Source organism: Photobacterium sp. 1_MG-2023 (assembly GCF_030547945.1).
Classification (GTDB): Bacteria; Pseudomonadota; Gammaproteobacteria; order Enterobacterales; family Vibrionaceae; genus Photobacterium.
This window is the reverse complement of sequence record NZ_JAUORR010000001.1, coordinates 230,685-288,355: the sequence shown is the minus strand read 5'-3', so window position 1 is coordinate 288,355 and position 57,671 is coordinate 230,685. Positions and strand designations below refer to the sequence as shown.

Below are 57,671 nucleotides of genomic sequence, written 5' to 3'. Positions count from 1 at the left end.
GACTGGCTTCGCCTTCTGTATGGGCGATCAGGCCGAAACCACAGTTATCTTTTTCCAGCTTTGGGTCATACAGTGTCATTGCAACTCTCCCTTGCGCCTGCTCCATTGAGCAGGGTTACTGCATAATTATGACAATCTCCCTGATTGTCACCTTTGCTTCCAGCAGCCTTTCAAACTAACGGCAAATTACAAAAAGGTCAAATTTTCTTTAATTCTGGTCATAAATTCTGAATAATTCAAAGTCATTAATTTATCTGTATGATTTATATCGGATTAATATTTTATTGAAATATTTTGTTTACAATTGAGAGGCCGTAAATCATGACTTTTTTGCGCTAAAACTCAGCCGTTTTTATGTCTAAGTTAAAATCCTGTTAAAAAGGATAAAACACTGATTCATTTTGAATAAAAAAGCCAGCTCGCAGGAGCTGGCTAATAATTTTAGGATAATATCCAGTTGAATTAGGATTCTGACAGCATAAGTGAATGGTCTTTCGCTTCCAGCTTAGAATCACCCATCAGGTAAGCATCAATTTCGCGGGCACATTCCCTGCCTTCATTGATGCATCGCACGACAAGTGACTGCCCGGTCCGCATATCGCCAGCAGCAAATACGCCAGGTTGATTGGTCGAGAAGCCTTGCGTCGCGACATTCCCGCGTTCATCCAGTGCAATCTCTAACTGGGCCAGCACACCGTGCGGTTCCGGATGCAGGAATCCCATCGCCAGAAATGCCAGATCACAGGGGATCACACGCTCAGACCCCGGGACTTCGGTGAAGCCCGGGCGTTCACCCGGTTTGGCCTGATTCCAGGTGATATCCGCGATGCGCAGGGCCGTCAGCTGACCCGCATCGTTGCCGATGAATTCTTTGGTCAGAATATTCCAGTAACGATCGCAGCCTTCTTCATGGGAAGTCGAGGTGCGCATAATCATCGGATAGGCCGGCCAGGGCTGATTTGCCGGACGCTTTTCAGGCGGCGTCGGCATGATTTCGACCTGCGTAATGCTGGCTGCGCCGTGTCGGTTCGAGGTACCCACACAGTCAGAGCCGGTATCACCGCCGCCAATGACGACCACATGTTTGCCCGCGGCATGGATTTCTGCAGTTTTCAGATCCATGTTGTTGGCGCGGCGGTTGTTCTGACCCAGAAATTCCATTGCAAAGTGCACGCCGTTCAGCTCCCGGCCCGGGATCGGCAGGTTGCGCGGCACCGTGGAACCACCGGTCAGCAGCACGACATCGTGCTGTTTGCGCAGTTCACGGGCGTCAATATCCACGCCGATGTGCGCATTCACCACAAATGTGATGCCTGCCTGTGCCATCAGATCCAGTTTCCGGTCAATCACAGCCATGCTGAGTTTGAAATCCGGAATCCCAAAGCGCAGCAGTCCGCCTATTTTTTCGTCCCGTTCGTAGACGGTAACGGTGTGGCCGGCGCTGTTGAGCTGTTCAGCTGCTGCCAGCCCTGACGGGCCGGAGCCGATAATCGCCACGCTTTTGCCGGTGCGGCTGCGCGGGGTTTTTGGCTTTGCGTAGCCTTCACGGTATGCGGTTTCAACGATGGTCTTCTCTATGTTACAGATGGTAATCGGATCCTGATTGATCCCCAGAACACAGGCGCTCTCACAGGGCGCCGGACAAACCCGCCCGGTGAACTCCGGGAAGTTGTTGGTCGAACTCAGGATATGCCAGGCTTCTTCCCAGCTGTCCCGGTAGACCGCATCGTTGAACTCAGGAATGATATTCCCGATTGGACATCCGTTGTGACAGAAAGGCACGCCGCAGTCCATGCAGCGAGATGCCTGTGTGCCAATTTTGCTGCCAAATTCGTTGTTCAGCACGAATTCTTTGTTGTCCTGAATACGGACTTCAGGGGCAATTTTCGACGGCAGTTCACGGCCGTGTTCGAGAAATCCGGTTGCCTTACCCATGGCTCACCTCCAGTGCTTCCTTGTCCTGTACTTCCGCCGCTGCTTTGCGTTTTTGCAGCACGGCTTTGTAGTCACGTGGCATGACTTTCACGAGATGGTTGAGGTTGTCCTCAAAGTTCCCAAGGAAAGTTGCCGCGACGGTACTGCCCGTCAGTTGCTGGTGACGGGTGAGCATGTCCTTCAGCAGTCCAATGTCCTCATGGTCCAGCGGGTCCAGATCCACCAGTTCATCGTTCAGCTTGCTTTCAAAGTCGTTGAACTGATCCCAGACATAGGCGACACCGCCGCTCATACCGGCTGCGAAGTTACGGCCGGTCTGACCCAGAATGATGGCCACGCCGCCGGTCATGTATTCACACCCATGGTCACCCACGCCTTCAACCACCACTCGGGCACCAGAGTTCCGGACACAGAAACGCTCGCCAGCTTTACCGCGGATGAAAGATTCACCCGACGTTGCGCCATAAAAGCAGACGTTTCCGACAATGATATTGTCTTCGGCAATTAAGTCAGATTTTGCATCCGGATAGAGCACCAGCTGACCGCCAGACAGGCCTTTGCCCCAGTAATCGTTGGCATCGCCTTCCACTTCGAAGGTCACGCCTTTCGCCAGAAATGCGCCCAGACTCTGGCCTGCGGAGCCGTTGAATTTCACATGCATCGGCTGCGGCAGACCGGCATCTTTGTAGACTTTGGAGATTTCGTTCGACAGCATGGTGCCCACGCTGCGGTCAATGTTGGTGATCGGGAACGTGGCATTGACCGCTTCACCCCGCGTAAGCGCTGGCTCGGCAACATCAATCAGCTGGCGGTCCAGTACGGCTTCCAGATGGTGATTCTGGCTGCATTGGTTGTAAGCACCGTCGGCCTCACGCGCCGGTTCCAGATGCAGAACCGGGCTCAGATCCAGATTCTTGTATTTCCAGTGGCCAATGTTGTCGCGGATTTTCAGATGCTGCGACTGACCGACCATCTCATCAATGGTACGGAAACCCAGCTCGGCCATAATTTCACGCAGGCCTTCTGCCATGTACTGGAAGAAGGTCACCACGTCTTCCACGCGACCGTCGAAACGCTCCCGCAGCGTTTTGTTCTGCGTTGCAATCCCGACCGGGCAGGTGTTCTTGTGACACTTACGCATCATGATACAACCTTCCACCACCAGAGCTGCGGTTGCGACGCCCCATTCTTCAGCACCCAGTAAGGTGGCAACAGCAAGGTCTCGCGGTGTTTTCATCTGACCGTCACTCTGGACCACGATGCGGTTTCGCAGGCCGTTTTTCAGCAGTGTCTGATGCGTTTCCGCCAGACCCAGTTCCCACGGCAGACCTGTATGACGAATCGATGAGATCGGTGATGCCCCTGTACCGCCGTCGAAACCGGCGATCAGCACCACATCAGCTTTGGCTTTGGCGACCCCGGATGCAATGGTGCCGACACCAGCTTCCGAAACCAGTTTGACGTTGACGCGGCTCTTGCGGTTGGCGTTCTTCAGGTCATAGATCAGCTGTGCCAGATCCTCGATCGAGTAAATATCGTGGTGCGGTGGCGGCGAGATCAGGCCGACGCCTGGCGTTGAGTGGCGGGTCGCGCCGATCCAGTCATCGACTTTATCGCCCGGTAACTGACCCCCTTCGCCTGGCTTGGCCCCCTGAGCCATCTTGATTTGCAGCTCATCGGCGTTGGTCAGATAGTAAGAAGTGACACCAAAGCGGCCTGAGGCGACCTGCTTGATGGCGGAGCGTTCCCAGTCGCCGTTTTCTTTCTTCTCAAAACGAGCCGGATCTTCACCGCCTTCACCGGAGTTCGATTTGGCACCAATCCGGTTCATGGCTACGGCCAGTGTTGAGTGGGCTTCGTAGGAAATTGAACCAAAGCTCATCGCACCGGTGGCGAATCGCTTGAGGATCTTCTCAATCGGTTCGACTTCTGCCAGCGGGATGCTGTGGCTTGGGTCGGTGTGAAACTGCAGCTGGCTGCGCAGGGTCGCGGCATGATCACCCTGACTGTCGACCGCGTGACAGTATTCTTTGAACTGGCTGTAGTCTTTGCCACGGGTAGACTGTTGCAGCAGGGAAATCGTGGTTGGGTTAAACAGGTGCTTTTCGCCCCGCTGTTTCCATTGGTAAACCCCACCGACATCCAGCATTTGCAATGGAATGTCACGCAGCGGATAGCCGACGCGATGACGGATCAGCACTTCTTTGGCAATGTCGTCCAGCGTCAGCCCCTGAATCCGGGAGACGGTGCCGGTGAAGAATTTGTCGACCACGGCTTTGCTGATCCCCAGTGCTTCGAAGATTTGCGCGCCATGGTAAGACTGCAGTGTGGAGATCCCCATTTTCGAGAAGATTTTCAGCAGGCCACCGTTCACGGCTTTACGGAAGTTGTTGAAATAATTGTCAACAGGCGTCGCCAGATCCAGCTTCTTACGCTGCTGCAAAGAGACAATGGTCTCGGTGACAAGGTACGGGTTGATCGCATTCGCACCATAGCCAATCAGGGTCGCAAAGTGATGAGTTTCCCGGGCATCTCCGGTCTCAACCACCAGATCGCATTTGGCACGCAGCCCTTTGCGGATCAGGTGGTGATGGACGGCCCCCACAGCCAGCATAGCCGGAATATGGGCATGCTGTGAATTGACGGTCCGATCACTCAGGATCAACACAGAATAGCCATCAGTCACCGCATCTTCAGCATGCTGGCACAGATGGTTCAATGCTTGTTCCAGCTTGCCGATTTCGTCACTGGCAGGGAACACGATATCCAGCGTTTTGGCCTGCAGATGCGGCTGATCGATGGCACGGAGTTTTTCCAGCTCCGCATCACTCAGAACAGGGGAATCCAGTTCCAGTTTCTGACAGTGAGACGGGCCTTCTTTCAGCAGGTTCTGATCTTCACCCAGATAGGTTTTGAGCGACATCACCATGCGCTCACGGATCGGATCGATCGGTGGATTGGTGACCTGCGCAAATAACTGTTTGAAGTAATGCGACAGATGCTGAGATTGATGCGACAGCACAGCCAGCGGCCAGTCAGCGCCCATGGAGCCCAGCGGTTCTTTACCCTCATTTGCCATCGGCAGAATGATGTCGTTGACCTCTTCACTGCTGATGCCAAAGGCTTGTTGCTGGTGCAGCAGTTTCTCGGCTTCCGGCTGTGTATGACTGTAAGCTGCGGCAGGTAAATCATTGAGATGCAGCAGGTTCTCTTTCACCCACTCGTCATAAGGCTGTGCCGTTGCGATGCTGTCTTTGACTTCATCGTCAGAGACAATCCGGCCCTGCTCCAGATCCGCCACAAAAATACGGCCCGGCTGCAGACGGCCACGGAAGTGGATATTGTCCGGTTCGATTTTCACAACACCGGATTCAGACGCCATCACCAGAAAATCATCTTTGGTTACGGTATAGCGCGACGGACGCAGGCCATTCCGGTCCAGAGTTGCACCCACGGTGACGCCATCGGTGAAACAGACGGAAGCCGGACCATCCCAGGGCTCCATCAGATTGGCGTGATACTGGTAAAAAGCCCGGCGTTTCGGATCCATGGCCGGATTTTCCTGCCAGGCTTCCGGGATCAGCATCATCAATGCATGTGGCAGGCTGCGGCCGGACAGAACCAGCAGCTCCAGCGCCATGTCGAAGTTGGCTGAATCGGATGCGCCTTCCTGACAGATGGGCAGCAGCATTTTCAGCTCTTCTTCGCTGAACAAATCTGATTGCAGCAGGGCCTCCCGCGCTTTCATCCAGTTCAGGTTCCCGCGTACGGTGTTGATTTCACCATTGTGGGCGATATAACGGAAAGGCTGGGCCAGACGCCATCTTGGGAAAGTATTGGTCGAAAAACGCGAGTGAACCAGAGCCAGCGCGCTGACCATGGCCGGGTTTTGCAGATCCAGGAAATACTGTGGCACCTGCTCTGTGGTGAGCTGGCCTTTATAGATCAGGGTTTTGGTGGAGAAGGCATTGATATAAAAGTCTTCTCCGATATTGGTCACGCTTTCCAGGCAGACTCGAACGGTGTAGTTACGCAGCACATAGAGTTTACGTTCCAGCTCTGCCTGAGGCATGTCGGCGCCGCCGGTCACAAATGCATGTTCAAACTGAGGTTCGGTGCTCAGGGGATCGGCACCAATCATGCTGTTGTCGGTCGGCAGAACACGGTAACCCAGAATGCTCAGGCCCAGACGTTGAGCGTTTCTGGCCAGAATTTCCCGGCATTGTTCGCGTTTGTGTTCGTCTTTCGGAAACAGAATGACACCGACGCCATACTGCTCAAAAGCAGGCAGGACGAGGCCAATTTTCTGGCATTCCTGCAGCAGGAATTCGTGAGGCTTTTGCAGCAGAATCCCGGCACCGTCTCCGCTACACGGGTCACAACCCTGACCGCCACGGTGCTCCATTCGAGCCAGCATATCCAAAGCCTGGGTGATGACCTGGTGAGACTTGCGGTTTTTAAGATGGGCGACAAAGCCGATACCACAGGCATCGTGCTCCATTTCAGGGACGTACAGCCCCTGACCATTCAACGCATGATCTGTCATAACTACATCCTTCCAGTGTAGAGCAGACGGTTCCTCCGTCTGCGATTCCTTCTTTATTTTTATGCCTGCGTTTGAGGGGGGCATCCGGGCCTCATGCCCGATTTGCCCGCAGGAACTGCCGTCGTTCCTGACGAGCGGCAGCTTGTCTGCGCATCAACACGTTGTGCTGAATGACGAAGACGCGAAAGCCATCCTGAGTGGATGGCCATCTGGTTATATAATGCACACAATGAAAATATATTACAGATCTGTTGGGTAAATTACTATCAATAAATCCGACTTTAGTTGTAGCTGCTACTGAAAGGACACGCTGGATAGTCACTTTTGTGACTGTTAATTCACAAATTATCTTTTATTTTGAATTGTTATTGCTTTGCTTGGGTTTCAGATGTCTCGGATGTCAATCATTTCTGTTTGAAAATGTGGTTGTTTTATTTCATGTTGGTTTCTTGGTATCTTTCTGTGCAATTTGATGGATGGATAGTCGATCAGACTGAAATGTTGCGTAGAATCAGTTGCTATGCCTGACAGGAATGGCACGTTAAACATCACTTTTTAGCATATTAATTTTTCACCCTATGCAGCAGCTTCTTGCAACTGTGTTAAATTGGCGACAACACATGGACGTGCTGATTCAGCGAACAGCAGAGGATCTGCCAGCAAGGCTGCAGGAGACGAACAGACATGCAAAAAAGAGACAGTTTGAATCTTGTTGGTGCTGCCTGTGCCGCATTTCCCAGCTGGGGGGCAGCAGAGGAAACACTGAGCCTTTCCATGATCGGTCTGGCCCTTCTGGGAATTGCCGTCCTGACGTCACTGAGTGTCTGGCTGATCCATTATCTGGGCACGATGGCGTTCAGACGACTGCAGGCGACGATTTCCCGTTTGCCGATTGCCGCCGCCATTATCCGCAGGAAAGACGGGAAGCTGTTTTACGCGAACAGTGCTTGTCAGGCGTTACTCGGGGTCAGTAAAGTCGGACACCGTTACTATTATCCGGAAGGGATTGGGACGCATATGGTGGCCGATGTCTTGCGGCCGCTTCAGTTGGGGACCGGGTTCGAGAATGTCGAAGATACGCTTCGGATCAGCGACCATAAAAGTATTCGCGTTCTGATCTCCGGTCAGCTTTTGAGTTATCGGTTACAGTCGGCCTGGTTGCTGTTTTTTACCGAGCCTGCCAAACCCGGCAGTCCTACGGTACAGCTGGAACAGCGGATCTTCCAGCGGGTGCTGAATTCCTTGTCTGAATTGGTGTATTTTCAGGATAAGGCCGGCAATATCATTGGCACCAACAAGGCGTTTGACCGTTTCTGGCGAGGGCGGCGGGAGGAAGGTCTGATTCAGGGCGATCCGACAGGGGTCGAAGAAACACCAGTGATCCACACCTGGACAACCGCGCCGGACGGCTCGAGCCGCTTGCTGGAAACCAATAAAACCACCATGACGGATGAAGAGGGCCAGGTGATGGGAACCCTCAGTATCAGTCACGATGTGACCGACTGGCATGAAATGCAGGAAAGTCTGAAGCAGGAAATTGAAAAACGCGAAGTGACCGAGCAGATTCTCGCGCAGCGCAATACGTTGCTGAACTCCATTCTGAATGCCAGTCAGGATCCAATTGGTCTGTACAACGAACATGGCGTTTATGTGGGATGTAATGAGCCGTTCGCCCGTGTTCTGGGCTTTCAGGCCAAAGAACTGATTGGCAAAACAGCCCGTAACGTGATTGATCCGGAAATGCTGCAAGAGTTCTATCAGTCGGATGTTAAAGTCCTCAAAGAAGGGCTGACCGTGAAAACGGATGCGTATGTGATTTTGGAAACGGGTGAACCGGTCTGGTATGAAATTGTGAAATCGCCTTACCGGGATCCGACGGATGGTTCGGCCGGGGTTCTGCTGATTGCCCGAGATGTCACGGAGCGGAAACAGGCTGAGCAGCAACTCGCGGATGCCATCATGGAACTGCAGGAACTGAGCTTTGTCGACAGCCTGACCAAAGTGGCCAACCGTCGCAGTTTTGATGAACATCTGCGAAAGCTCTGGCACAGCCATATGCGTGAGCAACAGCCCCTGACTTTGATTCTGTGCGACATCGACAGTTTCAAAGCCTATAACGACAACTACGGACATCAGCAGGGAGATCATGCCCTGCAGGAAGTCGCGCAGGTGTTTGACAGTGTGATCCGCAGGGAAACGGATGAAGTTGCCCGCTACGGCGGTGAAGAATTTGCATTTCTGTTGCCCAATACGCCATTGTCCGGCGGGGAAACGGTCGCCCAGAAAATTCACGATAAGCTGGCCGACAAGGCGATTCCCCATGGTTACTCCGGGATCAGTGATCTGATGACCGTTAGCCTCGGTGTGGCGACGATGACGCCGATGCCAAGCCAAGATTATGGTGAGTTGATTGCGATGGCCGACAAAGCACTATATAAAGCAAAAGCAGAAGGACGGAACACGACCCGTCTGATGGCAGAACAAGACGAATTCTGATGCTGCCTGCGGGCAGCATTTTGTTGTGATGGAATCTTCATGAAACAAATCAAAATGTTGGCGCAGTTCTATGTGGATCTGCTGGTGAAACTGGGCATTGTGCGTTTCAGCCTGTTGCTGGCACTGGCGCTGGTTGCACTGGCTGTCGTGGTACAAGTTGGCGTGACGCTCGCACTGCAGGGCGAAGTGCTCAATATCGACATTGTCCGCTCTGTATTCTTTGGCTTACTCATTACGCCCTGGGCGGTGTACTTTCTGTCCGTGGTGGTTGATCAGCTGGAAGATTCCCGCCAGCGCTTGTCTAAGCTGGTGACCAAGCTGGAAGAGATGCGCTCACGCGATCTGACGCTGAATAAACAACTGAAAGACAATATCACCCAGCTGAATCAGCAAATTGAAGTGCGAATCAAAGCCGAAGAAGAACGCCGCACAGCGATGGAAGATCTGGAGAACGAGGTGGCTCAGCGCGAAAGTGCGCAATTGGAGCTGGCCGAGCAGAGTGCATTGCTGAAATCTTTTCTGGATGCCTCGCCGGATCTGATTTATTACCGCAACGAAGACAATGAGTTTTCGGGATGTAACCGGGCTATGGCTGAACTGACCGGAAAGACGGAAAAAGAGCTGGTCGGCCTGACACCATGGGATGTGTACAGTGAAGAAGTGGCCAGCAAGATTGTTGAAACGGATCAGCAGGTCTTTACCCAGAATATCTCACTGACTTATGAGCAGTGGCTGGAATATCCGGATGGTCGCAAAGCCATTTTTGAACTGCGAAAGGTGCCGTTTTACAGCCGTGATGGTCGTCGACTTGGTCTGATGGGCTTTGGCCGGGATATCACGGAACGAAAGCAATATCAGGAAGCGCAGGAAAAAGCCAGCCGCGACAAAACGGCCTTTATCTCGACCATCAGCCATGAATTGCGTACCCCGCTGAACGGGATTGTCGGGCTGAGCCGCATGCTGCTCGACAGCCGTCTGGATGAACAGCAGCGCGGTTTTATGCGGACGATTTATGTCAGTGCCATCACTCTTGGCAATATTTTCAATGACATCATTGATATGGATAAGTCGGACCGCCGTCGTCTGGAACTGTTGCCGGCACCGCTTGATTTTGATGCCTTTATTGAAGAAATGGGCAATATCTCCGGGCTGATGGCCGAGCAGAAAGGATTGCGTTTTGACCTCGAACAACTCACGGACTTACCGCCCTTTATTCAGGTCGATGGCACCCGGTTACGTCAGGTGTTGTGGAATCTGATCAGCAATGCCACTAAATTCACCAAGGAAGGCGGGGTGATCCTGTCGGTGAGCAGCGACCTTGTTGATGATCAGCAGGCTGAAATCACCTTTGAAATCGAAGACAGCGGCATTGGGATCCCCGAATCTGAACTGGATAAGGTCTTTGCCATGTACTATCAGGTCAAGCAAGGGCAGGATAATCTGCACGCTGTAGGCACAGGCATTGGTCTGGCGGTCTCGCGTCAGTTGGTCAATATGATGGGGGGGGATATTCAGGTCACGTCAGAAGTGGGCGAGGGCAGTACCTTTACCGTGACCATCCGGGTGCCTGTGCTGGAGCAAATCACAGAAGATGAAGAAACCCCTGTGCTGGCCCAGCGCTCCCTGCGTATTTTTATGGTTGAAGATATTGAACTGAATATTACGGTGGCCCAAGCGCTACTGGAAGGATTGGGTCATCAGGTTACCGTGGCCATGCGGGGAGATGAAGCCCTCGAGCTGTTCCAGCCGACAGATTATGATCTGGTGCTGCTGGATATTCAGTTGCCGGATATGACCGGCTTTGAAATTGCCAAGGTGCTGCGGGCCCGTTACCGGAACCTGCCTCCGCTGGTGGCGTTGACGGCCAATGTCATTAAGGACAAAGGAGAGTATCTGGAGCAGGGGATGGATGATGCCATCAGCAAACCGTTGAGTGTGAAAGCCATGAATACGGTGATTCAGCACCTGGCATTGCAAGACAACACGACACCGGCATCCGCAGCGTCTCAGCCAGTCAAAAGTGAGGAAACGAAGATGAGTGAAGACACCCTGAGCCAGTTACTCGATTTTGAGATGCTGAGCTCTTACGTGGATATTGTGGGCACGAAACCTGTCTTTGACTCGATTGAGATGTTTGAAAAAATGATGCCGGAATACTTGTCGATCCTCGATACCAATATGACGGCCAAGGACAAGGATGGCATTAAGTTTGAAGCCCATAAAATCAAAGGTGCAGCCGGTTCTATAGGTTTGAAACGGATTCAGCAGGTGGCGCAGAAAGCGCAATCGCCTGAGCTGCCAGCCTGGTGGGAAAACATTGAAGACTGGGTGGATGAGATCAAAAACAGCTATCAGAACGATCTGAATTTGCTGAAGGGCTGGCTGGAAAGTAAAGCGGCCGAGTAATACCAATCGCAGTAAATCATTGGCCATCCTAGCTTGTTGAAATGCCCGATCACTGCGTTAGATTTTTTGATTGTAGAATCAGGACTTATCTAAAACTTTGATTGGCATAACAGCGACTGAGTTCACCATCTGATAAAGCAAAAAGCGTCGCAATTGCGACGCTTTTTTGATGCGAATTGATCGAAGCGAGGATTAATTCTCTTCGATATCGCCGCAGAAACGGTAACCTTCGCCATGAATGGTGGCAATGATTTCCGGTGTGTCCGTGACGGATTCAAAGTGCTTACGAATCCGGCGAATGGTGACATCCACGGTACGGTCATGTGGTTTCAGATCACGACCGGTCATTTTCTTCAGCAGTTCTGCACGGGTCTGAATTTTGCCCGGGTTTTCACAGAAATGCAGCAGCGCACGGAACTCAGAACGTGGCAGTTTGAATTGATCACCACTTGGGCTGACCAGCGAGCGGCTGTTCAGTTCCAGTGACCAGCCATTAAATTCATAGCGTTCTACCAGACGACGATCTTCAGCCGCCAGGCCTTGGCTCATGGCACGGGTCAGCAGGTTACGAGCGCGAATGGTCAGTTCACGAGGGTTGAAGGGTTTCGTGATGTAATCATCCGCACCAATTTCCAGCCCCAGAATTTTATCGACTTCATTATCGCGACCGGTCAGGAACATCAACGCCATGTCGCCTTGCTCACGCAGTTCACGAGCCAGCAGCAGACCATTTTTACCTGGCAGGTTGATATCCATAATCACCAGATGAACAGAATGCTCTGACAGAATCTTGTGCATTTCAGCACCGTCACTGGCTTCCAAAACTGTGTACCCTTCAGCCTCGAAGATGCTTTTCAGGGTGTTACGGGTGACTTGCTCGTCTTCTACAATTAGAATGTGAGGGGTTTGCATTGGCAGTACCTAATTACTCAAAACGGAAACTGGTCTAAACATAGAATATTTCAATTCTATAAAAATAATTCGATCACAGGCAAAGTAACAGAACTGTTGCAGTTTGCATTCGTCTTATCCACTACCTGCTGGTACGCCATCCTCATTTCTCAGCAGGGCTGCCCCTCAACTGAAAAACCCGATCGTTACGGAACTGGCTACAATTTCCCTTGGATGCACACGATTGTATGCATTTAACAGCGCACTAACAATATGATTTTATTGTATTGCGCCCGGTTTTTTCGAATTCACCGTGACATATTAGCCTGACACAGACAGTATCTTATTGTTATAGCTCAAACAATTTGTTGTTTCAGCAATGAAATGCAGCTGTTAAAACTTTCTTGAACTTGAACAGGAATCTAACTTGATGGTGGCGAATCAACCACGCAAAGACAGTTTTGTGATGTCTGTATTGTCAACGGCAGCACCCGCCGAACACTGGCAAAGCTATCAGGACATTCTGTTCCGGGCCGCTCAACTGCCTGAATTCAAATCGTTCGCTATATTAACAGCATTTAATCCTGAAAGTATTGTGCTCAGTTGTAAAGAAAATCGTCAGCGACAGAACCAGTTGGCTGCGGAACTGGATGCGGCTGGATATGTCGTCGCCCCACTGGATTGCAGTGCGCCTGACGGCAACTGGCATGAACCCAGTCTGGCCGTTACAACCGATTTGACATCTGCCTGTGAGATAGCTTTACGCTGGCAGCAAAATGCCATCTACTGGGTTGAGCTGGGTCAGTTACATCTGGTGCCCGTCTTGCTGAGCGATCAGGGGGTGTCCCGAGTGGTGATGGGGCCCTGGCTGTCCTACTTTCGAATTCATGGATCAGAGGAAAGGAGTTGTGAGATGAAAGATTTATTACCGGATTTGTGTGACCACTATGAGGAAGAAGTACGTTGGTTGCCTATGGTGCACCGGGATTTTGGCGGAAAATCTGTATTTTATGGTGAGGTGGTCACGTTACGCTGTTTTGAAGATAACAGTTTAGTGCGGGAGATTCTCAATGAAGATGGCACAGGCAAAGTTCTGGTGATTGACGGACATGGCTCTCTGAATCGCGCGCTGCTGGGAGATCAACTGGCATTGATGGCCATCCAGAACAATTGGGAAGGGATCGTGGTCAACGGGGCTGTACGTGATGTCGTCACGCTGGGTGAGCTGGCATTAGGCGTCAAAGCGATTTCAGCCTGCCCATTCAAAACGGAAAAGCGCCAGACCGGTGACCGAAATGTCACGCTCACAGTTGCGCATACGCTGGTTTATCCGGGGGATACCCTGTATGCCGATCCCAATGGCATTTTATTGAGCAAAACGCCGCTGGATTTATCCGTGTTCTGAAGAGGACATGACGCGCCCCCAACAATGGGGGCATTGCTGTGGTGATCAAAACCGATAGCCAATGCCTAACTGGTAGACCTGTTCTAAGGCTTCATAATCCATGGTGGCATGCAGATTCACTTTTTCCGTCAATTCATACTGACTGCTGACTTCAACCCCCAGCCGGGTATCCTGAGCCACACGTTCCGATGTCAGCGCGCTTTGCAGGCTGATTTTCGGACTGAAATTGTATTTCACACCCGACAGCAGGCCACGGGTGGCGGATTGACTTTGGGTCCCGCTTTTCAGGCGGGTACTGACATAGAGTTGGGTCGAGGGGGTGAGCGCATAGGCATAGCCACTGTCGATATGCCAGAGATCAAATTGTTCTGCGCTGCGCGATTGAGAGTCCAGAAACCAGCCGGAAGAGAAGACTGGCACTGGGGATTGCTCTGCCTCAGAGGCCAGTGTCGGCGAGGCCAGGCAGAGCAGGCAGAAAAGGTGCCAGTATTTCATCTTCATCATCCCTGTAAATCATCATCGCCGGATCTTCCGATCTTGTCTTTCGTTTATATTAGGCCAGAACCATGACAGGATTCGGGCAATCTCGGCTCTGAATACGACTTACACGGCAGAATGCGGGAAAGATCAAATTCTGGTCAGTCTGTGCTCCGATTTGTACGGGAAAACATCTTCCACCTGTCCCTGAACAATATTGCTCTGTAGTTGCTGCCAATAGGCCGGATCAAACAGATCGCTGTGCAGTTCATCAAATAATGCCCGCACTTTCGGATTGATCAGTAAAAAGGTACGGAATTCTTCCGGAAACACATCATTGGTGCCAACGCTGTACCAGGGCTCAGCGGACAGTTCATCTTCCGGAAAGCGGGGCGGCGGAATACGACGAAAGTTAATCTCAGTCATATAGCTGATTTCATCATAGTCGTAGAACACCACGCGTTTATGACGGGTCACGCCAAAGTTTTTGAAGAGCATATCTCCGGGGAAAATATTGGCGGCCGCCAGTTGTTTGATGGCTTTTCCATATTCGTCGACTGCGTGACGGAGTTCGTCGTCGTTCGCCTGTTCAATATACAGATTGAACGGGATCATCCGCCGCTCAATATACAGATGCCGGATGATCACTTTCTCGTCTGTCACAATCAGGCTGGAGGGCGCTTCCTGCCGGAGTTCTTCCAGCAGGGTGTCACTGAAACGGTGGCGATCAAAACTGAAGTTACGGTATTCCTGCGTATCGGCCATTCGTCCAACCCGGTCGTGCTCTTTAACCAGTTTGTATTTTTCCCGGACTGTCGCGCGATTCATTTCTTTTTGCGGGGCGAATTTGTCTTTAATGACTTTAAACACAAAGCCATAAGACGGCAGCGTGAAGACACTCATCACCATGCCTTTGATACCAGGCGCAAGAATGAACTCATCGCTTGATTGTTCCAGGTGATGCAGAAATTCACGGTACAGCTCCGTTTTGCCATGTTTCTGACAACCAATCGCGGTGTATAGCTCGGCGTGGGTTTTGTTGGGTAATAATTCGCTGAGAAAGCGAACCAGTGCTGCCGGGGCCGGGGCATACACCATGAAGTAGGAGCGGGCGAAACCAAAAACGATACTGACATCGTCCACATGACATAAGCAGGCATCGAGATGGATCTGGCGATCCGGTGTGGTCAGGACGGGAAGCACCAGCGGAATCCGGGTGTCATCGGCCAGCAGTAAACGGCCAATCAGGTAAGCGGCTTTATTGCGATAAAACGGTTCCTTGATGAGCTCGAGCCTGGCCTGCTGTATGGCTTCTGCACCAAATTCGCGTTCCAGACGCTGAACGAGCAGATCAATGTCCCGCGCTTTGTCTTGCCATTGCAGGGTGAACGGGGCTTCGTCCATCATCCGTTCAAACAGAAAATGCGGGCCATTGGGCGACTGATACAGCCGGGTGAGGGCCGTGGGATAAGGGGCAATCCGTCCGGTCTGAGAACTGTGTACGAAAAGTTTGTCCCGGTTAATATCCCTGTGGTCGAAAATACGACAATAGACTGAATTAAAAAAGCTTTCAGCAATATCGTATCTGGGGTAATCCAGCAGCAAATCTTCATAGGATGCTTTGACCGCCGTGAGAAATTCACGGTTTGCGTACTGTTTCCCCAGCATGATCTGGATCTGGCGGCTGACCAGTTCCACATGATGGTCATAAAAATTAATGCGTTGCTTCAAGGCCTGGTGTACGGACAACCATTCCTGATTTTCGAACCTTTCCTGTGCGCCGGCCGTGACATCCAGAAAACGGCCGTACATGGCATCAAAGCCTTGGAGTATGGTATGCGCAACCAGCTGTTCCATTGCTGCGGTCATGCCGGATCCCTCCGATATTGATTTATAGTTTTCATGCCCCGGCCAGATTTTCTATCCGGCTTGGGAGGGGTCTGAGGCCGGTATCATGACACCACCGTTCTGAGACCTGACTGGGCTTTCAACTGCGATACTTTTCCGGGATTTCCCAAAAGGAATCAGATCGCTTTCGGGACAGTTCCCTTGTCGACTTACTATGCTATGGCAATGAGTTTCCTGCAAATATTGAAACGTGTTTCCATCTAATTTTATGTGACTTAATTATTCTTTGTGGAAATAATCCATTCTCAGACAAAAAAGTTGTATTTGAAGAAAGGAAAAAATTATTCACTAGTCAGTGTTGACTCTGTTTCATCAATCGGGTAAACGTAAAGAACACACAACATGAAGATAATCATTCAATAAAAAAACATGAAGAAGACGCTGATCGGCACCACCACCACGATTATTACCGGCACAACCAGTGTTGGGGCGGGCTGATACGCGCAAGATTTTAAAAAAAGCCCGCACTCCAGAGTGCGGGCTTTTTTTTCACCATAATTTTTTAGAGTTAAGGACATGTTTTTCCGGTGAAAAGCATAAAACCCGGAATAAACTTGTCAGGACAGTTCAAATTAACGGAAGTGGAGTAGGGAATGCGAGTGCTTAAATTTGGCGGCTCATCGTTAGCAGATGCCGACCGGTTTCTCAGAGCGGCGGATATCATCGCCAGTAATGCTCATCAGGGGGAAGTTTCCGTGGTGCTGTCCGCACCGGGTAAAGTGACCAACAAACTGGTTTCAGTGATTGAAACCGTCGTGGCGACCGGCGATGCTGAGCTGCAGCTGGCCGATCTGGAAAATACCTTCAACAGCCTGATTGACGGAATCGTACAACAACTCCCTGCTTTTGATCGCACCGCAGTTGATGCCAAGTTGGCCAATACGCTGGGCAATCTGAAACAGCTGGTACATGGCATGAAGCTGTTGGGACAATGCCCGGATAATGTGTATGCCCGGGTGATCAGTAAAGGCGAGCGTCTGTCGATTGTCGCCATGAAATCGGCGCTGGAAGCCAAAGGTCACAAAGCCGATTTGATCGATCCGGTCGCTTACTTGCTGGCTCATGGGGATACTCTGGAAGGCCATGTCGATATTGAAGTGTCCACAGACAACTTCCGCCGCCAGCCACTGGCTGAAGGTCATATCCATATCATGCCGGGTTTCACCGCCGGTAATACCAAAGGGGAGCTGGTGATTCTGGGCCGCAATGGTTCAGACTATTCCGCAGCCGTCCTGGCAGCCTGTCTGCGTGCCGAGTGCTGCGAAATCTGGACAGATGTCGATGGTGTCTATAACTGCGATCCGCGTCTGGTTCCGGATGCCCGGTTACTGAAATCGCTCAGTTATCAGGAAGCGATGGAGCTGTCCTACTTTGGCGCTTCCGTACTGCACCCGAAAACCATCGCCCCGATTGCCCAGTTCCACATTCCCTGTCTCATTAAAAACAGTTTTAACCCGCAAGGCGCTGGCACCCTGATTGGTCAGGATACCGGCGAAGACAATCTCGCCATCAAAGGGATCACCACCCTGAAAAACCTGACCATGGTCAACGTGTCTGGTCCCGGGATGAAAGGCATGGTCGGGATGGCGGCCCGCGTCTTTGGTGCGATGTCGGCAGCCGGTGTATCGATTGTGTTGATTACGCAGTCTTCCTCGGAATACAGCATCAGTTTTTGTATTGAGAGTGATGATAAGTTTGCCGCGGAGCAGGCGCTTCGCAACAACTTCGAGCTGGAGCTGAAAGAAGGCTTGCTGGAGCCGGTAGAATTTATTGATGATTCTGCCATCGTGACCTTGGTCGGAGATGGCATGCGCACGTCCCGTGGTGTGGCTTCCCGCTTCTTTACCTCGCTGGCCGAAGTGAACGTGAATATTGTGGCCATTGCTCAGGGCTCTTCAGAGCGTGCGATTTCAGCAGTGATCCCGGCCAACAAAGTGTCTGAGGCGGTCAAAGCCTGTCATGAGAACCTGTTTAACAGTAAGCATTTTCTGGATGTTTTCGTGGTGGGTGTTGGCGGTGTTGGCGGCGAGCTGGTGGATCAGATCCAGCGTCAGCAGGAAAAGCTGGCAGAAAATGGCATTGTGATCCGGGTGTGCGGTCTGTCTAACAGCAAAGGTCTGCTGCTGGATAACAACGGTCTGCCGCTGGAAAACTGGCGCGACACACTGGGTCAGGCCAAGGAAAGCTTTCATCTGGCCAGCTTGATTCAGCTGGTGCAGCGTCACCATATCATCAACCCGGTCATCATTGACTGTACGTCTGATGAGGGCATTGCAGAGCAGTATGTCGACTTCCTGGCTGCGGGTTTCCACGTGATCACGCCGAACAAGAAAGCCAATACGGCGAGTATGGCTTACTATCATCAGTTACGTCAGGCTGCACGTGTGACACGTCGCCGCTTCATGTATGACACCACGGTCGGTGCGGGTCTGCCGGTGATTGAAAACCTGCAGAACCTGATGGCCGCCGGTGATGAACTGGAACGTTTCGCCGGGATTCTGTCGGGGTCTCTGTCGTTCATCTTCGGCAAGCTGGACGAAGGCATGAGCCTGAGTGAAGCGACCACGGTGGCCCGCAATAACGGCTTTACTGAGCCGGATCCCCGTGATGATCTGTCCGGAATGGATGTCGCGCGTAAGTTGCTGATCCTGGCTCGTGAAGCCGGATATGTTCTGGAACTGAGTGATGTTGTGGTTGAACCTGCATTACCACCGGGTTTCGATCAGAGCGGCGATGTGGACGCTTTCATGCAGCGTCTGCCGCAGGCGGATGCGTATTTCAGCGAGCTGTCTGCTCAGGCGGCGGCAGAAGGCAAAGTCCTGCGCTACATTGGTGAAATCGATCAGGGCAAATGCACCGTGAAAGTGGCTGCGGTGGATCCCGATGACCCGATGTTCAAAATCAAAGATGGCGAGAATGCGCTGGCATTCTACAGCCGCTATTATCAACCCATTCCGCTGGTCTTGCGTGGTTATGGCGCAGGGACTGAAGTCACTGCAGCCGGGGTATTTGCCGATCTGATGCGTACCGTCGGCTGGAAACTGGGAGTTTAAGGATGAGTGTGACCGTTTACGCACCGGCATCGATCGGAAATGTCAGTGTGGGATTTGATGTATTGGGGGCGGCGGTGTCGCCCATCGACGGCACCCTGCTGGGGGATAAAGTCACGGTTGCTGCGGGCAGCGAACCTTTTGCGCTGCGCTGTGAAGGCGATTTTGTTACCAAGCTGCCAGCAGAGCCTGAGCAGAATATTGTTTATCACTGCTGGCAGGTGTTTGCCCGCGAATTAGATAAGAAAGGCATCGCACTTCAGCCGGTGTCTGTCACCCTGCAGAAAAATATGCCGATTGGTTCCGGTCTGGGCTCCAGTGCCTGTTCGATTGTGGCGGCCCTGGATGCGCTGAACCGTTTTCACGACAATCCGCTGAACGAAACTGAATTGCTGGCGCTGATGGGTGAAATGGAAGGCCAGATCTCGGGCGGTATTCATTACGATAATGTAGCGCCCTGCTATCTGGGCGGCCTGCAGTTCATGGTGGAGGAACTGGGGATTATCAGCCAGCAGGTGCCTTGCTTCGACAACTGGTATTGGGTGATGGCTTATCCGGGCATTCAAGTATCGACCGCAGAAGCCCGGGCGATTTTGCCGGCACAGTATCGTCGTCAGGATGTGATTACGCACGGTCGTCAGCTGGGCGGTTTTATTCACGCCTGCCACAGCCAGCAAGCGCAACTGGCTGCGAAAATGATCAAAGACGTGGTTGCTGAACCATATCGGGAAGGGTTGCTGCCTGGCTTTAAAGAAGCGCGTCAGTACGCACTCGAAGCTGGTGCACTGGCCAGCGGGATTTCAGGGTCCGGCCCGACCATGTTCAGCATCTGTGATGATCTGGAGGTTGCAGAGCGCATCGCCCGCTGGTTGCAACAGCATTATGTTCAGAACGATGAAGGATTCGTCCATGTCTGTCAGCTCGACAGTCAGGGTTCAAAAGAAATAGGAAGCGAGTATCAATCATGAAGCTGTATAACTTAAAAGATCATCAGGAAGAAGTCTCTTTTGCGCAGGCCGTCCGTCAGGGGCTGGGCCGTCAGCAGGGTTTGTTTTTCCCGTCTGAGTTGCCTGAGCTGGGTGATATTGATGCACTGCTTGCGCAGGACTTTGTGACGCGTAGCAGCCGGATCCTGTCCGCTTTTATTGGTGAAGAGTTGTCGGCAGACACCGTGCAGCAGATGGTCGCCAATGCATTTCAGTTCCCGGCGCCTGTGGCACAGGTTAAAGATGGCGTGTATGCGCTGGAACTCTTCCATGGTCCGACGCTGGCGTTTAAAGATTTTGGCGGCCGTTTTATGGCTCAGTCGCTGGCCGCGGTGTCTGACTCGAACGGCAAGATCACCATTCTGACGGCGACTTCAGGCGATACCGGTGCTGCTGTCGCCCATGCTTTCTATGGCATGGACAATATCAATGTGGTGATTCTGTACCCGAAAGGCAAGATCAGCCCGCTGCAGGAAAAACTCTTCTGTACGCTGGGGGGCAATATCCACACCGTCGCTGTGAACGGCACTTTTGATGACTGTCAGTCGCTGGTGAAGCAGGCGTTTGATGATGCGGAACTGCGTCAGGAAGTGGGCTTGAACTCAGCCAACTCCATTAACATCAGCCGCCTGATGGCTCAGATTTGTTATTACTTCGAAGCGGTTGCACAACTGCCGAAAGAAGCTCGCGGCAATCTGGTGGTTTCAGTACCCAGCGGTAACTTCGGCAACCTGACTGCTGGCTTGCTGGCCAAAGCACTGGGTCTGCCTGTGAAACGTTTTATTGCCGCAACCAACGTGAACGACACCGTACCGCGTTATCTGCAAAGCGGTCAGTGGGAACCGAAAGTCACGATTCCGACGATTTCGAATGCCATGGATGTGAGCCAGCCCAACAACTGGCCACGCATTGAAGAGCTGTGCCAGAAACAGGGCTGGGGCTTGAGCGAGCTGGGTTACGGCGCTGTGACTGATGCGCAGAGTGCAGAAACCCTGCGTCAGATGGATGCCGAAGGCTATCTGTGCGAGCCGCATGGTGCGATTGCCTACCGCGTACTGAATGAGCAACTGCAACCCGGTGAAACCGGTCTCTTCCTGTGTACGGCGCATCCGGCCAAGTTCAAGGAAGTGGTGGAAGATATTCTGGAGAAAGAAATCGACCTGCCAGCACCGCTTGCTAAACATGGTGCGATGGCATTGTTGTCTGAAGAGCGTGATAACGACTTTGAACAACTGAAAGCTGTCCTGTATGCCGTTCAGACTGATTGACTGTGATACAGCAGCCAATTTTTTGAGCCACCTTCGGGTGGCTCTTTTGTTTGGCGGCGTTTCTTCTCAATCCGGATTTGATTATAATTTGATTATCATCACCGACGCAGAGTAAACACACGTGGAAAGCAAAACGGCCCGTTTTACGGTATTGATGGACCCCCGCAAAAAGCAGGCATTTGAGAAGTTATGCGCCGCTCAGGACATTACGCCGTCTCAGGTGGTTCGCCAGTTGATCCGTGAGTATCTGGAGAAGCATGATGTCAGCTATCTTGATGATCCTAAATCGGACTAGTGCGATCCGGTTGCGCAAGACATCTGAGCCCCTTTCCCTGTGAAAGGGGTTTTGTGTTTTTGGTTCAGCCATTCGCAGCATTCAGGGTGATAAGAATAGTTGTGATAATTTCATTGTAATTACATTATAATGTTTGCCTTTGAGTTTCCCTGGCAAGACGGCGCTGGGCGAATATCCTTAAGTTGATACTTTTATAAAAGAGAGACCGTGAGCATGAGTGACACCTTACCTCCTTGCCCAGAGTGCAATTCATCTTATGTCTATGAAGATCAGGCAATGCTGATTTGTCCTGAGTGTGGTCATGAGTGGATTCAGGGTGAAGTCGCTGAAGATCCGGATGCGCTGGTCGTGAAAGACTCGAACGGCAATCTGTTGCAGGAAGGCGATTTCGTGACCTTGATTAAAGACTTGAAGGTCAAAGGATCCTCTTCAGTCGCAAAAGTTGGCACGAAAGTAAAAATCAACCGTCTGGTGGACGGTGACCACAACATCGACTGTAAGATTGATGGCATCGGTGCCATGATGCTGAAGTCTGAATTCGTGAAAAAAGCCTGATTTCAGCCACATTCAGACAGAAAAGCGCCGCAACCTGCAAAGGTCGCGGCGTTTTTTATGGCAAGTCCTTACAAAGTGTCGGTGAAGGTCCGGGTGATCACATCCCGTTGCTGCTCCGGCGTGAGGGAGTTAAAGCGAACGGCATAGCCAGAGACGCGAATGGTCAGTTGCGGGTATTTTTCCGGATGCGCAAGCGCATCTTCCAGCGTTTCCCGTTTGAGCACATTCACGTTCAGGTGCTGCCCCCCTTCAACGTGAGGCGCTTGTTCGACCGGCAGCTCGCGAAATTCAAACTGACCCAGATCTGAAGTCTGTACTTTCTGATCCGCACGGAAGCCTTCTGCGGCAGACAGGCAGCGGGCAGTGCCCTGATCTGAATCCAGTAACCAGATTGAATTCAGCAACTGAGGGTTGGCTGCCTGGGTAATTTGAATGCCTTTGATCATGGCTGCTCCTTGAGTGAGGAATGACAACAATAGAGAAGGTTCTCATCCTACCGCGTTCATGAAACGGACCCTTGATCTGCGTCAACTCACATGGCACTGCAAAAGCGCAACCGACTGCACAGATTACGCGCAAAATTGCGCTTTTTGAGGGCAGTGCTCATCATTTGCACAATTGAGTGGTCGCATAGTAATTAGGTGCAAGGCTTTTAACCTGCTGAAACGACGTGTGATTTTTCCGGCAGAAAAAGTTGGCACTCTTCTTTCATAGAAGAAACAAGCTGTTTGATTTCATGAGGAGATGACAATGAATCCAGAATCCATACCCGTTCCCGAATACTGTGTGCTTCAAATGACCCGACTGCCTCAGGCAAACCGCCCGGTTCAGGGACGGGGCCATTGGCGAGCCCCTGTCGGTCCTGTCAGCCGGCCGAAGTAAAACCGTCTGTTACCCCCGTTGTCGATTCAGGTAGAATATTGGCTCATTGACTGATTCACCAGCAGGAGCCGATATGTCTGCCCCGGAACCCCTTCGCACAGTTGATTTTGACTGGGCAACCCTTCTGGAACACGAACGCCAGCAAGATTATTTTCAGCAAACGGAGGCCCGGGTGGCTGAAGCAAGAGCCGCCGGGAAAACGGTCTTCCCGCCTCAGGCGTCTGTCTACAATGCGTTTGATGCCACACCTTTTGACCAGGTTAAGGTGGTGATTCTCGGACAGGATCCTTATCACGGCCCGGATCAGGCCCATGGACTGAGCTTCTCGGTGCTGCCCGGTGTGAAGGTGCCACCGTCGCTTGCCAATATGTATAAAGAGTTAGCGGCCGATATCGACGGTTTTACCATTCCCGAACACGGTTATCTTCAGCATTGGGCAGAGCAGGGCGTACTGCTGCTCAATACGGTCCTGACGGTTGAGCAGGGGAAAGCCCATTCTCACAGCAAGTTTGGCTGGGAAACATTTACCGATCAGGTTATTGCCAGCCTGAACCAGCATCGTGAAGGTCTGGTGTTCATGCTGTGGGGCGCACATGCCCAAAAGAAAGGGAAACAGATCGTTCGGGACAAACACTGTGTGCTGTCTTCTGCACATCCGTCACCCTTGTCGGCTTATCGCGGCTTTTTTGGCTGTCGTCATTTCTCACAAGCCAATCAATGGTTGAGAAAAATGCATAAAAGTGAGATTGACTGGCAACTTCCCCCAGAAGTTTAATGGAACCTAATCTGGATCAAGCCCATTTCGTCAGCCCGGATTACACTTAAACATTGAGTTGGGAGTTAATGTCCGGGAGGTCGAAATGCTATTGGACAGTATTCACACCGAACATGGTTATATCAATCGTCTGCTCCGGTTGCTCCGGACTAAGCTGGCTGCAATCCGGGAAGGGCATGACGTCAATTATCAGATCATTCGCGATATCGTGACTTATCTGCAAAATCAGGCAGAGCACTGTCATCATCCGAAAGAAGATGTGATTTACCATTATTACCTCAGCCACTACGGGGATGAGCAGCGGATTCTGGATCTGGAAGCCGAACATGTGGAACTGGCAAAGCTGACGTCTGAGTTTGCTGAGACCGTCGATATGGTGCTCATGGATGCCGTGATTCCGCTGGATGTCTTAGCGGAAAAACTCAATGCCTTTGTGGAGCGGCAAAAGCAGCATCTGGATATGGAAGAAAAGCAGGTGTTTCCTGTGATTCGTCAGCACTTTACCTCATCCGACTGGGCTGCGGTCGAAAGTGAATATCAGGAATGCCTGTGTGACCCGCTATTCGGGAAAGAAGTCTCGGCACAATACAGAGAGCTGGCGAGCCGGTTGGAATCATAACTTGAACGGCTGAAAAAACACCGGCAATAGCGCCGGTGTTTTTCGTTATCTGGTTGTTCCCTGAAATGCAAAACCCGGATTACAAATCCACCTCATCAGTGAATTCATGAATAATATCAATATCCTGAAGTTCCTTCTTCAGACGTTGTTTATCTTTCAGTGCTTCAATTTCCCGCCACTTGCGTTTCACAGGTTTACTGCGTGAACTCCGACGGGGTAAATCGCTTTCAAGCATGTTGTCGAATCCAAAGCTATCCATAGTGCACCTCGCTCAATCCTGAGTATTGCTCAGATAAAGGGGGTATATAACCCCTTGGTCATCAGTTAAATATCACAACCCGATAGAGAATAAAATTGAACTATTTCGCATTTGTTGTTTATTTGTGAAATTTATTCAGACTTCTGATCATTGGCAATGGTTGGTCCAGTCCTGTTCAAAGCAATCCAACGCTCACTTTTTCATAGCGTGCATTGATTTTTGCGAGTTAACTCCGCATGATCGCTCAGCTTTTCGTCAGTATAGGCGCTTTGCCCGTCAGAACGCATGTGGCTGGATGTGCCGCAGAGCTGATGTTGAGCAGCCTATACTGACAAAAAGATGACATGAGGATGAATCGAACCGGACATCCTGCAGTGTTGAGGTTCACACGGCTCCGGTGCGCTGGGCCAGACGTAGCATGGTGAGATGACGCTAAGGGGTAGATGTGACAAGCCAGATCAATTTTCTGAATGACCTGCTGTGGGGATCGGTGCTGATTTACCTGCTCATTGGTGTCGGGATCTTTTTTACCTGTCGGTTGGGGTTTATCCAGTTCCGGCATTTTCTGCATATGTTTCGGGTGATGAAAAACAGCCGAAAGTCCGATGCTTCCGGGATTTCTTCTTTTCAGGCGCTGTGTACCAGCCTGGCTGCCCGGGTCGGTACCGGTAATATGGCGGGTGTTGCCGTTGCCCTGACGCTGGGTGGTCCGGGTGCTATTTTCTGGATGTGGCTGATTGCCATGCTGGGAATGGCGACGGCGTTTGCTGAAAGTGCATTAGCCCAGCTCTATAAAACCCGGGATGATGAGGGGAATTACCGGGGTGGCCCAGCCTACTATATGGAAAAGGGGCTGGGGATGCGCTGGATGGGTGTTGTGTTCTCTATTTTTCTGATCATTGCATTCGGTTTGGTTTTCAATGCAGTTCAGGCCAACTCGATTGCCAAAGCCATGAATGTCGCCTTTGGCTGGCAGCCGATTGTGGTCGGCATGGTGCTGGTGGCCCTGACCGGATTTATTATTTTTGGCGGGATGCGCACCATAGCAAGAACAGCCGAGATTCTGGTGCCAGTGATGGCGGGCTGCTACCTGGCACTGGCGCTGGTGGTGGTCGCGATGAACATTGAGCAGGTGCCGTCGGTACTGGGATTGATCTTCCGCAGCGCCTTCGGGCTGGAAGAAGCGGCTTCCGGGGCATTGGGGTATACCATTGCGCAGGGCATGATCAATGGCCTGAAACGCGGATTGTTCTCCAATGAGGCCGGGATGGGCTCCGCACCCAATGCGGCAGCGTCGGCGACCCCTTATCCGCCGCATCCGGCGTCACAGGGCTATGTCCAGATGCTGGGTGTATTTACCGACACCATTGTGATCTGTAGCGCGACGGTCGCGATTATTCTGATGTCGGGTGAATATGTACCACACAGTGAAGTGACCGGGATTGAACTGACGCAGCGTGCACTGTCGTCTCAGGTGGGAGACTGGGGCGGGATATTCATTGCCATTGCGATCTTCATGTTTGCTTTTACCTCTCTGGTTGCCAATTACTCCTACGCCGAAACCAACCTGATCTTCCTGGAACATAACCACAAAGCCGGGCTGGCAATCTTTCGTCTGGTCGTTCTGGGCATGGTGATGTTCGGGGCGCTGGCTGAGCTGCCCACGGTCTGGACCATGGCGGATATTTCGATGGGGATGATGGCGATGATTAATCTGGTGGCCATTGTGCTGTTGTCGGGGACGGTGGTGAAACTGGCGAAAGACTACAACGCGCAGTTGGCTCTGGGGAAAGTACCGCAGTTTGACAGCCGCCAATATCCTGAACTGCATGCGCAGCTTGATGAAGATATCTGGACCCGTTCCAAGGACTAATCGAATTTTCCGATGGCAGAAATCCGGAAAACCACTGGTCCTGAAGCTATCCATTTCTGTATTTTTTGCGCTGAAATGGTACTCTTTGGGGCAGTTTCGTTGACAGGATATTGAAGCATGTTGATTGTGGTTTCGCCCGCCAAAACTCTGGATTATGAATCGCCTTTGGCAACTCAGGCGCAGACTTTGCCTGAACTGCTGGATCACTCCGCTGAACTGATTGAAGTCTGCCGTAAACTCACGCCGATGGATATTGCCAGCCTGATGAAGGTGAGTGACAAAATTGCCGGCCTGAATGCTGCGCGCTTTGCCGACTGGCATCCGGATTTCACCTCAGAGAATGCCCGCCAGGCAATTCTGGCATTCAAAGGTGATGTTTACACTGGGCTTGAAGCGGAAACCCTGAGCGACGAGGATTTTACGTTTGCTCAGCAACATCTCAGAATGCTGTCTGGGTTGTATGGCTTGCTTCGTCCGTTGGATCTGATGCAGCCCTATCGTCTGGAAATGGGCACCAAACTGGCCAATGGCCGGGGCACCAACCTGTATCAGTTCTGGGGTAACATCATTACCGACAAACTAAACGTAGCGCTGGAAGCACAAGGGGACGATATCCTGATTAATCTGGCGTCCAATGAATACTTCAAAGCGGTGAAACCCAAATCTCTGAAAGGCAAAGTGATTACGCCTGTCTTTAAAGACTGCAAGAATGGTCAGTACAAAGTGATCAGCTTCTTTGCCAAAAAAGCCCGCGGCATGATGGCACGCTACATCATTGAGCATCGTCTGACTTCAGTTGAACAACTCAAGCAGTTTGATGTGGCTGGGTATTATTTCTCGCCGCAAGAGTCTACGGCGACTGAGCTGGTCTTCAAACGCGAAGAGCAGTAATCTCCTGCTTCTGTAAATCACTGCACTCAGATAGCAAAAGGCCGTATAAATCATTCGGCCTTTTTTGATGGCGATTCATCGTCTGCAACTTACTTTGCAGATTTCTTCTTCGCTGTTTTTTTCTTGTTCGAATCTTTGGCTTTTTTCTTTTTCTTCACGGTGGCCGGCTTTTTGTGTTTCGGGCGCATGCCTTCGATGAAACGCTCCGGCACTTCTTCTTTCATATAACGACCGACACGTTCGATCATCGCTTGGTCGTGCGCTTCAATCAGAGAAATTGCGGTGCCTTTCTTCCCGGCACGGGCCGTCCGGCCAATCCGGTGCAGGTATACATCGGCTGTGCGCGGCATGTCGAAGTTCACGACGTGGCTGACATCCGGCAGGTCAATCCCGCGGGCCGCAACATCGGTTGCGATCAGCACGTTCACTTCCCCTTCTTTGAAGCGGCGAATGGTATTGTTTCGGCTGGCCTGAGCCATTTCCCCCTGAATCCAGCAGCAAGGCACTTGCAGCGCAGCCAGTTGGTCGCGTAATTCAGCCAGTCGCTCCCGGGTCTTCACGAAAATGATCGTGCGCTCAGCCTGCTCTTTCAGAATATTTTCCAGCAGCGCCAGCTTGTGCGTCATATCATCGCAGCGATGATACACCTGATGGATTTTCTTACGCTCGCGGCGTGGTGGCTCGGCGTTGACTTCGACCGGTTCATTTAAAATGGTGCGAGAAAACTCACGAACGCCTTTGCCTTCGAGTGTGGCAGAAAACAGCAGGGTCTGACGGCGCCAGCGGCATTCGTCGTGGACGCGTTTGACAATGGCACCGAAGCCCATATCCAGCATCCGGTCGGCTTCGTCCAGAATCAGGCATTCAATTGCGCGGCAATCAAATTTTTCACCTTCGACGTATTCCATCAGACGGCCCGGTGTCGCAACCACGATATCCTGCGTTTTGCCCAGATATTCTGCGTGTTCGTCGTAAGAGATGCCGCCGGTAATGGTGAAAATTTTCAGATCGGTTTGTGCTGCCAGCGCTCTGGCCTGATCAGCAACCTGAATGGCCAGCTCACGAGTTGGTGTCAGGATCAGAACACGGGCCGGACCGGGTTTCCGGCGCGGAAAGTCCAGCAGGTGCTGAATCATCGGCAGGACAAATGCGGCGGTTTTTCCGGTCCCCGTGGGTGCGGAAGCCAGCACGTCACGGCCATCGAGAGCTGGAGGGATCGCCTGAGCCTGAACGACGGTCGGGCGGGAATAACCCAGATCTTCAACGGCTTGCAGCAGTGCGCCATCTAACTCTAATTCGGAAAAATCTCTCACCAGTCTTACTCCTCGGTCGCTGTCAGCCCGCTTGTTGTTCGGGCAGAACGCAGCTGTGATTCTGTTAAGGGGCGGCATTATAGTGTGAATTGATGCAAGTATCACCGATTAAAGCACAAAAACTTAGCTGCGCCTTGCCGTCAGAATTTTAGATAGAAATCTCGGGTCAGTTCGACAAAAGCCGGGGAATACCGACCGTCTTCATGAAGGGTCAGCTCCGTCTCCTCACTCTGGCCAGGTTGTGGCGATAAAGTGATCAGATGCCGCGAAACCGGTTTGCTTGCTGTCGTTCGCACCCGGCATATCCGGTGGCAATGCAGACCGTAGTCATTGGTTTGCGCCAGCAGCAACTCGCCTTCGGTGGCGGGCAGGATCAGGTTGGCTTTGCCCTGCGGTGTTGACAGATGCGCCAGACAGCGCAGCAGATCCGGATGGGGCAGGCTTGCGGTATGTCTGGCGGTTGCCCGTCGCTGACAATTCGCCTGCTCACCATGATTGAAATAAGGCGGGTTGCACCAGATGGTGCTGTACGTGCCGGCTGTCTGCCGGGGCGCCCAAGTGAGGAGATCCTGCTGTTCTGCCTGCAAACGTGCCGACCAGGGGGAAGCTTCAAAGTTTTGACGGGCTGCAGAGACCGCATGCGCATCAATGTCCAGTGCCAGAACCGGGCGCTTATCTGCCTGGCTGCGCTGTGCAGCCATCAGTGCCAGCAAGCCACTGCCACAGCCGATATCCAGCAAAGGTGACTGTGTTTCCAGCGCAGCACTTGGCTGCACGATGTCTGCCCAGGCACCCAGTAAAATACCATCGGTACTGACCGGCATTCCACAGCCGTGGTCATCCACATGGAATTGTTTCAACGTAAAACCTTTATTCATCGAATGATTGCTGCGCACTGTTGTGAAAAATCTGATGGGGATTATACGGAATGTCCGCGTAAATCCACGCTGACATTGTAAAACGAATGTAGATAATGGTGAAAAATCCTATTTTGGATATTTTGTGACCAAGTTTTATTGTGGTGTTATGGTCTGATTTATCTCTCCTGTTTGGAGTTATATTTTGTATTTTTGCCGTTAAAACCAAAGAAAGTGGTGTTTTTGGCTGCAAGGTTGCCACTGGCGTTCTTTTGCTTCATTATGCTGCCTCTTTGGCTGGCTGTAGTGATATATGCCAATCCTATAAATGACGCACAGGCACTGACCTGTGCAGAGATGCAAACACAACTAAACAACAGACGAGTGGAAGGTGCAGTTTGAAAGACACACTCAAAGTTTCCGATATTTTAGCGATTGGTTTCATGACCTTCGCGTTTTTCTTAGGGGCCGGAAATATCATTTTCCCGCCGCAGGCAGGTCTGAGTGCAGGTGACAATCTGCTTCCGGCGATGCTTGGCTTCCTGTCAACCGCTGTGGGCTTGCCGCTGATCGGCATTATTGCGGTCGCGGTAGCCGGTGGGGGCTGGAAAGGCCTGACCCGCGATTTACCGCCGTTTGTGGCAACCCTGATGGCCGTTCTGATTTTCATCATCATCGGTCCTGCTTTTGCTGCACCCCGGACAGGTCTGGTGGCCTATGAAATGGCAGTGAAACCTTTTATTGATGATGCCGGACAAACCAGCCTGACCATTTTTTCTGTTGTCTTTTTTGCGCTGGCGCTGTTCTTTGCCTGGTCTCGTGGCAAGCTGATTGACTCAATTGGCAAACTGCTGACGCCAGCCCTGTTTGCTGTGCTGGCCATTCTGGCGGTTGCGGTCTTTTTGAATCCGCAAAGTGAGATTCTGACTGCGCAGGGTGATTACGCAAATATGGCATTCACCAAAGGCTTCCTGGAAGGCTATAACACCATGGATACCTTTGCGGCCTTGATGTTCGGGATGCTGATTGTGGATGTGATCCGTAACAAAGGCATTAAGGATGAGAAAGCGACCTGCAAATACCTGATGCTGGCCGGTGTGATTGCTGCGGCAGGTCTGGCCTTTGTGTACATCTCCCTGTTCTATCTGGGCGCGACCAGTGCTGCTGTCGCTGAAGGCGCAGCCAATGGCGGTGCGATTCTGGCCGGTTATGTGCTGGCATTGTTTGGTCCGGTCGGTCAGTACATTCTGTCTGCCATTGTGATGTTGGCGTGTCTGACTACGGCGATTGGTCTGATCAGTGCCTGTGCGGACTATTTTAGTTCGCTGACCCGTGTGTCTTATGAGAGATGGGCTGTGATTCTGGCTGTGATCTGTGGCGTGGTTGCGAATGTGGGTCTGAATCAGCTGATTAGTCTGTCTGTTCCGGTTCTGTTTGCGCTGTATCCTGTAGCCGTTGCTTTGGTGATGCTGACCTTTGTCCGCCGTTTTCTGCCGAATCCGCGTCTGGCCTATCGTGTTGTTCTGCTGGTCTCTCTGCTGTTCAGTTTGATCGATGCATTGAAAGTGATGGGTCTGGATGTTTCTTATCTGAACTTCCTGCCGCTGTTTGAATACGGTATGGCCTGGACGATGCCGACTTTACTGGCACTGGTTGTCACACGCTTCATCCGTCCGGACGTGGCTGCACCAGAAGCACAGAGCGCATAAGCGTCAATTCGTCTGAATACGAAAACGCCCCGTCAGTTTCCTGCGGGGCGTTTTGCTGTCTGGTCCTGATGATACGGGCCATGTTGTGCTGAACGATTACAGGGAATCCCCGTACTCTGTCAGAATCTGCTCGCACCATTGCTCAATGCGTTCGTCACTCAGCTCATACTGACTGTCTTCATCCAGTGCCAGACCGACAAACAGAGATTTATCTTCTGTCAGTGCTTTCGATGCTTCGAAGGTGTAACCCTGATTAGGCCAGTAGCCGACAAACTGGGCGCCGGACGGCAGTAGTTTATCATGCAGCATACCCATGGCGTCCAGGTACCACTCGGTATAGCCTTCCTGATCGCCTAATCCGAACAAGGCAATGGTTTTGCCTTCCAGACGGAGTCCGTCAAGCTGATTCCAGACCGCTTCCCAGTCTTCCTGTAACTCCCCAAAGTCCCAGGTAGAGATCCCCAGAATCAGTAAATCATACTGATTCATGTCGTTGAGGCTGGCTTCTTTAATGTTGTGCAGATCCACCAGATCATCACCGATACAGTCACGGATTTTCTCCGCAGCCATTTCGGTATAACAGGTGGTCGAGCCGTAAAACAGGCCGATTTTCATACTGATATTTCCTGGGGTGGCAACAAATTTGTACTGATTTTACCCTGTCAGGCGTCTGGCTGCATCCCTCAAGGGACACCCCCTAGTTACATTCAGGGGGAAATTCAGTACTATGCTTCAAATACTGTATTTATATCCAGATGTTTTGGGAGCGGCGCGACGTGGAAAACAACAACGATATTGCCCTCATCGAGCGCTTTTTAGATGCGATGTGGATGGAGCGGGGATTGTCCGAGAATACCCTTGCCTCATACCGCAATGATTTGATGAAATTGCAGCAATGGCTGGTCGATCGGAGCCTGACCCTGCTGTCACTGCAATCCGGGGACTTGCAGGATTATCAGCAATGGCTGTTTGATCAGGACTTCAAACAAAGCTCGCGGGCCCGAATGACTTCGGCGATGCGACGTCTTTTCCAGTATCTGCATCGTGAAAAGCTGCGCGACGATGAACCGAGCGCGCTGCTGCACAGTCCCCGTTTGCCGCAACGGTTGCCAAAAGATATTACGGAAGATCAAGTCAGTGCGTTGCTGAATGCGCCGGATGTCAATGACCCGCTGGAACTGCGGGATAAAGCCATGCTTGAATTGCTTTATGCCACCGGACTGCGGGTGACAGAGCTGGTCAGTTTGCGGATGGACAATATCAGTCTGCGTCAGGGTGTCGTCCGGGTGACCGGTAAAGGTGACAAAGAGCGACTGGTGCCGATGGGCGAAGAGGCGATGGAATGGATTGAATCTTTCCTGAGCCATGGGCGACCTCAGCTGTTGGGTGAAGTCAGCTCGGATGTGCTGTTTCCCAGTAAACGGGCCCGGCAGATGACCCGGCAGACGTTCTGGCACCGAATGAAATATTACGCTGTGCTGGCGGGGATCGATGCGGACACCTTATCACCGCACGTCATGCGGCATGCCTTTGCTACGCATTTACTGAACTATGGTGCGGATCTGCGTGTGGTTCAGATGTTATTGGGCCACAGTGATTTATCGACCACCCAGATCTATACTCATGTGGCAACGGAGCGGCTGAAACAGCTGCATCAGGAACACCATCCACGGGCCTGACTACTGGCTTGATTTTGATGTGCGTCCTGAAGATGTACACTGAAGTGGGGCGGAGATCCCAATCATATTCAGCCAGAGGTTGTTGAATATGAAATGACTTGCCTTTTGGCAGTGAACTTTGAAAGATGTGCAGACTCCAATAGGTCTGTATCTTTAAAATTAACGACATTTTCTAAGGATAATTTATGCCATTTTCTTGCCGTCCTCTGCTGGTTGCGCTGGCTGCATTTACGGCTTTTTCTGCCAGTGCAGAACCTGATGCCCGTGCGATTGAAGCCGCGTTAACGCCGCTGGGTCTTTCTGCCGCATCCGTCACGCCATCTCCGATTCAGGGCATGAACGAAGTGGTGACCGAGCGTGGCATCATTTACATGTCTGATGACGGTCAGTATTTCATGGCGGGTAACCTGTATCACTCCGTGAATGGCGAGCCTGTCAATCTGACTGAACAGAAAATGGCGACCATTAACAAAGGCAAGCTCAAAGGCATGGAAGACGAGATGATCGTTTATCCGGCCAAAGACGAAAAATATGTGGTCACCGTTTTTACGGACACCAGCTGTGGCTACTGCCGCAAACTGCACAGTGAAATGCAGGCCTACAACGACGCCGGGATCACCATTCGGTATCTGGCTTTCCCACGTGGCGGTGAACGTTCCCAGAACTTTGGTGAAATGAGCGCAATTTGGGCAGCCAAGGATCCGCTCAAAGCGATGGATGCAGCCAAGAAAGGGACGTTGGATATTGATAACAGTCCGCACAATGATGCGCTGGTGATGAAGCATTACCAGTTGGGCGTGGCAATGGGCGTGACCGGGACTCCGGCACTGGTGCTGGAAGATGGCACCATGCTGCCTGGTTATCAGCCAGCCAGCCGCCTGCTTCAGTTCCTGAACAGCCGCAGCTGATTTGATACCTGACCCAAACAGCCCGCTTTCATGCGGGCTGTTTTGTTTTGGCTGCCGGTTGCACGAAAAATGTGAATTCGCTGCTTGCGTCCGTTCAGGCGGGTACACGGCATCGCCGTTTTTTGGTATAAACTCCTGTCCGCCCTTTTTCCTCAGAACGCCAATAAGAATTTTCATGAAAATCGAAATCAAGCGCCGCCCGGAAGCAGATTCATCAGGCTTTTCCTCCGCAATCCCGCCCTTGCTCAAACGCATTTATGCCAGCCGTGGTCTGCGAACCGATGCTGATCTGGAACGGGGCGCCAGAGGGCTGCACAGTTATAACCGACTGAACGGTATTGATGCTGCGGTCGCCTTGCTGGTGTCTGCGCTGCGTGAGCAGCGGCGCATTATCATTGTCGGGGATTTCGATGCTGATGGCGCAACCAGCTCGGCCTTGTCAGTGTTGGCACTGCGGCAACTGGGGTGCCGTAATGTCGATTATCTGGTGCCCAACCGCTTTGATGACGGCTATGGTTTGAGCCCGGAAGTGGTGGCGCAGGCAGCTGAGCGAGGCGCAGAAATCATCATGACGGTGGATAACGGCGTTTCATCTGTGGCGGGTGTGGCCGCGGCAAAAGCAAGCGGGATTCAGGTGCTGGTCACCGATCACCATTTACCCGGTGAAGTGCTGCCCGCTGCAGATGCAATCGTGAACCCGAATCTGCACAGCTGTGATTTTCCGTCGAAAGCCTTGTGTGGCGTGGGCGTTGCTTTTTATCTGATGCTGGCGTTGCGGGCTGAATTGCGTGAGCAGAACTGGTTTGCAGAACAAGGGCTGACGGAACCGAATCTGGCCGGATTACTGGATCTGGTGGCGCTGGGCACTGTGGCAGATGTCGTGGCGCTGGATGGCAATAACCGGATTCTGGTGCATCAGGGCCTGCAGCGAATTCGTGCCGGTCAGTGTCGTCCCGGTATTCAGGCCCTGATTGAAGTGGCGAACCGTGAGCCGTCGCAGTTGGTTGCCAGTGATCTGGGATTTGCACTCGGACCACGAATCAATGCGGCAGGCCGGCTGGACGACATGTCCTTCGGCGTGGAATTGCTGCTGTGCGACAATATTCAGACCGCACGCCGGATGGCGGTTGAACTGGACGGACTGAATCAGACCCGTAAAGAAATTGAGCAGGGCATGAAAGAGGAAGCACTGGCGATTTGTGAGCGGCTCAAATTCAATCAGAAAGATATGCCTTACGGGCTGGTGTTGTATCAGGCGGACTGGCATCAGGGCGTGATTGGAATTCTGGCATCTCGCATCAAAGAGTTGTATCACCGCCCGGTGATCGCGTTTGCGGCAGCCGGGGACTCAGAAATCAAAGGCTCCTGTCGTTCGATTCCCGGTTTGCACATGCGGGATGTACTCGACCGGATTGACACCCAGAATCCAGGCATGATTCTGAAATTCGGCGGCCATGCGATGGCAGCCGGTCTGACGCTGAAAACAGCGCAGTATGAGGCGTTCAGTCAGGCCTTTGATCAGGCCGTTCGTGAAGAGCTGGATGAATCCGCGCTCACAGGGGTTTTACTGACCGATGGTGAACTGGCTGCGCAGGACATGACGCTGGAAACTGCTGAGGTGCTGCGTCATGGAGGCCCCTGGGGGCAGCAGTTCCCTGAGCCGAGTTTCGATGGTCAGTTCCGGTTGCTCCAGCAGCGGCTGGTGGGCAGTAAGCACTTGAAAATGATACTCGAACCCGTCGGCGGCGGCAGTATGATTGATGCCATTGCATTCAATATCGACGTGCGGCGCTGGCCGGATGCATCGGTTCAAATGGTGAATCTGGTTTATCGGCTGGATGTGAACGAATTTCGGGGCAACCGCAGCGTTCAATTGATGGTCGAACACCTCGACGCTTTATAATCTTCTGCAGGCGGAGCGACGGGCTCCGCTTTTTGATCGCAACCTGAAAATCTCGCTGTCAATCCTTCCGTAGATTTTTTGGATAAGTTTTGTGATCCTCTGTTTATTCTTGCCGCAATTCGCTAAAATCCTCCGGTTATGTCCGTTTCGGCAAAAGGCTAAAAAGAGTGGCAATGTTCGAAGTTAATCCAATTAAAAACCGACTTGAGGATGTGTCTGCACGGACCAACATCCTTAGGGGGTACCTTTGACTACGATGCTAAGAAAGAGCGTCTGGAAGAAGTCAATGCAGAATTAGAACAACCTGATGTATGGAATGAGCCAGAGCGTGCTCAGGCATTAGGGAAAGAGCGTGCAGCGCTGGAAGCGGTGGTTGAAACCATCGACCAGTTGGATCAGGGCGTCGAAGACGTTGAAGGTCTGCTGGAACTGGCGGTGGAAGAAAACGATCAGGAAACCTTTGACGAGATTGGTCCTGAGCTGGACGAACTGGTCAGCAAGCTGGAATTGCTGGAGTTCCGTCGGATGTTTGCCGGTGATCATGATGGGGCGGACTGCTATGTAGACCTGCAGGCAGGTTCAGGCGGTACAGAAGCTCAGGACTGGACGTCCATGATGCTGCGGATGTACCTGCGTTGGGCAGAAGCCAAAGGTTTCAAAACCGAAGTGATTGAAGTTTCAGAAGGCGATGTTGCCGGTCTGAAATCCGCCACCGTGAAAATCACGGGCGAATACGCATATGGCTGGCTGCGGACCGAAACCGGTGTTCACCGTCTGGTGCGCAAGTCCCCGTTTGACTCCGGCGGCCGTCGTCATACGTCTTTTGCGTCTGCTTTCGTCTATCCGGAAGTGGATGACAACATTGATATCGATATCAACCCATCAGATCTGCGGATTGACGTTTACCGTGCCTCGGGCGCGGGTGGTCAGCACGTCAACACCACTGAATCTGCGGTGCGGATTACACACGTCCCGACCAATACCGTGGTTCAGTGCCAGAACGACCGTTCTCAGCACAAAAACAAAGATCAGGCGATGAAGCAGCTGAAAGCGAAGCTGTTTGAGCTGGAAATGCAGAAGCAGAATGCTGAGAAGCAGGCGAATGAAGATGCGAAGTCTGATATCGGCTGGGGAAGCCAGATCCGTTCATACGTACTGGATGATTCCCGAATCAAAGATCTGCGTACCGGTGTCGAAAACCGCAATACCCAGGCGGTGTTGGACGGAGACCTGGATCGTTTCATCGAAGCTAGTCTGAAATCCGGTCTGTAATACCGGTCCCCGAATTGTTGCTAAGGTTACCCATGACTGAACAAGTACAAGACGAGAACAAACTGATTGCTGAGCGCCGCGCGAAACTGGAACAGATTCGTCAGGACTGCAAAGCCAACGGCCATCCGAACGATTTTCGCCGTGACAGCCTGGCAGCCGATCTGCAGGCTGCTTTTGGTGAGATGACCAAAGAAGCGCTTGAAGACAGCGGCAATGTGGTTGCCATTGCGGGCCGTGTCATGGCCAAACGTGGGCCATTCCTGGCCATTCAGGATGTGTCTGGCCGTATTCAGGCGTACGCATCGAAAGATGTGCAAAAAGTACTGAAAGACAAATATTCTGGTCTGGATATCGGTGACATCATCGGTGTGAAAGGTGCGCTGCACAAATCAGGGAAAGGCGATCTGTACGTCAACATGGATGAGTTCGTCCTGCTGACCAAAGCGCTGCGTCCGTTGCCTGAGAAATTCCATGGTCTGACCGATCAGGAAATGCGTTACCGCCAGCGTTACGTGGATCTGATTGTGAATGAAGAATCCCGGAACACCATGCTGATGCGCTCAAAAGTTGTGAATGCGATTCGCCAGTTCATGACGACCAAAGGCTTCATGGAAGTTGAAACGCCAATGATGCACGTGATCCCGGGTGGTGCGACTGCACGTCCGTTCATCACGCACCACAATGCGCTGGATATCGACATGTATTTGCGGGTTGCACCAGAGCTGTATCTGAAACGTCTGGTGGTTGGTGGTTTCGAGCGTGTGTTCGAAATTAACCGTAACTTCCGTAATGAAGGTCTGTCTCCGCGCCATAACCCGGAATTCACCATGATGGAATTCTATATGGCGTATGCAGATTATCGTGATCTGATGGATCTGACTGAAGAGATGCTGAGCTCGATCGCACAGGATCTGTGCGGGACAACGGGCCTGCCTTACGGTGACGAGATCATTGAATTCAAAGGTCCTTACCCGCGTCTGAGCATGCTGGAAGCGATCAAGCAGTACAATCCGGATCATGAAGCGATTCAGGGCCTGACGTACGAGCAGGTTCAGGACCGCGATCTGATGGTGAGTATCGCAAAATCACTGCGCATTGAGGTGGAGTCTTTCTGGACTTGTGGTCAGTTACTGGAAGAAATCTTTGGTGAAACCGCTGAGCCGAAACTGCTGCAGCCAACCTTCATCACAGAATACCCGGCTGATATCTCGCCACTGGCACGTCGTAACGATGACAACCCATTCATCACCGACCGTTTTGAGTTCTTCATCGGTGGTCGTGAAGTTGCAAACGGCTTCTCTGAGCTGAATGATGCCGAAGATCAGGACCAGCGCTTCAAGGCGCAGGTAGATGCAAAGGATGCGGGTGATGACGAAGCGATGTTCTATGATGCCGATTATATTACGGCACTGGAGCATGGTCTGCCGCCAACAGCGGGTCAGGGCATCGGGATCGATCGTCTGGTGATGTTGTTCACCAACAGCCACACCATTCGTGATGTGATTCTGTTCCCGGCGATGCGTCCGCAGAACAACCAGTAATCGCCCTGCGCGATCGGTCTGAAAAGCCACTTCTCCGGAAGTGGCTTTTTTTTGTTGCAAGAGAAATGATGTGTAGCGGGTGCCACTGACGGTTCAGTACATTCAGGATTTTTTGTGATGAATAACAATTTATCCGCTGAACCGTAGCATAATTTATGGGAGTAGTGTCATAATTCAGCCTTTGTGGTGATGTAACAAATCTTTAGGGTAAAGAATGAAAAAGATCTCATGTGCTTTGTTGGCTGGTCTGATGTTGAGTGGCTGTGCTTCGGTTGAATTGACGCAGCCTCCCACAGATTTTGTCGGCTCGCTTCCGGATGAACTGAAGCAGGAGTTCATGAAGCTGAATGATATTCCGCCGGAAGGAAGTCGGGGGGAGGTTCGGACGCTCCACTTTGACAGCGACCGATCGCTGCTGACAATTGTTCGCCAATTGCGCAGCACACGCTGGAACTGGAATATGGATCAGTCGAAGCTGAAGCCTCAGCTGGTGGAAGTGGCCTGTGAAAACTTCGGTGATGCCATGGCTGTGGGTCTGGGCGTTCGTTTCTGGTACACCGGCGCCGGTGGCTTTGTCAGTGAGCCAGTGACCAGTGAGCAATGCACCGCAAATAAATCCTGATCCCTTTGCTGCTGATCCGATATCTGACTGAGTTACGAATCAAAATATCACCTGAAACATCCAAACATGGTGATATTTTTGTGATCTGTTGATCCCGTCACTTATACTTACCGAATACCAAAGTGCTTTTTTTGCATCTGGCTGGCAAACGGCTGAATAGGTGGACGGATGGGTATGAATGTAAGCAAAGACATCTGGCATGGGGAGCTGGTCTTACTCGGCGGGCACGCAATTCCTTGGTTACATGCGCTGGAACAGGTTGGTTGGCGTTGTCATCACTGTCATGATCTGCGTGCGGCGGAAGCCTTACTGCTCGCGACGGGTCCTTGTCTGGGTGTGGTTGATCTCAGCCATGATGACTTCAGTCTGCATGCCATTGCCAGTCTGGTGAACCGCCATAAACAGGTGCGCTGGCTGGCACTGGTCCGCGATGAGCAACTCCATATCGAATCGGTCTGCCAGTTTATCGTCAGCTTCTGCCTCGATTATTTCACATCTCCGATCCCGGAAGCACAACTGCTCAAAACCTTGGGCCATCAACGCGGCATGCTCACCCTGGAACGCCGGGTCTGGCCGGAACTCGGACAGTTCAGCCAGCAGGGGCTTCAGGGGGATACCCCGGTCATGAAAAAACTGCTTCAGCATGTAAAGCGCCTGGCGTCTGCGGACATGCCGGTCTTGATCCTGGGTGAAATCGGCACCGGGAAAGAAATGGTGGCAGAGGCGATTTTTCAGGCATCAACGCGGGCAAAAGGGCAGTTTGTGACGGTCAACTGCTCCGGGATGGATGCATCCTGGCATGTGAATGGTGCTCAGGATGCGTGTTGTTTTGAACTGGCGCGGGATGGCGTTCTCTTTCTCAATGAAGTCACATCGCTTTCTCCCGAGCGACAGCAGGAGCTTCTTCAGTGGCTGCAGGATGGCCGGTTTACCAAAGAAAATGGCGTCGTGGTCAGGCACGAACCCCGCCTGATTGTAGCGACACACTATCCTCTGGAAAGTCTGGTCAGTGAAGGCGATCTCAATAAAGAGCTTTTCTATCGTTTAAATGTGCTGAGCCTGACCGTGCCCCCTTTGCGTGATCGTGGCGATGATCTGCTCAAACTGGCTCAGGCGTTATTACACAAGTACGCCCGTGAATATAACTGCGGAGTGAAGACTTTTTCTGAAGATGCCCGACAGGCAATTGCAACCTATCACTGGCCGGGTAATGTGCAGGAGCTGATTGGGCGCATCAAGCGCTCGGTCTTACTGACTGAGCAGAAAAACATTGAGGCAGAACATCTTGAACTGCCCCGTCAGGCGGATGACAAACAAAGCCTGAAGAAAATCCGGGAAGAATCCGAACGCAGTGCTTTATTGAGTGTCCTGGAAAACAACCGAGGGCAGATTACGGCGGCCGCCCGGGAACTTGGTGTTTCCCGTGCAACCATGTACCGATTACTGAACAAGCATGATCTGATCCCGCCGCCGCGGGATCTGGGGCAGAATTCTTAGCAATCTCGCCGTAAACCCTCGCCCAATAGGGCGGTGAGAAGTCACACTATACCTGCGCTGCTTCCGGCAGCGGGAAGACTTTGTCGTAAACCAGATTGTAGGCATACGCATAGATCAGATAGAACACCACCAGACCCAAATCCATGATCAGGGCTTGCCACAGGCCAATCTCCAGCCACCAGGCCATGATGGGCAGTGTGATCACCAGCAGGCTCAGCTCGAAACCCAGCGCATGGACAATCCGGTGGCGGGGCTGCTTGTGAAGCTGACCGCTGTATTTCAGCATCGCGTGATCAAACATCAGGTTGTAGGCGTAGTTCCAGAATGTCGCAATGACCGAGAAAATAACGCCTAAAACACCAATTTGAGCCATATCAAACCCAAACATCTGGCTCAGTACCCATGTGATCAGAACCAGTGCAATGGCTTCAAAACCAATGGCATGACGAATTCTGTCCTTTTGTGTACGCATTGTAATGACCTCTGAAGAATCAATCTCTCTGAGGGCTATCCTAATGCTATTATCGATAGATAAAAGTTAGTTGTTATCTGTTTTATCGATAGGTGATTAGGATGCAGTTCTCTCTGGAGCAACTTCGTGCCTTTGTAAGTGCGGCGGAAACCGGCTCGTTTTCGGCGGCCGCCCGCAGGTTGGGTAAGGCGCAGTCGGTTGTCAGTACTGCGGTTTCGAATCTGGAAACAGACTTTCATCTGATGCTGTTTGACCGCAGCGGAAAGAAACCCCGGTTAACGCCGGCGGGTGAAGCGCTGCTCATCAAAGCGCGACGGATCCTTGCGCATTGCGGAGAGCTTCAGGTTGCCGCGGACAGTTTCCAGCAGGGTATTGAGCCTAAACTGACGCTGGTGGTGGAGTCCATGGCCATGCTGCCAGCCTTATCTGATGTACTGCAGCAATTTGAGGCCCGGTTTCCTGAGGTTGAGGTTGAAATTCTGACGGTCGGCACCGGGGATGTTCTGAAACTGCTGAAAGAGGGCCGGGCGCAACTGGCACTCATGGTTCAGCTATCTTTTCTGCATCCGGACATCATTGTTCATGGTCTGGGTCAGGTGGATGTCTGGTGTGTGGCGGGTTGTGAGCATCCGTTAGCGGTTCAGCGGCACGTGGACTGGGATGATTTGCGGCAGCACCGCCAGATCCTGCTCACCGGCCGTTACGGGCAGGACAGCGAAGTGTGGCGGGTATCTGATTCGATCTGGCGGACAGAACACATTCTTTCCGCGATTGAGCTGACCCAGCGGGGGATTGGCTGGACTGTGCTGCCAGCAGACACAGTGAAAGACAAGGTACAGGCGGGGACGCTGATCCAGTTGCAACCACAATTTGAGGCTCAGGTCTGGAAACAACCGGTGGATCTGGCCTGGAGCAGTCAGCACGCACTGGGCCCGGCCGGGAGAGATTTATGTACGCTGCTGAAAAATGTCCGTCTGTCCTGAGCAGAGATTAGGCCAATCATAGGATGGAAGCGCAAAACTCTGAAGAGTCAGTCATTGTTTGTGAAACGCTCTGAATGGGATGAAATGATGCGTTTATAAGCAGGATATTTCACTTTTTATTCACAGATGTAAAATAACTTCTTGTTTTTGGCTAATTCTCAGGCAAGAATATGCTTCACGTCACACCAATCTATCTTATAACCAGGAGGAACTAACAATGAGCACATTCAATTCCAAATGTCTGCGTCCTGCTGGTGATAAGGATCAATCTTCCTGTCATCACGAAGTGCTGTGACTTCAAGTCACTGAACTTTGACATAACTCTACAGTAATTCACTGTGTAAATGGGCCGCGGATACGTCTGTCGCGGCTAGTATGTTGTCAGCCTGAAAACGGTCGTATTTGCGTCCCTCCAATATCATTCATGGAGCGTACACTCATGCGTCAATCAGTCTATTTACGTTTTGCTGTTTTATTGATTCGTCTGGATCTTCATCGTGAAGAAGAAGCATGGCGTCGTGAACATCGACGGATGCAAGTTCATTTACCACAACTGTCGACACACATTCTGCAAGACATGGGTATCGATAAAGACATGCGTTTAGACCAATCGCTGGTCAGCACACGTGCTTTGCGTAAAACGCGTTTGCTCAGGCATGCAGTTCGATCGCGAAGTCTCACGTAATCGCAGGCCTTGCTTTACGAAGGAAGGCCTGAACGACAAAAAATAGAGAAAGTCCTCAAACGCCCTCGCTGACAACGAGGGCGTTTGCGTTGGGTCAATGGCAGCCATGTTTACGGGCAGGGATTCGAATAGGTGATCCCAACCTGTGCCAGATCAGCCATGACTTCATCGTTCAAATCCACGGACAGGCTGTTGATGTTGGCTTCCAGCTGAGTCAGATTGGTTGCCCCAATCAGGGTCGAAGCATTGAACGGTTGCTGATTCACAAATGCCAGCGCCATTTGCGCTGGATCCAGTCCGTGCTTTTTCGCCACGTTCACATAAGCTTCCGTGGCCGCAATGCCTTGCGGTGTGAAGTAACGCACGAAGCGATCAAATAACGTACAGCGCGCCCCCTTAGGTTTTTGTCCGTTGAGATACTTACCGCTTAAGATCCCAAACGCCATGGGGGAGTAAGCCAGTAATTTCACGCCTTCATAGTGGCTGATTTCAGACAGCCCCACTTCAAAGCTTCGGTTGAGCAAGTTATAAGGGTTTTGAATGGTGACCACACGGGGCAGGTCATGTTTTTCCGCCAGACGCAGAAACGACATCACGCCCCATGGCGTTTCATTCGACAGGCCAATATAACGAATTTTTCCGGCCCGAACCAACTCAGCCAGAGCTTCCAGAGAATCGGTTAAGGTCACGCCGGTGTTTTGATCCGGGTAGGGATAATTGAGTTTGCCAAAGCAGTTGGTTTCCCGCTGCGGCCAGTGTAACTGATATAAATCGATATAATCGGTTTGCAGCCGTTCCAGACTTTTTTCAACGGCTTCATGGATGTTGCGCCAGTCCAGTGCCATGTTGCTTCGGATATGCGGGACATTGCGCGGGCCTGCAACTTTGGTGGCCAGAATGACCTGGTCGCGTTTGCCTGATTTTTTCAGCCAGCTGCCGATATAAGATTCGGTCAGCCCTTGAGTTGCTGCCTTGGGCGGAACCGGATACATTTCGGCGGTATCAATCAGGTTAATCCCGCGTTCCAGTGCGAAGTCGAGCTGGCTGTGTGCTTCGGCTTCGGTATTCTGCTCGCCAAAGGTCATGGTGCCCATGCCAATCTGACTGACTTCAAGTGAAGAGTGGGGGATCTTATGGTATTTCATTTGCCCTCCTTGGACCGCAAGTTCTCTTTGACTATAACTCAGGACATTCAGCCTGAAAAGCGACTGAACAATCAATAACTTCCATTCGGTTCTGTGCCATTTTTGGCAGGATGTGCCGATTCGATTCCGGAATCAACAAGATGGCTCACGAATGTTTCGTCTCACAGAGTGGATTCCCTGAGCTTGCTGAACAGAAAATGTTCGCACATAGTTAATGCAACTCCCCCTGAAAAGGATCGGCGATGAAGCTCTCTCAATTCAAACATTGGGTGAAGTCACCTGGTGAAGCGATGCCAAAATGTGTGCTGACCAGCTATGCGGGTCGGGCTGACTATCTGATGGAAGTTGAATATAAGAATCATCTCGAACCCCTGAAAGATGAAGATGACAACATGCTGCATTTTCAGAATATGGAGCAGGTCCGGGAGTTTCTCCGGCCGCTGGGGGTGAAATCAATCACGCTGAGAACCATCGATCCTCACGATGAATTTTCAGCGGATGGAAAGCCAACCTGCTGTCAGGACGATATGACCATTCCGCTCTGATAGGGCCGGAGCGGGCCTCAGAGCATGAAATGCCGGGCCAGAATCTCGGCTGTGAATTGAGTTTTCAGATAAAAGCCGCGCGGTAGCGTTTTGATTGGCTGCCCGTCTGCGCCGTAAGCTTCGGTCAGTACTCTGCTGTTTGCTGCTTTTGGGCGAAGTTGCAGTACTTCACCGTGTCGCGCGGTGATCTGTTCAACCCGGCCCAGAACGATGAAATCCATCAGCTCCTCCCAGTCACGTTTCAGGCGGGCTTCTTCTTCCACTGAAGGACTCCAGAGCAGTGGCGAGCCGACATGGCGTTCCGCCAGAGGGATTTCCCGCTCGCCTTCAACAGGGATCCACAACACTCTGGCCAGTTTATGGCGAATATGGCTGGTTTCCCACCGAATGCCTTGCAGGCCAATGAGCGGCGCGACGCAGACAAACGTGGTTTCCAGAGGTTTCCCCTGATGGCTGATGGGGATGGTTTTCAGTTCAATGCCTAAATCGGCAAAATCCGGGACGGGTTGACTGCCGGCATTGGCACCCAGATGCCATTCGAGAAGCTGACCGACCCAGCCTTTATCCCGTCGTAAGTCTGGCGGCGGGGTTTGCCCGGCCAGTTCTGCCAGTTCACCTAAGGTATAGCCGGCCAGTGCCTGAGCTCTGTTGATGAGTTCAGATTCAGAGGTGGGCGGAGATTGCTGAATGATTGTCATCTGGCTATCCGTTGGTGGTGAGCGTCTCGAAACGATTCATATTAACACATTCAGTATCTCGGTTGATCAACCCATCAAAGCAGGATCCTGTGCCAAAGATATCCACAGGTAAAAAATTAAACAAAGTGCGCATTGTCTGAACTGGACGGATTTACAGGGGAATGTTCAGACTTTAGCCGTTGGGCTGTGTGTTTTTTCAACGATACACCCCGGCGGATGTGGATAACAGCAAAGTTGGTTGATCTTTAATCAGGTGGTTGGATCCGATTGAAATGAGGGGGGAATCAAGCCATTTTAACTCGGATGTAATGTCTTAATATGTTGATTGATAATAACTTTTATGTGTGATTGATACGGTGATGAAGTAAGGTGGATCCCCTTGGATTGTTGATTAATTCGGCAAGAACAGAGTTTCTGCACAAAAATATCCACAGAAAGCGTGAATAAATGTGGGAGAAGTCTCATTTCTTTGTTTATAACCTCGGGTTCTTGGTGGAGTTATCCATAAAGTGAGTGCTAGGTAGGAAAAAACAGTGATTGATGACAATGAATGTTTACCCTGAGGCGCATTCTGTGAAAAAATCACTGTTAATTGATATTTTTACTTGAGGTCGTCCAGTGATTGATGGCGATGGATACCGCCCTAATGTGGGGATAGTTATCTGTAACAGCCATGGCCAGGTATTTTGGGCTCGACGATATGGACAACACTCTTGGCAGTTTCCGCAAGGTGGTATAGATGAGGGGGAAACTCCCGAGCAGGCTATGTACCGTGAACTGTATGAGGAAGTGGGTCTGACCAAAAAAGACGTCAGGATTCTGGCCTCCAGTCGACACTGGTTGCGCTATAAATTACCTAAACGTCTGGTTCGGTGGGACTCTAAACCAGTTTGTATCGGGCAGAAGCAAAAATGGTTTTTGCTGAGTCTGGAATGCGATGAGTCCAAGGTGAATATGCAACGTGGCACGACACCGGAATTTGATGGTTGGCGATGGGTCAGCTATTGGTATCCGGTTCGTCAAGTTGTGTCCTTTAAACGGGATGTTTATCGCCGGGCGCTGAAAGAATTTGCAGCGATGGCGATGCCGTTTAAAGAACGTAAGGATCGTAAATCTAAACGAAAATACAGGCGGGGTTAACCCTACATGCTGACCCAATTGAGAGAAATCGTAGAGAAAGTAGCCAGCGCGCCGACCTTACTCGAAGCGTTAGATCTCCTTGTGGTCAGCATTTGTGATGCAATGAAGACGGAGTGCTGCTCTGTCTATATCGTAGATGAGCAGCGCCAGCAGTATATGCTGATGGCAACCAAAGGCTTAACCAAGCCATCCTATCAGGTCGGGCTGGGGTTTGGCGAAGGTCTGGTCGGGCTGGTGGGGCACCAGGCTGAACCTGTGAATGTGGCTGATGCCAGTCAGCATCCAAATTTCAAACATATCCCCGGCACCAACGAAGAATATTTCCGTTCCTTTTTTGGTACCCCCATTATTCATCAGCGAAAAGTGCTGGGTGTGCTGGTCATTCAGCAACGGGAAAAGCGTGAATTCACCGAAAGTGAAGAGTCTTTCATGGTCACTCTGGCAGCGCAGCTGGCGGTGATTCTGGCACACGCAAAAGCCCAGGGTATGTGGCCGGATCAACGGGATGGTTTGCATTTGACCGGGTCCGCTGCATCAACCGGTGTTGCGGTTGCAAAAGCCTGGTGGGATGACAACCAACCCCGGCTAGAGGCCGTCTGTCCGGCATCTTGTCTGGATCGCGAAGCGGAGCAGGAGCGGCTCAGTATTGCCATTGAGATGGCCAGTAATGAATTCCGGCGGTTGCGAAAACGCTTCGACAGTGAACTTCATAAAGAAACGCTGGCCATTTTCGATCTATTCAGTCACTTGCTCAATGATCCAATGCTGCGCAAGGATCTTTTCACCAAAGTTTCCGGCGGCGATCAGGCGGAATGGGCGGTTCGTCAGACCGTCGAAGCGTATTCCGGCCGGTTTGCCAATATGAAAGACGATTACCTCCGGGAACGGGCTCACGATATTCGTGAGTTAGGGCAGCGGCTTTTATTTTTCCTGCATAACGAGGAAGGTGCCGAGCACCAGTGGGAAGCGCCCATTGTACTGCTGACCCGAGAGCTGACAGCCGCCATGCTGGCGAGCATTCCCAGAGATAAACTCGCTGCCGTGGTGGCTCAGGAAGGGGCGGCAAATTCACATGCGGCTATTTTATCCCGCGCGCTGGGGATCCCGGCCATCTTGGGCGTGGATTTTGTCCCGGAGAAGGTGCATAACGCGCTGGTGGTCGTGGATGGCTATCGCGGTGATTTGCTGATCGAACCCAACCGGCAGATTCTGGCTGAATACAAACGGCTGTTGCGCGAAGAAAATGAACTGACAGCGCTCGTTGAGCAGGATCTGGATAAATCCGCCGAGACGGCGGATCAGGAAAGAATTTACCTTTATCTGAATGCCGGCCTGAGTGCTGACACCAATATTGCGGTCAATAAAGGCGTGGATGGTGTCGGCTTATACCGCACTGAAGTGCCGTTTCTCCTTCAGCGCGGTTTCCCGTCGGAAGAAGAGCAGGCGACACAATATCGTTCGATTCTGCAGTCTTATCCCAACAAGCCTGTGGTGATGCGAACCTTGGATATTGGTGGTGATAAACCCCTGCCCTATCTAACCATTGAAGAAGACAATCCGTTTCTGGGCTGGCGGGGAATTCGCTTTACGTTAGATCATCCTGAAATCTTTTTGATCCAGGTCCGTGCGATGCTCAAAGCCAGTATCGGGCTCGATAATATGGAAATTTTGCTGCCAATGATTTCAGGGATCCCGGAGCTGGATGAATCAAAAGCCCTGATTGACAGAGCTTTTGAAGAGGTGTCTGTTTATGCTGCGGGTAAAGGGGCGGTCTTGCATCGTCCCAAACTGGGCATCATGGTTGAAGTTCCGTCCATTTTGTACCAGTTGCCCGTCCTGAAAGGGCGGGTCGATTTTATATCGGTTGGCAGCAACGACTTAACACAGTATCTATTGGCGGTAGACCGGAACAATTCCCGGGTTGCCAATGTCTATGATACGTTCCATCCGGCGGTGATGCAGGCGCTGAAACACATTCAGGATGTCAGCGAATCCAATGCGATTCCGGTCAGTGTGTGTGGTGAATTGGCTGGTGATCCGCTGGGGGCGCTGCTGCTGGTTGGTATGGGCTACCGCTCTTTGAGTATGAATACACGAAATGTGGCCAAAATTAAATATGTCCTGCGTCATACCCTCCTGACGGATATGGAACAACTGGCAGCCAGCGCGCTGTCAGCAATTTTTGGTCATGAAGTTCGCCAGATGGCGACAGAATTTGTTGAACAGCGAGGCATGGGCGGCTTGATCCGTGCAGGGAAGAAGTAGGCGATGCCGGAAATGTTGTGGTTGCTCCTGATGTGCTTGGGGTTGGGCGCTGTGGTTGGTTTGCTGGCCGGGCTGTTGGGGATTGGCGGAGGACTGTTGATCGTTCCGGCGCTGGTCTGGCTGCTCCCCCGGGCTGGGATTGCACCGGAACTGGTGATGCATATTGCCCTGGCAACGTCGCTGGCTTGTATTGTTCTGACTTCAGGTTCTTCTGCCCGCAGCCATCTTCGGTTAGGCAATGTAGATATAACACTGGTTAAGCTGCTTGCGCCGGGGATGATCCTGGGCGGGTTCGCTGGGAGCGCTGTCGCGGAATGGGTTCCTGCTGAGTGGCTCCCCCGGATCTTTGCTGCTATTGTGCTGCTGCTGGCACTGCAAATGCTGTTATCACTGAAAGTTTCAGGACGACATCCGTTACCTGGGTCAGTTTCCGTCGCGGGCAGCGGCAGTGTGATTGGTCTGATTGCCAGCCTTGCGGGCATTGGTGGTGGCTCTCTGACGGTTCCATATCTGAGCTGGTATGGCGTTGAAATGCGCCGGGCAATTGGCACTGCGGCATTTTGTGGTTCCATCATTGCTGTTGCTGGCATGATCGGATTCATGATTGCGGGGAGCGGTGATGAAGCCTTACCCCCTTATAGCATTGGCTATGTCTATCTGCCGGCATTGCTGGGGGTTGTTTGTACGTCCGTGGTCACCACCCGGTATGGCGCCCGTTTAGTCAGCAATTTGCCGACTCAGACCCTGAAGAAGATTTTTGCCATTTTTCTGTTATTTATCGGTGGCAGGATGTTGTTTTAACATCACTTTTCATCCAGTCTGTGTCCGAACATCTGTCATCGTGGAAAGAGAACACGGTGAGATATTTTTTGATTAATCATGAGTATGTGTTGAATGAACCAAGGATATCTGACGTTTCCAAATTTTGACCCGGTCCTGTTTGAAATTGGGCCGCTGGCCATCCGCTGGTACGGCTTGATGTATCTGGTGGGGTTTATGTTTGCGCTCTGGTTAGCCAATCGTCGTGCAGACAAGCCAAATAGTGGCTGGACACGGGATCAGGTCAGCGACCTGTTATTTTTTGGCTTCCTGGGTGTTGTCGTCGGTGGTCGGGTTGGTTATGTGCTGTTTTATAACTTTGATGTTTTTCTGGCCGATCCGCTGTATCTCTTCAAAGTTTGGACCGGTGGGATGTCCTTCCACGGCGGTCTGCTCGGTGTGATGACGGCGATGCTGTGGTATGCCCGCAAACAGGGGCGCCGTTTCTTTGATGTTGCCGACTTTGTTGCACCGCTGGTGCCATTTGGTCTGGGGGCTGGCAGGCTGGGAAATTTCATCAACGGTGAACTCTGGGGCCGGGTGACCGATGTGCCTTGGGCCATGGTGTTCCCGACAGGTGGGCCATTGCCACGTCATCCGTCTCAGCTGTACGAGTTTTTCCTGGAAGGCCTGGTGCTGCTGATTATCCTGAATGTGTTTATCCGCAAGCCGCGTCCGGCGGGTGCTGTTTCTGGATTGTTCCTGATTGGCTATGGCACGTTCCGCTTCTTGGTGGAGTATTGCCGCGAACCGGATGCGCAGCTGGGGCTGTTTGGGGGCTGGATCAGCATGGGACAGATTCTCTCCCTGCCTATGATTATCGGCGGAGCACTCCTGATGCTCTGGGCATACAAGCGCTCTGATGCGCACCGCACCGCTTAAGTGACATCCACAGGCAGCCAAATGGCTGCCTGTTTTATGTTATGCTTGCGGCCAGAATTTTTCTGCCACACTCCGGTCGAGAGAGACAATGAAACAGTATTTAGATTTATGCCAGCGGATTATTGATGATGGTGAATGGGTTGAAAACGAACGCACTGGCAAACGTTGCCTGACACTGATCAATGCTGATCTGACCTATGATGTTGCGAACAATCAGTTTCCGCTGATCACGACGCGTAAAAGTTACTGGAAAGCCGCTATTGCCGAGTTGCTGGGTTACCTGCGTGGCTATGATAATGCAGCACAATTTCGTGCGATCGGTTGTAACACCTGGAATGCCAACGCGAACGACAATCAGGCCTGGCTGAATAACCCACACCGCAAAGGCGAGGATGACATGGGTCGGGTGTACGGTGTGCAGGGACGTCGCTGGCAAAAGCCCGATGGCACGCCTTTCGATCAACTCCGTAAGATTGTGGATAACCTGAGCCGCGGAATTGATGACCGGGGAGAAATTCTGACATTCTACAATCCAGGTGAGTTTGAGCTGGGCTGCCTGCGTCCCTGTATGCACACGCATACGTTTTCTCTGCTGGGTGATACACTCCATCTGACCAGCTATCAGCGTTCCTGTGATGTGCCGCTGGGGCTGAATTTTAATCAGATTCAGGTGTTTACTTTACTGGCACTGATTGCTCAGATCACAGGTCACAAGGCGGGGAAGGCATATCATAAGATTGTGAATGCCCATATTTATGAAGATCAGCTGGCGCTGATGCGGGATGTGCAGTTGAAACGCGAGCCTTTCCCATCTCCGCAATTAATCATTAATCCGGCGATCCAGTCGCTGGATGATCTGGAGACTTGGGTCACACTGGAAGACTTTCAGGTGGAAGGCTATCAGCACCATGAAGCCATCCAGTATCCGTTTTCGGTATAAACACGTTCCATCATGCGTACAAAAGCCCTGCCACATGATGTGCGGCAGGGCTTTTTTGTTTGCATGGGGATTTCAGAGAGATGGTTCACAATGGGTCGATTCTATCTCCTTTCATTTCTGTCAGACTTTAATATCTAGAGTAAAACCAGAGAAACCACAAAAACCATTATTTTTATGTGGCTATTAAACCGTAATATTCGCGAGGTTATATCTCAGGCTGACTTTGCCATGTGAAAGATATTTAATCTGAGTTTTCTGTTTCATATTAAATAAAATGCACCTCAGAGTCAGATAATATGATTAGATTGAAATGAGTCTGAAGGCGATGGAATTTTTATTACGCAGAAAAATTGGATTTCAGTTTAAGCTTCTTGTTTTTATGCCTTTTATTTCATTTGTTTTTATAACAGTGATACTATTTGCTTCATTAAAATTAGTCAGAACAAATTTCTCATCCATTGATCATTCTAATGATGTCATGATCATGACGAAAAGCACTTTGATTAGTGTGACCAATATTCAAAGAGGCTATCGTGGTTTCATGCTGACCGGAAAGGATAGTTATCTGGAACCCTACCGAATGGGTATTGATGAAATCGAAACCTATCTGAGCCGATTAATTGAAATGACTCGGGATATGCCACAGCAAACAGCTCGATTGTCTGAAGTTCAAGCGTTAATTTCAGAATGGCGCTCTGAAGTCTTGGAAAAGGGGATTCAGTTAAGAAAACAAAGTGAATCCTCGCAAGTGCTCCAACACGCTGGCCGGGGTAAATTCTATGTGGATAAAGTCAAAAGCGTTTTTAATGATTTTATTCAGGATGAAGTCCAACTGAAAGAACAAAGAGAGTCTGAGTATAAAAAGACTGAAGGCGAAGGGATTATTTACTTTTTTCTCACCATTACATTATCTTCGATTGTGATTTTTTATATCTCAAATGTTATTTCGAAATTCATCTCTGGCGGTGTGATTCAGTTGAATGAAAAAATGCAATTGATGGCAAAGGGGGAGTTAAATCATCCAATCGAGGAAGATACGAGTAGTAATGAATTATCGCAGTTAACCGGGGCTTATAATCAAGCCAGAAATGAGCTTGCTTCACTGATTTCAAGTACCGCAGATTCAACGTTGAAACTAACGGAGTGTATTGCTGAAATGGGTGAATCTTCAAATAAAAATAGCAATAATGCAACGGCGCAAACTGAAAAGACTGAAATGTCTGCAACCGCAATGAACCAGATGGTTGTCACTATTGATGAAGTCTCGAAAAATACGAGTCATGCGACTGAGCAAGCGGACCAGGGCAAGCGGGTGGTGGAAGAAGGAAAGGTCGTGGTAGACACCATGCAGCGCAATGTTCTGTCTTTAGAAAAGGAAATCTCTGCCGCCTCGGCCATTGTTTCCACCATTTCTCAGCAGTCTAATAATATCAATACAATTTTACAGTCCATCAAAGAAGTGGCGGATCAAACAAACCTGCTGGCTTTAAATGCCGCAATCGAGGCGGCACGAGCCGGTGAGCAGGGAAAAGGTTTCTCGGTTGTGGCTGACGAGGTCAGAAAACTAGCCAACAGCAGTCAGCAGAGTGCAAATCAGATTTCGGAAATGATTGCATCGGTTCAGGAAGAGGTCGCCAAAGCCGTCGATCAGATTCACCAGAGCGTAGAACGGGCGGAAGAAACTGCATCTCACAGTAATGATTTACAGCAGGCTTTTGATGATATTTACGATTCATATCAACTGATTGCGGACATGAATCACCAGATCGCGGCCGCAACTGAAGAGCAGCAAGCCACTTCAAATGAAATCAATCAAAGTATTTTGGATATTAATGAAACGGCGAAACAATCCCTGGAGGAAGCCAATGATTTGCTGATTTTGTCCCAGAAGCTCAATCAGGAAAATCAGGAGCTCAAAAAACGAGTTTCTTTCTTTCAGTTTGCTTGATTGGTTGTGTCGAAGGATACAGAACGATCAAAATGCCCTGCAATGGAGATGCAGGGCATTTGAGTTGACTTGAGCGTATATCAGGCGGTGAAGGCCAGAATCGATCCAGGAATCACCACAAAGACTAAGCCCAGGTAAGCGGCAACGGCTGCCTTGCTTTTTACAGCCAGGTCACCCAGGAAATAAGCGCCTTTCAACGGCAGTTCACGCAGGAAAGGCAAGCCGAAGATCAGCAGGGTCGCCAGCAGGTTGAAGCACAGGTGTACCAGCGCAATCTGCAGCGCAAAAACCGCATGGTCGCCTGAAATCGCAGTTGCAGCCAGTAACGCCGTAATACAGGTCCCGATATTGGCACCCAGGGTGAACGGATACACATCGCGAACTTTCAGCACGCCAGTCCCTACCAGAGGCACCATCAGGCTGGTTGTTGTAGAAGAAGACTGGACCAGAACAGTGACAACAGAGCCAGAGACAATGCCGTGAATCGGGCCGCGACCAATTGCGCTTTTCAGGATTTCACGTGCACGACCGACCATCAGGCTGCGCATCAGTTTTCCCATCACCGTAATTGCCAGGAAGATCAGGGCAATCCCCAGCACAATCATCATGACACCGCCCATGGTCCCTAAAGATTCCAGCGGTGCTTTGACTGCACTAACGGCAGGTTGGGTGAGTGGTTTGATGAAATTCAGGCCTTTCATACTCATGTCGCCAGTCGACATCAGGGGTGACACTAACCAGGCGGAGATTTTACCCAGCAGACCAAACATCATTTCCAGAGGCAGGAAGATGGCAACCGCCAGCAGGTTAAAGAAGTCATGGACGGTTGCAGCAGAAAATGCGCGTTTGAATTCTTCTTTACAGCGGGCATGGCCCAGGCTGACCAGCGTATTGGTCATGGTGGTACCGATGTTGGCACCCATGACCATCGGAATTGCTGTTTCAACGGGAAGTCCGCCTGCGACCAGGCCAACAATGATTGAGGTGACTGTGCTGGAAGATTGGATGAGAGAGGTGGCTACCAGACCGATCATCAGACCTGCAATCGGATGTGACGCAAACTCAAACAGGGTTTTGGCTTGTTCGCCCACTGACCATTTGAAGCCGCCACTCACCAGTGATACTGCGACTAACAACAGGTACAGCATGAAAACCAGGTTTGCCCAACGAACCCATCGCATGGAGCTCTGCATTGGCTCAGCTGTGGTGGTTTGGGTAGTCATATTCTGTTCTCCGTGACATTGTGATGTCATTTAGGTGTCAGTTTTTTGAAAGTTTCGGCGATGGTAGAGATCGAATATTTCAGAAATATGACATAAAAATGTCTTTCTCGATTTTCTCCTGTTCTGCGGGGGTATGAAATAGATTGGGAGCAAGATCGAAGTTTCAATCTAAGCTGTTAACATGTTGATTCCGTTGAATATCCCCTCTTGGTTATAAAGGGGGAATTCCACAATCACAGATGAGATAAAAAATGTGAACAGATGCTTCGGGAGTGCGCCAACGGAAAGCGATTCAGATAATCAGGCTCAGTGAGCCTGCACAGGTAAGTAAATACTGCGGGTATTACTGTGTTTTGCCCTCAACACTTCGGTTTTTTCGAGTGGTTCGCTCTAAACAAACGATTTCACAGAGGTGTTCGTCGGCGTCTACACTGTTTTTACCACGCATTGATAAAAAAGTGTGAATTTACAGTGAGTAGTAAGGAGCTGCGGTCAATGACCGATGTAATTCTGAAATTCTTTAAATTAGAGTCAGCTGGCGGCATTTTGCTGATCGTCGCCGCCGCGTTGGCCATGATGATTGCGAACTCTCCGTTACAACCAATGTACGAGGGTGCGCTACATTCCTATATCGCGGGTCTGTCTGTTGAACACTGGATCAACGATGGCCTGATGGCGATTTTCTTTTTGGTGATTGGCCTCGAGGTAAAACGTGAGCTGATCGAAGGCGCCCTGAACACGAAGGAGAAAGCAATCTTCCCGGCCATTGCTGCATTGGGGGGCATGGTTGCACCTGCTTTAGTTTATGTACTGTTCAATTTTGCAGATCCAGTGGCACTGGGTGGTTGGGCGATTCCGGCGGCAACAGATATTGCGTTCGCGTTGGGTATTATGGCGCTGTTGGGCAACCGGGTGCCGGTCAGCCTAAAAGTGTTCCTGCTTGCGCTGGCGATCATTGATGACCTGGGTGTGATTGTGATCATCGCGCTGTTCTACAGCAGTGATCTGTCCGCAATTGCACTGGGTGTGGCCTTTGTTGCAACGGCAGTGCTCTTTATCATGCATGCCCGCAATGTCTCGAACCTGTTCTGGTACATTCTGGTCGGTGCGATCCTGTGGGTGAGTGTGCTGAAATCCGGCGTCCACGCGACACTGGCGGGTGTTGTGCTGGGCTTTGCGATTCCGTTGCAGGGTAAAGACAAGCAAGGGAAGGATATTTCCCCGCTCAAGACACTGGAGCACGCGCTTCATCCTTATGTTGCGTATCTGATTCTGCCAGTCTTCGCATTTGCCAATGCAGGGATCTCCCTGGCGGGTGTTTCTGCGGAAGGTCTGACGGCGATGCTGCCACTCGGGATTGCGCTGGGACTCTTTGTCGGTAAGCCGCTGGGTATTTTTACCGCAAGCTGGCTGGCCGTGAAAACGGGTGTTGCCCGATTGCCTGAAGGCACAGGATTTGGACAGATTTTCGCGGTTTCCGTCTTGTGTGGTATCGGCTTCACGATGTCTATATTCATCTCCATGCTGGCTTTTGCCGGAGCAGATGCCGAGATGATGACTTATTCGAAACTGGGTATTTTGATCGGTTCAACGACAGCTGCAGTTGTGGGGTATGTCTTACTTCACCGCTCCTTACCTGCAGCCAAAGCCGTGAAGGACAGTCAGACGACTTCATAATTCGTGCAGGGAGGTGTTGATGAGAATCTTGATTGGTATGGCCTTGAGCCTGATCTCAGGTTATGCAGTGGCGGCAACAGATTTCAGCCACTGCCAGGAACAAACTCAGACTGAACTCTGTCAGGCTTATCTTGCCGGGTATCAGCAAGGACAGGCCCGGATTCAGCCCGTGGAAGGGGAGAAAGCCGGGAACAGCTTTCTGACCCGCGCTCTTGAGCAGCGTGCTGGGGAAAGGCATCGTCATCTGGCGATGGCAGAAAAAGTTGTCGAAGCGCAGACACAGTAAACACTTCCGACGGAAAAATGCGCTTCATCGTGTTTTTCGTTTGAAAAAACTTTAGGATAAGCCCCAGGCCAGTTGGTCTGGGGCTTTTTGATGGCCTGAAGCGTGCTCTCATACCAATCAAAGTCAGTCAGTGATCAGAAATAGCGTAGGAAAAATGTTTGAGAACAAGGCGGATTTTTTAGATCAGTCCTGATTCTACAATCAAAAAATCTAACGCAGTTATCGAGCATTTGAACAAGCTAGGATGACCAATGATTTACTGCGATTGGTCTCAATCTCGGAGCGCGATTATTTTGACTTAGACGCCGGGGCCCAAATTGTGTCGCACCTGAATTACAATCATCTCTACTATTTCTGGATGGTCTGCAAGCAAGGCTCTGTCACCAAAGCAGCAGATGCCTTATTTCTGGCACCTCAAACGGTGACAGGGCAGATACGATCGCTGGAGGAACGGCTGAACGGTAAGCTGACCAAACGGGTCGGACGGAATATCGAACCGACTGAACTGGGGCAGCTGGTGTTTAAATATGCCGATAAGATGTTTGACCTCAGCTATGAAATGCTGGATATCGTCAATTACACGCAGCGCGAAAACCAACTGCTGGAAGTTGGTGTCGCGGATGCGCTCTCTAAGCGGCTGGTCAGTAAAATACTGATGGCCGGGATCCCGGAAGATGAGCGTATTCACTTGCGTTGCTATGAGTCGACGCATGAAATGTTGCTGGAGCAGTTGTCTCAGCACAAGCTCGATATGATTTTGTCGGACTGTCCGGTTGACTCAACGCAAAGTCCCGGACTTTTCAGCAAAAAGCTGGGAGAGTCCAGCATGAGTTTCTTTTGCTCGAATACGGATAAAGCGCTGAATTTCCCTGCCTGTCTGGAAGACTACAAACTCCTGGTGCCGGGGCGTCGCACGGCCATGGGGCGCAAACTGCATCATTGGTTTGATCAGCAGGGCATTACCCCGAATATTCTGGGAGAATTTGATGATGCGGCGCTGATGAAAGCCTTTGGCACCTACCGGAAATCTATGTTTGTTGCCCCTTCAATTTATGCATCTGAAATTGAGCAGTCTCAACCGGTGAAAGAGGTGAAGCGGGTGCGGGCAATTCGTGAAGAATACTACGTGATTTTTGCAGAACGCA

General features: G+C 51.3%; 48 protein-coding genes, 1 pseudogene and 1 other annotated feature (2 of these 50 cut by a window edge). Of the genes and pseudogenes, 34 read left to right on the top strand and 15 right to left on the bottom strand.

Annotated elements, in window-relative coordinates; translation table 11 throughout:
- The 3 genes from gltB (Q4579_RS01235) to gltB (Q4579_RS01225) all read right to left on the bottom strand — a co-directional run.
- Positions 1-79, bottom strand: the 5' portion of a protein-coding gene (gene gltB, locus Q4579_RS01235) for a glutamate synthase large subunit (protein WP_303560995.1). The gene continues 4,385 nt to the left of window position 1, outside the view; 79 of the gene's 4,464 nt are visible here — the first part of the coding sequence; its start codon is at positions 77-79; its stop codon lies beyond the left edge, outside the window.
- Between the two features lie 383 nt (positions 80-462).
- On the bottom strand, positions 463-1,935 hold the full coding sequence (locus tag Q4579_RS01230) for a glutamate synthase subunit beta (protein WP_303560993.1): 1,473 nt from the start codon (positions 1,933-1,935) through the stop codon (positions 463-465).
- Positions 1,928-6,481, bottom strand: a complete 4,554-nt coding sequence (gene gltB, locus Q4579_RS01225; protein WP_303560991.1) for a glutamate synthase large subunit — start codon at positions 6,479-6,481, stop codon at positions 1,928-1,930. Before gltB (Q4579_RS01225) ends, Q4579_RS01230 begins: the two co-directional genes overlap by 8 nt.
- Before the next feature lie 684 nt (positions 6,482-7,165).
- Between gltB (Q4579_RS01225) and Q4579_RS01220 the strand changes: the two genes are divergently transcribed.
- Positions 7,166-8,977 (top strand): diguanylate cyclase, encoded by a 1,812-nt coding sequence (locus tag Q4579_RS01220; protein ID WP_303560989.1) that lies wholly within the window; start codon positions 7,166-7,168, stop codon positions 8,975-8,977.
- A 39-nt stretch (positions 8,978-9,016) separates the two neighbouring features.
- Positions 9,017-11,383 carry an aerobic respiration two-component sensor histidine kinase ArcB gene (arcB, locus tag Q4579_RS01215; protein WP_303560987.1) on the top strand — a complete coding sequence of 789 codons (2,367 nt, stop codon included), beginning with the start codon at positions 9,017-9,019 and terminating at the stop codon, positions 11,381-11,383.
- Positions 11,384-11,575: 192 nt separating this feature from the next.
- Here arcB and arcA read toward each other — a convergent pair whose 3' ends face one another.
- Positions 11,576-12,295, bottom strand: a complete 720-nt coding sequence (gene arcA, locus Q4579_RS01210) for a two-component system response regulator ArcA (RefSeq protein ID WP_303560985.1) — start codon at positions 12,293-12,295, stop codon at positions 11,576-11,578.
- A 409-nt stretch (positions 12,296-12,704) separates the two neighbouring features.
- On the opposite strand from arcA, the pseudogene Q4579_RS01205 reads away from it, so the two are divergent.
- A pseudogene (locus Q4579_RS01205) lies at positions 12,705-13,046 on the top strand (DUF3293 domain-containing protein); the annotation flags it as partial.
- A gap of 141 nt (positions 13,047-13,187) precedes the next feature.
- Positions 13,188-13,679 (top strand): putative 4-hydroxy-4-methyl-2-oxoglutarate aldolase, encoded by a 492-nt coding sequence (locus tag Q4579_RS01200; RefSeq protein ID WP_303561156.1) that lies wholly within the window; start codon positions 13,188-13,190, stop codon positions 13,677-13,679.
- Between the two features lie 45 nt (positions 13,680-13,724).
- Here Q4579_RS01200 and Q4579_RS01195 read toward each other — a convergent pair whose 3' ends face one another.
- Together Q4579_RS01195 and aceK are read right to left on the bottom strand one after the other, a co-directional pair.
- Positions 13,725-14,174, bottom strand: coding sequence for a hypothetical protein (locus tag Q4579_RS01195; protein WP_303560983.1), 450 nt, complete (start codon positions 14,172-14,174; stop codon positions 13,725-13,727).
- Between the two features lie 132 nt (positions 14,175-14,306).
- On the bottom strand, positions 14,307-16,025 hold the full coding sequence (gene aceK / locus Q4579_RS01190; protein WP_303560982.1) for a bifunctional isocitrate dehydrogenase kinase/phosphatase: 1,719 nt from the start codon (positions 16,023-16,025) through the stop codon (positions 14,307-14,309).
- Positions 16,026-16,440: 415 nt separating this feature from the next.
- Positions 16,441-16,555: a sequence feature (Thr leader region), on the top strand.
- 102 nt (positions 16,556-16,657) lie between these two features.
- Between aceK and thrA the strand changes: the two genes are divergently transcribed.
- The 5 genes from thrA (at position 16,658) to Q4579_RS01165 (ending at position 22,218) form a co-directional block, all read left to right on the top strand.
- Positions 16,658-19,117 carry a bifunctional aspartate kinase/homoserine dehydrogenase I gene (thrA, locus tag Q4579_RS01185; RefSeq protein WP_303560980.1) on the top strand — a complete coding sequence of 820 codons (2,460 nt, stop codon included), beginning with the start codon at positions 16,658-16,660 and terminating at the stop codon, positions 19,115-19,117.
- Between the two features lie 2 nt (positions 19,118-19,119).
- Positions 19,120-20,082, top strand: a complete 963-nt coding sequence (thrB, locus tag Q4579_RS01180; protein WP_303560978.1) for a homoserine kinase — start codon at positions 19,120-19,122, stop codon at positions 20,080-20,082.
- Positions 20,079-21,368, top strand: coding sequence for a threonine synthase (thrC, locus tag Q4579_RS01175; RefSeq protein WP_303560976.1), 1,290 nt, complete (start codon positions 20,079-20,081; stop codon positions 21,366-21,368). Before thrB ends, thrC begins: the two co-directional genes overlap by 4 nt.
- Before the next feature lie 121 nt (positions 21,369-21,489).
- Positions 21,490-21,663, top strand: coding sequence for a ribbon-helix-helix protein, CopG family (locus Q4579_RS01170; RefSeq protein WP_303560975.1), 174 nt, complete (start codon positions 21,490-21,492; stop codon positions 21,661-21,663).
- Positions 21,664-21,876: 213 nt separating this feature from the next.
- Positions 21,877-22,218: a zinc ribbon domain-containing protein YjdM gene (locus tag Q4579_RS01165; RefSeq protein WP_303560973.1), complete on the top strand. Its 342-nt coding sequence runs from the start codon at positions 21,877-21,879 to the stop codon at positions 22,216-22,218.
- A 68-nt stretch (positions 22,219-22,286) separates the two neighbouring features.
- On the opposite strand, the gene grcA is transcribed toward Q4579_RS01165, so the two are convergent.
- Positions 22,287-22,664: an autonomous glycyl radical cofactor GrcA gene (gene grcA / locus Q4579_RS01160; RefSeq protein ID WP_303560971.1), complete on the bottom strand. Its 378-nt coding sequence runs from the start codon at positions 22,662-22,664 to the stop codon at positions 22,287-22,289.
- Positions 22,665-22,968: 304 nt separating this feature from the next.
- Between grcA and Q4579_RS01155 the strand changes: the two genes are divergently transcribed.
- The 3 genes from Q4579_RS01155 to Q4579_RS01145 all read left to right on the top strand — a co-directional run bounded on the left by Q4579_RS01155 (position 22,969) and on the right by Q4579_RS01145 (position 24,494).
- Positions 22,969-23,100, top strand: a complete 132-nt coding sequence (locus Q4579_RS01155; RefSeq protein WP_303560970.1) for a hypothetical protein — start codon at positions 22,969-22,971, stop codon at positions 23,098-23,100.
- Between the two features lie 73 nt (positions 23,101-23,173).
- Complete coding sequence (ung, locus tag Q4579_RS01150; RefSeq protein ID WP_303560968.1) at positions 23,174-23,875, top strand: uracil-DNA glycosylase; 702 nt, start codon at positions 23,174-23,176, stop codon at positions 23,873-23,875.
- Between the two features lie 85 nt (positions 23,876-23,960).
- Positions 23,961-24,494: a hemerythrin domain-containing protein gene (locus Q4579_RS01145; RefSeq protein ID WP_303560966.1), complete on the top strand. Its 534-nt coding sequence runs from the start codon at positions 23,961-23,963 to the stop codon at positions 24,492-24,494.
- A 79-nt stretch (positions 24,495-24,573) separates the two neighbouring features.
- Here Q4579_RS01145 and Q4579_RS01140 read toward each other — a convergent pair whose 3' ends face one another.
- On the bottom strand, positions 24,574-24,753 hold the full coding sequence (locus Q4579_RS01140) for a DUF3545 family protein (RefSeq protein ID WP_303560965.1): 180 nt from the start codon (positions 24,751-24,753) through the stop codon (positions 24,574-24,576).
- Between the two features lie 445 nt (positions 24,754-25,198).
- Here Q4579_RS01140 and Q4579_RS01135 point away from each other — a divergent pair, with 445 nt between their 5' ends.
- Positions 25,199-26,626 carry a sodium:alanine symporter family protein gene (locus Q4579_RS01135; protein ID WP_303560963.1) on the top strand — a complete coding sequence of 476 codons (1,428 nt, stop codon included), beginning with the start codon at positions 25,199-25,201 and terminating at the stop codon, positions 26,624-26,626.
- 117 nt (positions 26,627-26,743) lie between these two features.
- Positions 26,744-27,517 carry a peroxide stress protein YaaA gene (yaaA, locus tag Q4579_RS01130; protein WP_303560961.1) on the top strand — a complete coding sequence of 258 codons (774 nt, stop codon included), beginning with the start codon at positions 26,744-26,746 and terminating at the stop codon, positions 27,515-27,517.
- Between the two features lie 89 nt (positions 27,518-27,606).
- On the opposite strand, the gene srmB is transcribed toward yaaA, so the two are convergent.
- Both srmB and Q4579_RS01120 read right to left on the bottom strand, forming a co-directional pair.
- Entirely contained in the window at positions 27,607-28,830 is a 1,224-nt protein-coding gene (gene srmB, locus Q4579_RS01125; RefSeq protein WP_303560959.1) for an ATP-dependent RNA helicase SrmB, read from the bottom strand.
- A gap of 140 nt (positions 28,831-28,970) precedes the next feature.
- On the bottom strand, positions 28,971-29,708 hold the full coding sequence (locus Q4579_RS01120) for a tRNA1(Val) (adenine(37)-N6)-methyltransferase (RefSeq protein WP_303560958.1): 738 nt from the start codon (positions 29,706-29,708) through the stop codon (positions 28,971-28,973).
- A gap of 377 nt (positions 29,709-30,085) precedes the next feature.
- Here Q4579_RS01120 and brnQ point away from each other — a divergent pair, with 377 nt between their 5' ends.
- A complete protein-coding gene (gene brnQ / locus Q4579_RS01115; RefSeq protein WP_303560956.1) occupies positions 30,086-31,396 on the top strand; it encodes a branched-chain amino acid transport system II carrier protein in 1,311 nt (436 codons plus the stop codon).
- A gap of 96 nt (positions 31,397-31,492) precedes the next feature.
- On the opposite strand, the gene fldB is transcribed toward brnQ, so the two are convergent.
- Positions 31,493-32,011 carry a flavodoxin FldB gene (fldB, locus tag Q4579_RS01110; protein ID WP_303560955.1) on the bottom strand — a complete coding sequence of 173 codons (519 nt, stop codon included), beginning with the start codon at positions 32,009-32,011 and terminating at the stop codon, positions 31,493-31,495.
- Positions 32,012-32,172: 161 nt separating this feature from the next.
- Here fldB and xerD point away from each other — a divergent pair, with 161 nt between their 5' ends.
- From xerD to Q4579_RS01075, 7 genes are all read left to right on the top strand, one after another.
- Positions 32,173-33,075: a site-specific tyrosine recombinase XerD gene (xerD, locus tag Q4579_RS01105; protein ID WP_303560954.1), complete on the top strand. Its 903-nt coding sequence runs from the start codon at positions 32,173-32,175 to the stop codon at positions 33,073-33,075.
- A gap of 185 nt (positions 33,076-33,260) precedes the next feature.
- Positions 33,261-33,983, top strand: a complete 723-nt coding sequence (gene dsbC / locus Q4579_RS01100) for a bifunctional protein-disulfide isomerase/oxidoreductase DsbC (protein WP_303560953.1) — start codon at positions 33,261-33,263, stop codon at positions 33,981-33,983.
- A gap of 175 nt (positions 33,984-34,158) precedes the next feature.
- Entirely contained in the window at positions 34,159-35,886 is a 1,728-nt protein-coding gene (recJ, locus tag Q4579_RS01095) for a single-stranded-DNA-specific exonuclease RecJ (protein WP_303560951.1), read from the top strand.
- Positions 35,887-36,059: 173 nt separating this feature from the next.
- Positions 36,060-37,158 (top strand): peptide chain release factor 2 gene (gene prfB, locus Q4579_RS01090; RefSeq protein ID WP_303560950.1). Its coding sequence is split into 2 segments (ribosomal slippage): positions 36,060-36,134 and positions 36,136-37,158, totalling 1,098 coding nucleotides; the frame shifts between segments, so codons are not numbered across the junction.
- A gap of 32 nt (positions 37,159-37,190) precedes the next feature.
- Positions 37,191-38,699 (top strand): lysine--tRNA ligase, encoded by a 1,509-nt coding sequence (lysS, locus tag Q4579_RS01085; RefSeq protein WP_303560948.1) that lies wholly within the window; start codon positions 37,191-37,193, stop codon positions 38,697-38,699.
- Between the two features lie 214 nt (positions 38,700-38,913).
- Entirely contained in the window at positions 38,914-39,321 is a 408-nt protein-coding gene (locus Q4579_RS01080; protein ID WP_303560947.1) for a hypothetical protein, read from the top strand.
- 168 nt (positions 39,322-39,489) lie between these two features.
- A complete protein-coding gene (locus Q4579_RS01075) occupies positions 39,490-40,818 on the top strand; it encodes a VpsR-related response regulator (protein WP_303560946.1) in 1,329 nt (442 codons plus the stop codon).
- Positions 40,819-40,864: 46 nt separating this feature from the next.
- On the opposite strand, the gene Q4579_RS01070 is transcribed toward Q4579_RS01075, so the two are convergent.
- Entirely contained in the window at positions 40,865-41,290 is a 426-nt protein-coding gene (locus Q4579_RS01070) for a PACE efflux transporter (protein ID WP_303560945.1), read from the bottom strand.
- A gap of 101 nt (positions 41,291-41,391) precedes the next feature.
- Between Q4579_RS01070 and Q4579_RS01065 the strand changes: the two genes are divergently transcribed.
- The gene (locus Q4579_RS01065; protein WP_303560943.1) at positions 41,392-42,273 is read left to right on the top strand and encodes a LysR family transcriptional regulator; all 882 of its coding nucleotides are present in this window, start codon (positions 41,392-41,394) and stop codon (positions 42,271-42,273) included.
- Positions 42,274-42,712: 439 nt separating this feature from the next.
- Entirely contained in the window at positions 42,713-42,958 is a 246-nt protein-coding gene (locus Q4579_RS01060) for a hypothetical protein (protein ID WP_211647190.1), read from the top strand.
- A 110-nt stretch (positions 42,959-43,068) separates the two neighbouring features.
- Here Q4579_RS01060 and Q4579_RS01055 read toward each other — a convergent pair whose 3' ends face one another.
- The gene (locus tag Q4579_RS01055) at positions 43,069-44,103 is read right to left on the bottom strand and encodes an NADP(H)-dependent aldo-keto reductase (protein ID WP_303560942.1); all 1,035 of its coding nucleotides are present in this window, start codon (positions 44,101-44,103) and stop codon (positions 43,069-43,071) included.
- 242 nt (positions 44,104-44,345) lie between these two features.
- Between Q4579_RS01055 and Q4579_RS01050 the strand changes: the two genes are divergently transcribed.
- Complete coding sequence (locus Q4579_RS01050) at positions 44,346-44,648, top strand: DUF6482 family protein (protein WP_303560940.1); 303 nt, start codon at positions 44,346-44,348, stop codon at positions 44,646-44,648.
- 17 nt (positions 44,649-44,665) lie between these two features.
- Here Q4579_RS01050 and mutH read toward each other — a convergent pair whose 3' ends face one another.
- On the bottom strand, positions 44,666-45,346 hold the full coding sequence (gene mutH / locus Q4579_RS01045; RefSeq protein WP_303560938.1) for a DNA mismatch repair endonuclease MutH: 681 nt from the start codon (positions 45,344-45,346) through the stop codon (positions 44,666-44,668).
- A gap of 618 nt (positions 45,347-45,964) precedes the next feature.
- On the opposite strand from mutH, the gene rppH reads away from it, so the two are divergent.
- From rppH to Q4579_RS01015, 6 genes are all read left to right on the top strand, one after another.
- Positions 45,965-46,486 (top strand): RNA pyrophosphohydrolase, encoded by a 522-nt coding sequence (gene rppH / locus Q4579_RS01040; protein ID WP_303560937.1) that lies wholly within the window; start codon positions 45,965-45,967, stop codon positions 46,484-46,486.
- Positions 46,487-46,492: 6 nt separating this feature from the next.
- Entirely contained in the window at positions 46,493-48,751 is a 2,259-nt protein-coding gene (gene ptsP, locus Q4579_RS01035; RefSeq protein WP_303560935.1) for a phosphoenolpyruvate--protein phosphotransferase, read from the top strand.
- A 12-nt stretch (positions 48,752-48,763) separates the two neighbouring features.
- Entirely contained in the window at positions 48,764-49,552 is a 789-nt protein-coding gene (locus Q4579_RS01030) for a sulfite exporter TauE/SafE family protein (RefSeq protein ID WP_303560933.1), read from the top strand.
- A 93-nt stretch (positions 49,553-49,645) separates the two neighbouring features.
- Positions 49,646-50,452 (top strand): prolipoprotein diacylglyceryl transferase, encoded by an 807-nt coding sequence (gene lgt / locus Q4579_RS01025; protein WP_303560932.1) that lies wholly within the window; start codon positions 49,646-49,648, stop codon positions 50,450-50,452.
- Between the two features lie 88 nt (positions 50,453-50,540).
- Positions 50,541-51,392, top strand: a complete 852-nt coding sequence (locus Q4579_RS01020) for a thymidylate synthase (RefSeq protein WP_303560931.1) — start codon at positions 50,541-50,543, stop codon at positions 51,390-51,392.
- A 325-nt stretch (positions 51,393-51,717) separates the two neighbouring features.
- Positions 51,718-53,340: a methyl-accepting chemotaxis protein gene (locus tag Q4579_RS01015; RefSeq protein WP_303560930.1), complete on the top strand. Its 1,623-nt coding sequence runs from the start codon at positions 51,718-51,720 to the stop codon at positions 53,338-53,340.
- An 80-nt stretch (positions 53,341-53,420) separates the two neighbouring features.
- Here Q4579_RS01015 and Q4579_RS01010 read toward each other — a convergent pair whose 3' ends face one another.
- The gene (locus Q4579_RS01010; protein WP_303560929.1) at positions 53,421-54,563 is read right to left on the bottom strand and encodes a Na/Pi symporter; all 1,143 of its coding nucleotides are present in this window, start codon (positions 54,561-54,563) and stop codon (positions 53,421-53,423) included.
- A gap of 495 nt (positions 54,564-55,058) precedes the next feature.
- On the opposite strand from Q4579_RS01010, the gene nhaA reads away from it, so the two are divergent.
- The 3 genes from nhaA to nhaR all read left to right on the top strand — a co-directional run.
- On the top strand, positions 55,059-56,240 hold the full coding sequence (nhaA, locus tag Q4579_RS01005) for a Na+/H+ antiporter NhaA (RefSeq protein ID WP_303560927.1): 1,182 nt from the start codon (positions 55,059-55,061) through the stop codon (positions 56,238-56,240).
- A gap of 19 nt (positions 56,241-56,259) precedes the next feature.
- Positions 56,260-56,526: a hypothetical protein gene (locus Q4579_RS01000; protein WP_303560925.1), complete on the top strand. Its 267-nt coding sequence runs from the start codon at positions 56,260-56,262 to the stop codon at positions 56,524-56,526.
- A gap of 319 nt (positions 56,527-56,845) precedes the next feature.
- Positions 56,846-57,671: the 5' portion of a transcriptional activator NhaR gene (gene nhaR / locus Q4579_RS00995; RefSeq protein WP_211647202.1), read on the top strand. Its footprint extends 62 nt past the window's final position; the window shows 826 of its 888 coding nt (coding positions 1-826); its start codon is at positions 56,846-56,848; its stop codon lies beyond the right edge, outside the window.

What these genes read in the sequence shown, in the direction of transcription:
- Q4579_RS01230 (WP_303560993.1), bottom strand. Translation starts at nt 1,935, where the DNA reads ATGGGTAAGGCAACCGGATTTCTCGAACACGGCCGTGAACTGCCGTCG.
- gltB (WP_303560991.1), bottom strand. Translation starts at nt 6,481, where the DNA reads ATGACAGATCATGCGTTGAATGGTCAGGGGCTGTACGTCCCTGAAATG.
- Q4579_RS01220 (WP_303560989.1), top strand. Translation starts at nt 7,166, where the DNA reads ATGCAAAAAAGAGACAGTTTGAATCTTGTTGGTGCTGCCTGTGCCGCA.
- arcB (WP_303560987.1), top strand. Translation starts at nt 9,017, where the DNA reads ATGAAACAAATCAAAATGTTGGCGCAGTTCTATGTGGATCTGCTGGTG.
- arcA (WP_303560985.1), bottom strand. Translation starts at nt 12,295, where the DNA reads ATGCAAACCCCTCACATTCTAATTGTAGAAGACGAGCAAGTCACCCGT.
- Q4579_RS01200 (WP_303561156.1), top strand. Translation starts at nt 13,188, where the DNA reads ATGAAAGATTTATTACCGGATTTGTGTGACCACTATGAGGAAGAAGTA.
- Q4579_RS01195 (WP_303560983.1), bottom strand. Translation starts at nt 14,174, where the DNA reads ATGAAATACTGGCACCTTTTCTGCCTGCTCTGCCTGGCCTCGCCGACA.
- aceK (WP_303560982.1), bottom strand. Translation starts at nt 16,025, where the DNA reads ATGACCGCAGCAATGGAACAGCTGGTTGCGCATACCATACTCCAAGGC.
- thrA (WP_303560980.1), top strand. Translation starts at nt 16,658, where the DNA reads ATGCGAGTGCTTAAATTTGGCGGCTCATCGTTAGCAGATGCCGACCGG.
- thrB (WP_303560978.1), top strand. Translation starts at nt 19,120, where the DNA reads ATGAGTGTGACCGTTTACGCACCGGCATCGATCGGAAATGTCAGTGTG.
- thrC (WP_303560976.1), top strand. Translation starts at nt 20,079, where the DNA reads ATGAAGCTGTATAACTTAAAAGATCATCAGGAAGAAGTCTCTTTTGCG.
- Q4579_RS01165 (WP_303560973.1), top strand. Translation starts at nt 21,877, where the DNA reads ATGAGTGACACCTTACCTCCTTGCCCAGAGTGCAATTCATCTTATGTC.
- grcA (WP_303560971.1), bottom strand. Translation starts at nt 22,664, where the DNA reads ATGATCAAAGGCATTCAAATTACCCAGGCAGCCAACCCTCAGTTGCTG.
- Q4579_RS01155 (WP_303560970.1), top strand. Translation starts at nt 22,969, where the DNA reads ATGAATCCAGAATCCATACCCGTTCCCGAATACTGTGTGCTTCAAATG.
- ung (WP_303560968.1), top strand. Translation starts at nt 23,174, where the DNA reads ATGTCTGCCCCGGAACCCCTTCGCACAGTTGATTTTGACTGGGCAACC.
- Q4579_RS01145 (WP_303560966.1), top strand. Translation starts at nt 23,961, where the DNA reads ATGCTATTGGACAGTATTCACACCGAACATGGTTATATCAATCGTCTG.
- Q4579_RS01140 (WP_303560965.1), bottom strand. Translation starts at nt 24,753, where the DNA reads ATGGATAGCTTTGGATTCGACAACATGCTTGAAAGCGATTTACCCCGT.
- yaaA (WP_303560961.1), top strand. Translation starts at nt 26,744, where the DNA reads ATGTTGATTGTGGTTTCGCCCGCCAAAACTCTGGATTATGAATCGCCT.
- Q4579_RS01120 (WP_303560958.1), bottom strand. Translation starts at nt 29,708, where the DNA reads ATGAATAAAGGTTTTACGTTGAAACAATTCCATGTGGATGACCACGGC.
- fldB (WP_303560955.1), bottom strand. Translation starts at nt 32,011, where the DNA reads ATGAAAATCGGCCTGTTTTACGGCTCGACCACCTGTTATACCGAAATG.
- dsbC (WP_303560953.1), top strand. Translation starts at nt 33,261, where the DNA reads ATGCCATTTTCTTGCCGTCCTCTGCTGGTTGCGCTGGCTGCATTTACG.
- recJ (WP_303560951.1), top strand. Translation starts at nt 34,159, where the DNA reads ATGAAAATCGAAATCAAGCGCCGCCCGGAAGCAGATTCATCAGGCTTT.
- lysS (WP_303560948.1), top strand. Translation starts at nt 37,191, where the DNA reads ATGACTGAACAAGTACAAGACGAGAACAAACTGATTGCTGAGCGCCGC.
- Q4579_RS01080 (WP_303560947.1), top strand. Translation starts at nt 38,914, where the DNA reads ATGAAAAAGATCTCATGTGCTTTGTTGGCTGGTCTGATGTTGAGTGGC.
- Q4579_RS01075 (WP_303560946.1), top strand. Translation starts at nt 39,490, where the DNA reads ATGGGTATGAATGTAAGCAAAGACATCTGGCATGGGGAGCTGGTCTTA.
- Q4579_RS01070 (WP_303560945.1), bottom strand. Translation starts at nt 41,290, where the DNA reads ATGCGTACACAAAAGGACAGAATTCGTCATGCCATTGGTTTTGAAGCC.
- Q4579_RS01065 (WP_303560943.1), top strand. Translation starts at nt 41,392, where the DNA reads ATGCAGTTCTCTCTGGAGCAACTTCGTGCCTTTGTAAGTGCGGCGGAA.
- Q4579_RS01060 (WP_211647190.1), top strand. Translation starts at nt 42,713, where the DNA reads ATGCGTCAATCAGTCTATTTACGTTTTGCTGTTTTATTGATTCGTCTG.
- Q4579_RS01055 (WP_303560942.1), bottom strand. Translation starts at nt 44,103, where the DNA reads ATGAAATACCATAAGATCCCCCACTCTTCACTTGAAGTCAGTCAGATT.
- Q4579_RS01050 (WP_303560940.1), top strand. Translation starts at nt 44,346, where the DNA reads ATGAAGCTCTCTCAATTCAAACATTGGGTGAAGTCACCTGGTGAAGCG.
- mutH (WP_303560938.1), bottom strand. Translation starts at nt 45,346, where the DNA reads ATGACAATCATTCAGCAATCTCCGCCCACCTCTGAATCTGAACTCATC.
- ptsP (WP_303560935.1), top strand. Translation starts at nt 46,493, where the DNA reads ATGCTGACCCAATTGAGAGAAATCGTAGAGAAAGTAGCCAGCGCGCCG.
- Q4579_RS01030 (WP_303560933.1), top strand. Translation starts at nt 48,764, where the DNA reads ATGTTGTGGTTGCTCCTGATGTGCTTGGGGTTGGGCGCTGTGGTTGGT.
- lgt (WP_303560932.1), top strand. Translation starts at nt 49,646, where the DNA reads ATGAACCAAGGATATCTGACGTTTCCAAATTTTGACCCGGTCCTGTTT.
- Q4579_RS01020 (WP_303560931.1), top strand. Translation starts at nt 50,541, where the DNA reads ATGAAACAGTATTTAGATTTATGCCAGCGGATTATTGATGATGGTGAA.
- Q4579_RS01015 (WP_303560930.1), top strand. Translation starts at nt 51,718, where the DNA reads ATGGAATTTTTATTACGCAGAAAAATTGGATTTCAGTTTAAGCTTCTT.
- Q4579_RS01010 (WP_303560929.1), bottom strand. Translation starts at nt 54,563, where the DNA reads ATGACTACCCAAACCACCACAGCTGAGCCAATGCAGAGCTCCATGCGA.
- nhaA (WP_303560927.1), top strand. Translation starts at nt 55,059, where the DNA reads ATGACCGATGTAATTCTGAAATTCTTTAAATTAGAGTCAGCTGGCGGC.
- Q4579_RS01000 (WP_303560925.1), top strand. Translation starts at nt 56,260, where the DNA reads ATGAGAATCTTGATTGGTATGGCCTTGAGCCTGATCTCAGGTTATGCA.